The organism is Alcanivorax sp. DP30 (genome assembly GCF_009882945.1).
Classification (GTDB): Bacteria; Pseudomonadota; Gammaproteobacteria; order Pseudomonadales; family Alcanivoracaceae; genus Alcanivorax.
Window position 1 is genome coordinate 112,487 of record NZ_WTUY01000024.1, and the last position, 49,516, is coordinate 162,002.

Annotated in this window: 49 protein-coding genes and 1 riboswitch (1 of these 50 only partly in view); of the genes, 23 read left to right on the forward strand and 26 right to left on the reverse strand. The window is 59.0% G+C overall.

The window, feature by feature from the left end; translation table 11 throughout:
- Window positions 1-1,101, reverse strand: the 5' portion of a protein-coding gene (locus tag GQF00_RS16355; RefSeq protein WP_161320421.1) for a cytochrome P450. It extends 264 nt beyond the left edge of the window; the window shows 1,101 of its 1,365 coding nt (coding positions 1-1,101); it begins with the start codon at window positions 1,099-1,101; its stop codon lies off the left edge, out of view.
- Window positions 1,102-1,255: 154 nt separating this feature from the next.
- Here GQF00_RS16355 and moaB point away from each other — a divergent pair, with 154 nt between their 5' ends.
- Genes moaB through cobU form a run of 5 tightly spaced genes read left to right on the forward strand, consistent with a single transcriptional unit; the run spans window position 1,256 to window position 4,682 of the window.
- Window positions 1,256-1,768: a molybdenum cofactor biosynthesis protein B gene (moaB, locus tag GQF00_RS16360; RefSeq protein WP_161320423.1), complete on the forward strand. Its 513-nt coding sequence runs from the start codon at window positions 1,256-1,258 to the stop codon at window positions 1,766-1,768.
- Window positions 1,765-2,997, forward strand: coding sequence for a gephyrin-like molybdotransferase Glp (gene glp, locus GQF00_RS16365; RefSeq protein ID WP_161320425.1), 1,233 nt, complete (start codon window positions 1,765-1,767; stop codon window positions 2,995-2,997). Before moaB ends, glp begins: the two co-directional genes overlap by 4 nt.
- Window positions 2,998-3,024: 27 nt before the next feature.
- Window positions 3,025-3,534, forward strand: a complete 510-nt coding sequence (locus GQF00_RS16370) for a hypothetical protein (RefSeq protein WP_161320427.1) — start codon at window positions 3,025-3,027, stop codon at window positions 3,532-3,534.
- Between the two features lie 45 nt (window positions 3,535-3,579).
- Complete coding sequence (locus GQF00_RS16375; protein WP_161320429.1) at window positions 3,580-4,161, forward strand: alkylphosphonate utilization protein; 582 nt, start codon at window positions 3,580-3,582, stop codon at window positions 4,159-4,161.
- Window positions 4,158-4,682, forward strand: coding sequence for a bifunctional adenosylcobinamide kinase/adenosylcobinamide-phosphate guanylyltransferase (gene cobU, locus GQF00_RS16380; RefSeq protein ID WP_161320431.1), 525 nt, complete (start codon window positions 4,158-4,160; stop codon window positions 4,680-4,682). Before GQF00_RS16375 ends, cobU begins: the two co-directional genes overlap by 4 nt.
- Window positions 4,683-4,860: 178 nt before the next feature.
- Here cobU and GQF00_RS16385 read toward each other — a convergent pair whose 3' ends face one another.
- The 4 genes from GQF00_RS16385 to GQF00_RS16400 form a co-directional block, all read right to left on the reverse strand.
- A complete protein-coding gene (locus GQF00_RS16385; protein WP_161320433.1) occupies window positions 4,861-5,457 on the reverse strand; it encodes a histidine phosphatase family protein in 597 nt (198 codons plus the stop codon).
- Window positions 5,458-5,461: 4 nt separating this feature from the next.
- Window positions 5,462-6,517 (reverse strand): nicotinate-nucleotide--dimethylbenzimidazole phosphoribosyltransferase, encoded by a 1,056-nt coding sequence (cobT, locus tag GQF00_RS16390; RefSeq protein WP_161320434.1) that lies wholly within the window; start codon window positions 6,515-6,517, stop codon window positions 5,462-5,464.
- 134 nt (window positions 6,518-6,651) lie between these two features.
- The gene (locus GQF00_RS16395) at window positions 6,652-7,824 is read right to left on the reverse strand and encodes a hypothetical protein (protein ID WP_161320436.1); all 1,173 of its coding nucleotides are present in this window, start codon (window positions 7,822-7,824) and stop codon (window positions 6,652-6,654) included.
- A 21-nt stretch (window positions 7,825-7,845) separates the two neighbouring features.
- Window positions 7,846-9,840, reverse strand: a complete 1,995-nt coding sequence (locus GQF00_RS16400; RefSeq protein WP_161320439.1) for a TonB-dependent receptor — start codon at window positions 9,838-9,840, stop codon at window positions 7,846-7,848.
- 116 nt (window positions 9,841-9,956) lie between these two features.
- A riboswitch (cobalamin riboswitch) is annotated at window positions 9,957-10,177 on the reverse strand.
- A gap of 187 nt (window positions 10,178-10,364) precedes the next feature.
- Between GQF00_RS16400 and GQF00_RS16405 the strand changes: the two genes are divergently transcribed.
- From GQF00_RS16405 to GQF00_RS16425, 5 genes are all read left to right on the forward strand, one after another.
- The gene (locus GQF00_RS16405) at window positions 10,365-11,174 is read left to right on the forward strand and encodes a cobalamin-binding protein (RefSeq protein ID WP_370519521.1); all 810 of its coding nucleotides are present in this window, start codon (window positions 10,365-10,367) and stop codon (window positions 11,172-11,174) included.
- Window positions 11,175-11,193: 19 nt separating this feature from the next.
- Window positions 11,194-12,135: an iron ABC transporter permease gene (locus GQF00_RS16410; protein ID WP_161320532.1), complete on the forward strand. Its 942-nt coding sequence runs from the start codon at window positions 11,194-11,196 to the stop codon at window positions 12,133-12,135.
- On the forward strand, window positions 12,135-12,899 hold the full coding sequence (locus tag GQF00_RS16415) for an ABC transporter ATP-binding protein (RefSeq protein ID WP_161320442.1): 765 nt from the start codon (window positions 12,135-12,137) through the stop codon (window positions 12,897-12,899). The genes GQF00_RS16410 and GQF00_RS16415 overlap by 1 nt, the downstream gene beginning before the upstream one ends.
- 30 nt (window positions 12,900-12,929) lie before the next feature.
- Window positions 12,930-13,541 (forward strand): cob(I)yrinic acid a,c-diamide adenosyltransferase, encoded by a 612-nt coding sequence (gene cobO / locus GQF00_RS16420; protein ID WP_161320445.1) that lies wholly within the window; start codon window positions 12,930-12,932, stop codon window positions 13,539-13,541.
- A gap of 240 nt (window positions 13,542-13,781) precedes the next feature.
- On the forward strand, window positions 13,782-15,227 hold the full coding sequence (locus tag GQF00_RS16425) for a cobyric acid synthase (RefSeq protein WP_161320447.1): 1,446 nt from the start codon (window positions 13,782-13,784) through the stop codon (window positions 15,225-15,227).
- 190 nt (window positions 15,228-15,417) lie between these two features.
- On the opposite strand, the gene GQF00_RS16430 is transcribed toward GQF00_RS16425, so the two are convergent.
- Window positions 15,418-15,906 (reverse strand): peptidylprolyl isomerase, encoded by a 489-nt coding sequence (locus GQF00_RS16430; protein ID WP_161320449.1) that lies wholly within the window; start codon window positions 15,904-15,906, stop codon window positions 15,418-15,420.
- A gap of 179 nt (window positions 15,907-16,085) precedes the next feature.
- Between GQF00_RS16430 and moaA the strand changes: the two genes are divergently transcribed.
- Both moaA and can read left to right on the forward strand, forming a co-directional pair.
- A complete protein-coding gene (gene moaA, locus GQF00_RS16435) occupies window positions 16,086-17,099 on the forward strand; it encodes a GTP 3',8-cyclase MoaA (protein ID WP_161320451.1) in 1,014 nt (337 codons plus the stop codon).
- A 42-nt stretch (window positions 17,100-17,141) separates the two neighbouring features.
- Window positions 17,142-17,789 carry a carbonate dehydratase gene (gene can / locus GQF00_RS16440; RefSeq protein WP_161320453.1) on the forward strand — a complete coding sequence of 216 codons (648 nt, stop codon included), beginning with the start codon at window positions 17,142-17,144 and terminating at the stop codon, window positions 17,787-17,789.
- 479 nt (window positions 17,790-18,268) lie between these two features.
- Here can and GQF00_RS16445 read toward each other — a convergent pair whose 3' ends face one another.
- The 10 genes from GQF00_RS16445 to GQF00_RS16490 all read right to left on the reverse strand — a co-directional run bounded on the left by GQF00_RS16445 (window position 18,269) and on the right by GQF00_RS16490 (window position 29,549).
- A complete protein-coding gene (locus tag GQF00_RS16445; RefSeq protein WP_161320455.1) occupies window positions 18,269-18,823 on the reverse strand; it encodes a cytochrome c in 555 nt (184 codons plus the stop codon).
- 177 nt (window positions 18,824-19,000) lie between these two features.
- Entirely contained in the window at window positions 19,001-19,738 is a 738-nt protein-coding gene (locus tag GQF00_RS16450) for a copper resistance protein B (RefSeq protein WP_161320457.1), read from the reverse strand.
- On the reverse strand, window positions 19,738-21,612 hold the full coding sequence (locus tag GQF00_RS16455; protein WP_161320459.1) for a copper resistance system multicopper oxidase: 1,875 nt from the start codon (window positions 21,610-21,612) through the stop codon (window positions 19,738-19,740). Before GQF00_RS16455 ends, GQF00_RS16450 begins: the two co-directional genes overlap by 1 nt.
- Window positions 21,613-21,645: 33 nt before the next feature.
- Entirely contained in the window at window positions 21,646-22,050 is a 405-nt protein-coding gene (locus GQF00_RS16460) for a hypothetical protein (RefSeq protein ID WP_161320461.1), read from the reverse strand.
- Window positions 22,051-22,073: 23 nt separating this feature from the next.
- Complete coding sequence (locus tag GQF00_RS16465; RefSeq protein ID WP_161320463.1) at window positions 22,074-22,733, reverse strand: LysE family translocator; 660 nt, start codon at window positions 22,731-22,733, stop codon at window positions 22,074-22,076.
- Window positions 22,734-22,763: 30 nt separating this feature from the next.
- Window positions 22,764-23,444 carry a Fe2+-dependent dioxygenase gene (locus GQF00_RS16470; RefSeq protein WP_161320465.1) on the reverse strand — a complete coding sequence of 227 codons (681 nt, stop codon included), beginning with the start codon at window positions 23,442-23,444 and terminating at the stop codon, window positions 22,764-22,766.
- A 58-nt stretch (window positions 23,445-23,502) separates the two neighbouring features.
- Window positions 23,503-25,818 (reverse strand): catecholate siderophore receptor Fiu, encoded by a 2,316-nt coding sequence (locus GQF00_RS16475; RefSeq protein WP_161320476.1) that lies wholly within the window; start codon window positions 25,816-25,818, stop codon window positions 23,503-23,505.
- A 353-nt stretch (window positions 25,819-26,171) separates the two neighbouring features.
- Window positions 26,172-26,666 (reverse strand): DUF411 domain-containing protein, encoded by a 495-nt coding sequence (locus tag GQF00_RS16480; RefSeq protein ID WP_370519522.1) that lies wholly within the window; start codon window positions 26,664-26,666, stop codon window positions 26,172-26,174.
- 46 nt (window positions 26,667-26,712) lie between these two features.
- On the reverse strand, window positions 26,713-27,075 hold the full coding sequence (locus GQF00_RS16485; RefSeq protein ID WP_161320478.1) for a cupredoxin domain-containing protein: 363 nt from the start codon (window positions 27,073-27,075) through the stop codon (window positions 26,713-26,715).
- Complete coding sequence (locus tag GQF00_RS16490) at window positions 27,072-29,549, reverse strand: heavy metal translocating P-type ATPase (RefSeq protein ID WP_161320479.1); 2,478 nt, start codon at window positions 29,547-29,549, stop codon at window positions 27,072-27,074. The genes GQF00_RS16485 and GQF00_RS16490 overlap by 4 nt, the downstream gene beginning before the upstream one ends.
- A gap of 226 nt (window positions 29,550-29,775) precedes the next feature.
- On the opposite strand from GQF00_RS16490, the gene GQF00_RS16495 reads away from it, so the two are divergent.
- A complete protein-coding gene (locus tag GQF00_RS16495; RefSeq protein ID WP_161320481.1) occupies window positions 29,776-30,360 on the forward strand; it encodes an outer membrane beta-barrel protein in 585 nt (194 codons plus the stop codon).
- A gap of 200 nt (window positions 30,361-30,560) precedes the next feature.
- Here GQF00_RS16495 and GQF00_RS16500 read toward each other — a convergent pair whose 3' ends face one another.
- The gene (locus tag GQF00_RS16500) at window positions 30,561-31,484 is read right to left on the reverse strand and encodes a hypothetical protein (RefSeq protein ID WP_161320483.1); all 924 of its coding nucleotides are present in this window, start codon (window positions 31,482-31,484) and stop codon (window positions 30,561-30,563) included.
- A gap of 23 nt (window positions 31,485-31,507) precedes the next feature.
- The gene (locus tag GQF00_RS16505; RefSeq protein WP_161320485.1) at window positions 31,508-32,161 is read right to left on the reverse strand and encodes an HAD family phosphatase; all 654 of its coding nucleotides are present in this window, start codon (window positions 32,159-32,161) and stop codon (window positions 31,508-31,510) included.
- Window positions 32,162-32,504: 343 nt separating this feature from the next.
- Between GQF00_RS16505 and GQF00_RS16510 the strand changes: the two genes are divergently transcribed.
- The 3 genes from GQF00_RS16510 to GQF00_RS16520 are packed head-to-tail and all read left to right on the forward strand — an operon-like array spanning window position 32,505 to window position 36,761.
- Window positions 32,505-33,047 (forward strand): RNA pyrophosphohydrolase, encoded by a 543-nt coding sequence (locus GQF00_RS16510; protein WP_370519525.1) that lies wholly within the window; start codon window positions 32,505-32,507, stop codon window positions 33,045-33,047.
- Window positions 33,040-35,316, forward strand: coding sequence for a phosphoenolpyruvate--protein phosphotransferase (ptsP, locus tag GQF00_RS16515; protein ID WP_161320489.1), 2,277 nt, complete (start codon window positions 33,040-33,042; stop codon window positions 35,314-35,316). Before GQF00_RS16510 ends, ptsP begins: the two co-directional genes overlap by 8 nt.
- A 2-nt stretch (window positions 35,317-35,318) precedes the next feature.
- On the forward strand, window positions 35,319-36,761 hold the full coding sequence (locus GQF00_RS16520; protein ID WP_161320491.1) for a M20/M25/M40 family metallo-hydrolase: 1,443 nt from the start codon (window positions 35,319-35,321) through the stop codon (window positions 36,759-36,761).
- Here GQF00_RS16520 and GQF00_RS16525 read toward each other — a convergent pair.
- Entirely contained in the window at window positions 36,758-37,507 is a 750-nt protein-coding gene (locus tag GQF00_RS16525; RefSeq protein ID WP_161320493.1) for an NRDE family protein, read from the reverse strand. The two genes, GQF00_RS16520 and GQF00_RS16525, sit on opposite strands and share 4 nt — an antisense overlap.
- A 110-nt stretch (window positions 37,508-37,617) precedes the next feature.
- Between GQF00_RS16525 and GQF00_RS16530 the strand changes: the two genes are divergently transcribed.
- The 4 genes from GQF00_RS16530 to GQF00_RS16545 all read left to right on the forward strand — a co-directional run bounded on the left by GQF00_RS16530 (window position 37,618) and on the right by GQF00_RS16545 (window position 40,651).
- The gene (locus tag GQF00_RS16530; protein ID WP_370519523.1) at window positions 37,618-38,421 is read left to right on the forward strand and encodes a sulfite exporter TauE/SafE family protein; all 804 of its coding nucleotides are present in this window, start codon (window positions 37,618-37,620) and stop codon (window positions 38,419-38,421) included.
- Window positions 38,422-38,427: 6 nt separating this feature from the next.
- Complete coding sequence (gene lgt / locus GQF00_RS16535) at window positions 38,428-39,225, forward strand: prolipoprotein diacylglyceryl transferase (protein ID WP_161320495.1); 798 nt, start codon at window positions 38,428-38,430, stop codon at window positions 39,223-39,225.
- Window positions 39,222-40,055: a thymidylate synthase gene (locus tag GQF00_RS16540; RefSeq protein ID WP_161320497.1), complete on the forward strand. Its 834-nt coding sequence runs from the start codon at window positions 39,222-39,224 to the stop codon at window positions 40,053-40,055. The genes lgt and GQF00_RS16540 overlap by 4 nt, the downstream gene beginning before the upstream one ends.
- An 86-nt stretch (window positions 40,056-40,141) precedes the next feature.
- Window positions 40,142-40,651: a dihydrofolate reductase gene (locus GQF00_RS16545; protein ID WP_161320499.1), complete on the forward strand. Its 510-nt coding sequence runs from the start codon at window positions 40,142-40,144 to the stop codon at window positions 40,649-40,651.
- Window positions 40,652-41,057: 406 nt separating this feature from the next.
- On the opposite strand, the gene GQF00_RS16550 is transcribed toward GQF00_RS16545, so the two are convergent.
- The 3 genes from GQF00_RS16550 to GQF00_RS16560 all read right to left on the reverse strand — a co-directional run bounded on the left by GQF00_RS16550 (window position 41,058) and on the right by GQF00_RS16560 (window position 42,855).
- A complete protein-coding gene (locus GQF00_RS16550; RefSeq protein WP_370519524.1) occupies window positions 41,058-41,480 on the reverse strand; it encodes an OsmC family protein in 423 nt (140 codons plus the stop codon).
- An 87-nt stretch (window positions 41,481-41,567) separates the two neighbouring features.
- Window positions 41,568-42,251, reverse strand: coding sequence for a hypothetical protein (locus GQF00_RS16555; RefSeq protein WP_161320501.1), 684 nt, complete (start codon window positions 42,249-42,251; stop codon window positions 41,568-41,570).
- Between the two features lie 85 nt (window positions 42,252-42,336).
- On the reverse strand, window positions 42,337-42,855 hold the full coding sequence (locus tag GQF00_RS16560) for a DUF6231 family protein (protein ID WP_161320503.1): 519 nt from the start codon (window positions 42,853-42,855) through the stop codon (window positions 42,337-42,339).
- 461 nt (window positions 42,856-43,316) lie between these two features.
- Between GQF00_RS16560 and GQF00_RS16565 the strand changes: the two genes are divergently transcribed.
- Both GQF00_RS16565 and GQF00_RS16570 read left to right on the forward strand, forming a co-directional pair.
- Window positions 43,317-43,493: a hemin uptake protein HemP gene (locus tag GQF00_RS16565; protein WP_161320505.1), complete on the forward strand. Its 177-nt coding sequence runs from the start codon at window positions 43,317-43,319 to the stop codon at window positions 43,491-43,493.
- Window positions 43,494-43,648: 155 nt separating this feature from the next.
- A complete protein-coding gene (locus GQF00_RS16570) occupies window positions 43,649-44,611 on the forward strand; it encodes a hypothetical protein (protein WP_161320507.1) in 963 nt (320 codons plus the stop codon).
- Window positions 44,612-44,685: 74 nt separating this feature from the next.
- Here the strand turns inward: GQF00_RS16570 and GQF00_RS16575 are convergent, their stop codons facing one another.
- The 4 genes from GQF00_RS16575 to trxA all read right to left on the reverse strand — a co-directional run bounded on the left by GQF00_RS16575 (window position 44,686) and on the right by trxA (window position 47,705).
- Entirely contained in the window at window positions 44,686-45,000 is a 315-nt protein-coding gene (locus GQF00_RS16575) for a YqcC family protein (RefSeq protein ID WP_161320509.1), read from the reverse strand.
- A gap of 8 nt (window positions 45,001-45,008) precedes the next feature.
- Window positions 45,009-45,734: an HAD family hydrolase gene (locus GQF00_RS16580; RefSeq protein WP_237440586.1), complete on the reverse strand. Its 726-nt coding sequence runs from the start codon at window positions 45,732-45,734 to the stop codon at window positions 45,009-45,011.
- 98 nt (window positions 45,735-45,832) lie between these two features.
- Window positions 45,833-47,092: a transcription termination factor Rho gene (gene rho, locus GQF00_RS16585; protein ID WP_161320511.1), complete on the reverse strand. Its 1,260-nt coding sequence runs from the start codon at window positions 47,090-47,092 to the stop codon at window positions 45,833-45,835.
- Window positions 47,093-47,378: 286 nt separating this feature from the next.
- Complete coding sequence (trxA, locus tag GQF00_RS16590) at window positions 47,379-47,705, reverse strand: thioredoxin TrxA (RefSeq protein ID WP_035232078.1); 327 nt, start codon at window positions 47,703-47,705, stop codon at window positions 47,379-47,381.
- 225 nt (window positions 47,706-47,930) lie between these two features.
- On the opposite strand from trxA, the gene ppx reads away from it, so the two are divergent.
- Window positions 47,931-49,421: an exopolyphosphatase gene (ppx, locus tag GQF00_RS16595; RefSeq protein WP_161320513.1), complete on the forward strand. Its 1,491-nt coding sequence runs from the start codon at window positions 47,931-47,933 to the stop codon at window positions 49,419-49,421.
- Window positions 49,422-49,516: the final 95 nt, after the last annotated feature.

Genomic DNA, 49,516 nt, shown 5'->3' on the forward strand with positions numbered 1-49,516 from the left:
CCAGTACTCGTCCATATAGTGGGTGTACAGGGTGGAGACATTGACCAGGGTGTTGCGCGGCAAGGTATAGCCCTTGAAGGTGACATCCTTGACGGTACGGCGCGGAAAGGTGGTGAGCGGCGGGCGCATGCGCAGGGTTTCCTTGAAGACCCAGCCGGTTTTCTCCAGCTTGGCAAGATCATCGTACGCCAGCTCGTCCTTGTTCATACCCTGCATTTCTTCATACAGGATATCCTGCCATTCCGGATGCTTGGCCAGCATGTAAAGCACCGAACACAAGGTGCTGGTGGTGGTGTCATGGGCGGCGAACAACAGGAAGATCATGTGATTCATCACGTCGCGGTCGCTGAGACCACCTTCCTCGTCCGCAGCCTTGCACAACTCGCTGAAGAAGTCGCTGTGCTCGCTGTTGCGTTTCTCCGGTATCAGGCGGGTGACAAAGTCTTCGAGATAACGGCGGCCCTTCATGCCGCGATGCCAGAGGGTGCCTGGGATTTCAACCCGTAGCACCGCCAGTGAAGCCTCAGTGGCATCAATGAAGGACTTGTTGACCTTGTCAGACTCCGGCCCCATTTCCAGCCCGAAGAAAATCTGTGCGCCGACATCCAGCAACAGTGTCTTGATGTGGTCCAGAAACTTGATCTCGGTACCTGTCGGCCAATGCTGAATCTCTCTTCCGATATGGGCATTCATACGATCCAGGTAACTGGCCAGTGCCGGTTTCTTGAATGCCTGCTGCATGATACGACGGTGGAACTTGTGATCGGCAAAATCGCGGAGCATCAGCCCATCAGTAAACAATTTCTCCAGAATCGGATTCCAGGCGGCTCGGCTGGAAAAAACATGGTCCGGGTCCTTGAGTACAAACTCGTTGGCTTCGGGTCCCAGCAGCGTGACACCCCGCTGGAACAGCACTGAGCCCTTGAATACGAGACCGTATTTTTCCGCCCGTTCCGTCACCAGCTTGTGATAGTCCTTGAGGAAGGGAACCGTTTCGCCAAGCAGGGGCCAGCCATAATCGCCGGGGATATCCTCAAGCTTGCGCTGGGGCATGCGAGGTAGCAGGTTGGCCTCTTGCTGGGCACTTTCCATTCGATTCATGACTGGCTCCCGATAAACACAATGTATAGATTGAATTTACTCCCGCTTCACCCCTCAGAACAGTGCCCTGTCGGCAACGGTCAATCGGTGCTGTTCTGCCCAGCCCTGCCGGGCGTCGGCGTGTTAGTATCGGGTTATAAAAAGGAGACGATTTATGACCAAGCCTGCGGCAGCCTTTGAGCCCCTGGCCCTGGCGGTGCTGACTGTCAGTGATACCCGTACCCCGGAAACGGATACCTCCGGTGATCTGCTGGTGAGCCGCCTGCAAGAGGCTGGCCATGAACTGGTGGCACGTCAGATCGTGAAGGACGATATCTATCAGCTGCGCAAGGTGGTGTCGGACTGGATTGCCGATGAGGGGATCCAGGTCATCCTGACCACAGGCGGCACCGGCTTCTCCGGCCGGGATTCCACCCCGGAGGCACTGTCCGTGTTGTTCGACAAGCATATAGAAGGCTTCGGCGAGCTGTTCCGGCAGGTCAGTGTGGACGATATCGGCACTTCCACGGTGCAGTCTCGCTGTCTGGCCGGGCTGGCCAACCGGACGGTGATTTTCTGTTTGCCCGGCTCCAACAATGCCTGCGCCACCGGCTGGGATCGGATCATCCGTGAGCAGCTGGATGCCCGGCATCGTCCCTGCAATTTTGTCGGCCAGGTGAGACGATGACTGCGCCGCGTTCGCTGATGCCTGTGTCAGAAGCCCTTGAGCGACTGCTGGCAGCCGCGAAGCCGTTTCAGGCGGTACAGGAAATTGCCTTGAACGAAGCGCGCGGGCAGTACCTGGCCAGCCCGGTGCGGGCGCGGGTGGATGTGCCGGCCTTTGATAATGCCGCCGTGGATGGCGTGGCCTTGCGCTACGACGATCTGGACGAGCCTGGTCTCACCCTGCCCATGCATCTGCGTGTCGCGGCGGGTGATCCTCCGGCGACGCTGATGCCGGGTCAGGTGGCGCGCATTTTTACCGGTGCGCCGGTGCCGGCGGGGGCTGACACGGTGCTGATGCAGGAAGACTGCGAAATCGCCGATGGCCGGGTACGCCTGCCGGGCAAAGAGAGTGTCACAGCGGGTGACAATATCCGCCCCGCTGGCCAGGATGCCCGTCGCGATGACACGGTCATTGTGCGTGGCGCGCGATTGACGCCTCAGGCGGTGGGCCTGATCGCGTCAGTGGGTGAGTCCCGTGTGACCATCAACGCGCCACGTATTCTGGTGCTGACCACGGGTGATGAGCTGCAGAAACCGGAAGAGGCACCGCTTCCCGGCAAGATCTATGACAGCAATGGTCCCCAACTGGAACAGCTGCTGATCCAGAGTGGTTTTCCCAATGTGCTACGGGAACATTTGCCGGATGATCCTGAATTGATCCGCAATGCGCTGACCCGTTACCTGACCGATCCGCAGCAACGCCCTGACGTGATTATTTCCACCGGGGGCGTGTCTGTTGGGGAGGAGGACCACTTGCGGGCAGTGCTTGAGCGTCATGGCAGGCTGGATTTCTGGCGTCTTGCGATCAAGCCTGGAAAGCCCTTTACCTTCGGTGAGGTGGATGGCCTGCCGTTCTTTGGCTTGCCAGGCAATCCCTCTGCGGTACTGGTGTGTTATCTGATGCTGGTGCTGCCAACCCTGCGACGCGCTTGCGGTCAGGAAAAGGTGCTGCCGGATCCTGTGCCTTTGCCGGCGAAATTTTCCATCGGCAAGCCTGGTAAACGACAGGAATACCTGCGAGTGCGCTGTATTCCCGGCCAGCAATCGCTGGTGCTGGAAAAACATCCCAACCAGAGTTCGGGCATGCTCAGTTCTGCGGTCTGGGCGGATGGGCTGGCGGTTGTGCCTGTGAACGAAGCGGTTTTTCCTGGCGACATGCTGGATTATTTTTCCTTTGCGGATTTGCTTTAGGGGTTCAATGGAGTGATTGTTTCGTCCATGACGTTCTTGTTGATCGCTATTGCAGCATCAATGGCGTTTTTCTGGGGTGCTATTATTTTCTTCCTGCGCAAGAAAAAATGGATCGCCATGGCAGCGTCTGTTTTTGTTATGCCCGCTCTGTGTCTGGGCGCTGGGCGTTTCTTTCCCATGGTCTACCAAGTGAATGATTGTGACAGCTATCAAACTGGCGTGTTGCTTTTCCCCAAGGAACAGCAGCATGGATGGTTGTTTTATGGTGCGGGGAGCTATGTTCAAAATCGAGGGGGCGACAGCCTCGTCGTGTTTCCCATCGAGTATCGACGACTCGTTCCTGGAATGAATGGCGCAGGAGCGCGCCGGGATCAAGAGCGGGTGTTTTCGATTGCCGCCAACGAACAGAGTCATCTGCCCATTCAGTCGATTACGTACACCTTCGCCGAGCCACCGGCTTCCCGCGGGGGCGACTATCGAGACAGGGAGACCATTTACGTGATGGAGTGCGCTTCGCGTCTTTCTTCCGCGACCTGATAACTTCTGGCCTATCCGCCTCTTAAAGATTAAAGGATTTTTATTATGACTATCGAATCTGCGCTGTTGGCTCGCGCTGACTCCAAGTGTGAACTATGTGGCGCGGCCAGTGGCCTCAGCGTGTATCCGGTGCCGCCAACTTCGGATGGTTCTGCTGAGCAGTCTGCCTTGTTGTGTGAAACCTGTCAGTACCAGATTGATAACCCGGGCAACGAAGACGCTAACCACTGGCGTTGCCTGAACGACAGCATGTGGAGCCAGCAACCCGCGGTGCAGGTGCTGGCCTGGCGAATGCTCACGCGGCTGCGCGCAGAGGGTTGGACCCAGGATCTACTCGACATGCTCTATCTCGAAGACGATGTACTGGAATGGGCTCAGGCCACCGGGGAAGGAGCTCAGGAAGAACAGGGTGTGCAGCATCGCGATAGCAATGGCGCGGTGCTGGAAGCGGGAGACTCGGTGACGCTGATAAAGGATCTCAATGTTAAGGGCGCAAACTTTACCGCCAAGCGCGGTACTCCCGTGCGCAATATCTCTCTGGTACAGGATAATCCGGAGCAGATAGAGGGCCGGGTGGAAGGGCAGCGGATTGTTATCCTTACCCAGTTTGTGAAGAAGAACGGATGAAAAAGAGCCTGTTACTTGGTGGTGTACGATCCGGCAAAAGTTCTCTTGCGGAAACGTTGGTGGCGGGTCAGGCCGACCCGGTGGTGTATGTGGCCACTGCCACTGCGGGTGATGAAGAGATGAGTGATCGTATTCGTCGTCATCAACGGCGACGCCCGTCTCGCTGGGGGCTGGTGGAAGAGCCGGTGGGGCTGGGCAGACTGTTGACTCGACAGGCCACCCTGTCGCCACCGCCCTGTGTGCTGATCGACTGCATGAGTCTGTGGGTAAGCAATCTGCTGCACGCTGGTGATACGGTGTTTGTCCGTGAGCGCGACCATTTTCTCGCCGCGCTGGAGCGTTATCCGGGTAATGTGGTGATCGTAAGCAACGAAGTGGGGCTGGGGATTATCGGTATGGACCCGCTTACCCGCCGTTTCGCGGATGAGCTGGGGTGGCTGAATCAGTCGCTGGCCCGGCGCTGCGACAATGTGTTGATGACGATTGCGGGAATCACCCAGACGCTGAAGGGCGGGGAATAGCGCTTGCCGTAGGAGCGTCGCTGGCGGCGCGATAGCCCAAACCCCGAAAAGAGGGATTGGCTACAGAGGCCGCTGAGATCGCAAAAAGCGTTTTCTCTGTGCCTCAATTCGCTGTGATGAAAATGCGTTTTATCCTCGCCTGGAATCGCGCCGCCAGCGACGCTCCTACAAAAATTGGCTAGCCGTGCTTCACCAGACAACTCAGGGTGCCGAATTCGGTTTGATCCAGGCGAATCTGTGAACGACAGGCAAACGGAATCTGAAAACCAGCCATGGCGTTACTCGGTGTCAGGCCCAGCACATGGCCGAGTACCATGCGAATGACGCCACCGTGGCATACCAGAAGCACTTTCTTTCCCGCCAGCTCGTCACTCCATTGCTGCCATGATTGCCCGATGCGCTGGTGAAAATCCTGAATGGTTTCCGCATTGGGTGGCGCATGGTTTTCTGCATCGCGCCAGAAATTGGCCTGATGGTCGCCATACTCCTGTTCCACCTGCTCCCGGGTTTTTCCTTCCCAGTCGCCGAAACAGATTTCCTTGAAGCCTTCTGCCACGCTGAGTGGTGCGTCGATTTTTTCTGACAGTTCAGTGGCAAATTCCCGGCATCGCAGCAGCGGTGAAGAGAGGATGTGGTCCCAGGTTTCGCCCGCGGCGATGGCGTTGCGCATTTGCTGCCAGCCCAGTTCGCTGAGTGGATCATCCTTGTGGCCGCGGTACATGTGGCCGCCGGCGGGTTCCCCATGGCGGATCAGATCGAAAGTGGTAGTGGTCATGGGCTTACTCGTCTGCGTTGCTGACGCCGGCATCGGCGAAGGTGGCCATATGATTATGCAGGGCGCAGGCGCTGCGGATCAGGGGGACGGCAACGGCGGCGCCGCTGCCTTCGCCAAGACGCATGCCCAGATCCAGCAATGGGTCGGCGTTCATGGCCTGCAATACGCGCTGATGGCCGGGTTCTTTTGAGCGGTGGGCGAACAATAGCCAGTCTGCCAGTTGCGGGCGCAGGCGCAGGGCACTCAGGGCGGCAACAGAAACAATAAAGCCATCCACCAGAACGGGAATGCCTCGCACCGCGCAGCCGATAAAGGCCCCGGCGATGGCAGCAATTTCAAAGCCGCCCAGCGATGCCAGGCAGCCCAGCGGTTCCTGCGAAACACCGTGGCGGGACAGCGCCCGTTCAATGACCGTTATCTTGTGACGTACGCCGTCCTGGTCCAGCCCCGTGCCGGGGCCTGCCAGCTCATGGGCTGAAGCTCCTAGCAAAGCACAGGCCAGCGCGCTGGCACTGGTGGTGTTGCCAATGCCCATGTCTCCCGCAATAAAAAGTTGGCAGCCGTTATCGGCGGCGCGTTGGGCAGCCCTGTCGCCGGCGAGCAGTGCCCGTTGTAGTTGGGCGTCGCTCATGGCTGCTTGTGCAGCGAGGTTGGCGGTACCGGGTGCGATTATCTCATCAATAACACCGTCGGTGAGCGGTGGCGGACTGACGGTGCCCAGGTTGATCACCTCCAGCTGCGCATTGAGCGCGCGGGCCATCACGCTGATGGCGGCGCCACCGGAGACAAAGTTGGCAATCATCTGCCCGGTGACCGCTTGGGGAAACAGGGAAATTCCTTCGGCACATACGCCGTGATCGGCGGCGAACACCGCAATATTGATTCGCTCGGCAGAGGGTTGGTGGTTGCGTTGTAAACTGGCCATGGTGATGGCGATCTGCTCAAGCTGGCCCAGCGAGCCGGCAGGTTTCGTCAGTTGCCCCTGACGGACTTGCGCAGATTTTTTGTGCGCGTCGCTGGGTGTGGCGATGGGCTGTTGCCAGGGAAGAGGGCTAGTCACAATGAAATCCCTTGTGGGCGGAGAAGGAAAGCCGCAAATCCTCGGCGGGCACGCCAGAGGTGTCAAGTTGGCCAAGATGGCGAACCGGCATGCGGGGTAAAGGGAGGCGTGGATCGCCTCCCGGATTGTTTGGGTTAACGCTCGGCAAACGCCAGTCCGATGGGGAGCAGGCTGGTGCTGACAAAACCGGATTGGCTATCTGTATTGGTGTTGATGACGCGCAGGCCGGGCTTGCTGCTGGTAGCATCGGCCACCCAAAGATTGCCCTGTGGCCCCAGACCCGCAGCGCGAAGGTCCATGCTTGCCAGTCCGGAGATGGCGCCATCGGCCACGACGCCGGTGGTGGGATTGAAGGCACGCAGGGTGATGTTCTGCCAGCCGGCGTAGCCCAGGTAATAGCCTTTGCTCTCATCAACAATGACGATGCTGCTGATCAGGCCGGTGCTGGCGGTGTCATCCACGCGTTGCTCCACGGCGTAGGTGTCCACATCAACCACATCGATGCCGCCGCTATATTCCGGGGTATAGACGCCCTGGTGCTGTACCAGCAGACCCAGTTGATCATGCCAGGTCAGGCCCATAGGGTTCTTGCCGATCAGGGGAATCCCTTTCAGGCTGCCGCTATCCATGCCGGTATCGATTTCCATATCGGTGGTGGTGTCGAAAACGGCCAGGTAGGCGGTGTTGCTGGGTTGCCATGCGCTGTCCAGGCGCTGCAGTGTGATGAACAGCTTGCCGTTGACGATGGTGGCGTCAGACATGTTCGGCGCGCCCTGGGTATCTGCCGGCAGGTAGGCGGAAAGATCCAGCTCGCCGATCTTGAAGTCCGCCTCATTGCTGGCGGAGGGGTTAACGATCCAGGCCTTGTCACTGTCGTAGCGAATCAGATACGCCTTGTCCGGCTGGGCGAACACCAGGGTATAGGGGTTGCTGGAATTGGCATCCCCGGCGTCGACAGTGGAGTAGGTCCACTCGAAAACAGCGGGGTTGTTCAAATTCACTTTGTTGACCCGGTCGGTTTGGAAGCGCTCATACAGGTAGTAATCGGTGCCGTCGGTGGAAACTCCGATATCCGAAATGGTGGGGTGATAGCTGCCGGAGCTGGTCTTGTCCGCCACACTCACCAGTTCAACGGCGCCGGAGCTGTAATCCGAGGCGGCCGTCGCCACTACCACAATGCCTTCGCGGGCGGACACTTGTGCCGGTGCTGGATCGTCGGAGTCTCCACCGCAGGCAGCGAGAGCCAGAGACAGGCTGGCAAGAACAAGGGGGCGCAGGGGGTTGCGGCGAAGCGCGTCAAAGGTCATGGGGGTTCCTCGCATTAACGATCACAGTGTGTGTTGGAGATTGATGAAAAAGCCGCGCCCCGTGCTGGGGAAGCGATTGAAATCCTGATACAGCTCGTCCGTGAGGTTCTGCACTTCCAGCCGTAATTCCGTTTTGCTGCGATGGTTCCAGGCGTGTTGCCAGCCAAGAGCGGCATCCACGGTGTTGCGTGGGTCGGCCTTGAGCAGATTGGGTGAGTCGTAATAAAGCTCGTCGGCGTAGTGCCAGGTCAGGTCGAGGGTAAACGGTGCCAGGCGCCATTGGCTGTTGAGGGTGCCGATGCGGTGATAGATTCCCGGTAAGCGTTTGGTTTGCTGATCGGCTATCTGCTCGGAGAGGTTTTCCGAATCCTGGAAAGTGGCATTGGCGGTGAGGGTCCAGTTGTCCATCAGGTCGTACTGCGCTTCCAGCTCAATTCCTTCTATTTCTGCTTCCACATTGATGTAGCGACCCACGCCGCGGGCGTCATAGATTGCGGTGATGGCCGGGTCCAGGCGTCGCAGGAAGCCGGTGACTTCAAGATGACCTCGGCTCACCAGTAATCGCGCGCTGATGTCGCCGTTCAGGGACTCTTCCGCTTGCAGTTCCGGGTTACCGATAAACAGACCCTGCTGGCCATACTGTTCCAGCAGGGTGGGGATGCGCACCTGACGGGCCAGGTTGGCGTAGAGCCACAGGAAGTCGGTGGCTGCCCAGCGGCTGCCCAGTTGCCAGGCGCGATAACGTTCATTGCGGTCGGTGGCGATGCGCTGGTTATTACCATCAATGCTTTCGCTTTCATCGCTGACGTTGAACTGTCGAACGGCAACCTGGGTACGCAGGCGGTCGGCTTCGCTGTGCCATTCGTGGCTCAGGGAAGAGGCAATAAAACGGCGCTGGCGTTGGGTGTCCGGTTCCTGTTGCAGCTGATCGCGCTGGTCCATGTCGTACCAGGCGATGTCCAGGGCTGCACTGAGTTGATGGTTGCCCTGGTGCCAGGTGGCGCTGTTGTTGAAAGCAATCTGATCGACCTGGGTGAGCAGGTCGTAGGTACCGGTGCCGACCCGGCCATTGAGGTCCTGATAGGTTTCTTCGCTGTCGCCCACCAGCAGACGGTGACTGCTGTGCAGGTTGCCGTTCAGCCAGCTGCTGTCCTGGTAATGGAGCTGGGCGCGTCGTTGTTCGGTGTTCAGTCGGGCGCGGTTGTTGGCCCAGTTCTGAATGCTGGGGATGCCCTTGTCCTTGTCTGACCATTGCAGCAGGGCGTTCAGATTACGGGATGGGGTGAACTGATAGCCCAGCTTCATGCTGCCGTCATTCTGGGTGACATCCGCATTGCGACGGGTGCTTTCTTCGCCGTCCTGCGGATTAAACCACTGCGGCTCGTTGGGGTAGCTGAAGTCGTTGTCGGCCTGTTGCCGATTCAGGGAAACCCAGTAATGGAACCGATCCTGGCTGCCGCTGTTGAACAGACCGTAACGCTGTGTGCCGAACGATCCTGTGCCCAGACTGATGCGTGTCTCGTCCACGCTGTCCTGGCCGAGTGATTCCATTGCAACGATGCCGCCCACCCCTGCCTGGGCGTAACGGGCGGGGGCGTTGCCAGGATAGACCTGAATCTCGGCAATATCGTGGAGGGTGTAAAAACTCAGATCGACACCACCGTAGATCGGGTCGTTGAGCAGCATGCCGTCCAGATAAACTTGTACCTGTTTGCTCGTAGAGCCGCGAATGGAGACCGTGGAATAGCTGCCGAGTCCGCCACTTTCCCGAACCTGAACGCCGGTCTGGGTGCTCAGGGTATCGGCCAGGGTGGTGGTGGTATTCTCGAACTGTTCCCGTTCAATCACCCGAACCACGCTGGTTTCCTCGTAGGGGGTCAATTCTGCGGCACGATTGAGGGGTTTGTCTGTCACAACCACAGGCGCCAGCACGTTGTCGCCGGACACATCGGCGAGGCACGATAGCGGGCTACCGAGCAGGCACAGGGAAACCAGTGTGTACGTTGGCCGTGTCATGACGCCTCTGATACGCATGCATGCAAAAAGGCCCGGCCTCCAGAGAGGTCGAGCGATGTGCTAGCTACCAAAGGGGAAAAGATTGGAGTACCCCACGCTTCCGCCCACCGCAGTCGCGTTGATAGCCGGTGGCAGGCCGGTCTCCGGGCTCTCGGCTGGACGAAAAAAAGCATCGTCCGGAGTGAACGCCTTCCCGCTTGCGCAGTGGCTGGCCGCTGGCCTGTTCACTCCTTCACCGATTACCGTTGCGGGGGCAGCGCTGGCTTTTCACCAGTCTTCCCGTTTAATCTCCGCTCCTGAAACCGGGAGCGGCGACACCTGCCACGGATAAAATTCGATGGCGGCAATCCTAGAGCCCGCGGGCGAAAAGTCAATCTCTGGCGGCCACACAAAGGCCAGGCCGTGAATGTTGGGGAAGTCTTCAAATGCGCCGAAAATCCAAAAAATTACCGGCTTTATGTCGCCTTTTTCTGTTTTTTGCTTCCTTCTTTTTCGCAGTTTCCTGGGCGCATGCGGACCGCTGCGTGGCTGACGATCTAGAGCGCCAGGTATGTCTTGGGCAGCCCGCGGAGCGAATCATTGCCCTGTCTCCGGGTGCCACTGAGCTGGTGTTTGCGGCGGGTGCGGGTGAAAAAATGGTGGCTGCTGTCAGTTTCAGTGACTACCCCCCGGCCGCCAGGCAGCTCCCACACGTGGGAAGTTACAACCGACTCGATATGGAGGCGATTCTTGCTCTCGAGCCAGATCTGATCATCGCCTGGCAAAGCGGCAATCCGCAGACGCAGACGGAGCAGCTGGCGGCCATGAAGGTGCCGGTGTATTTCAGCGAACCGCGGCGATTTGCCGATATCAGTTCTACTCTGGAGCGTCTGGCGACACTGGCGGGCACGGAAAAAGTCGGCCAAGGTGCGGCGGATGCTTTGCGAAGTGGCATTGCGGCCCTGCGCGAGCGTCATGCCAGTGCTGCACCGGTGACGGTGTTTTATCAGATTTGGGATGATCCGCTGATGACCGTGAATGGAAAGCATCTGATCAGCGAAGCCATACAAGCCTGCGGTGGAGTGAATATCTTTGCTGACCTGCCTGCACTTGCACCACGTATCAGTGCTGAATCAGTGCTGGGGAAAAACCCCGAAGTGATTGTTGCCGGAGGGATGGGGGAAGCGGATAGCAGCTGGCTGACACGCTGGAAAACCTTCTCGTCTTTGCAGGCAGTTAAAAGAGACAACCTCTTTTTTATTGCGCCTTCTACCTTGCAGCGGCCAACTCCCAGGTTGTTGCTCGGTACCCGATCCCTGTGCCGTCATTTGGAGAGCGCCCGTGCCCGCCGTTAGAGCGACCTTGCCGTTGGCGATGCTGGCACTGTTTGGTGCCCTTGCCATGGCGGTGTCACTGGCCATTGGCAGTGTCGCCATTTCCCCGCCTGAGCTGTGGCTTGTGTTGACCGGTGGCGGGAGCGAGCTGCATCAGGAATTGGTGTTATCACTGCGTGCCCCGCGTGCCTTGTCAGCGTTTGCCACCGGCGCTCTTCTTGCCATGGCAGGTGCACTGATGCAGGTGCTGTTGCGTAATCCATTAGCCGACCCCTATGTGCTGGGCATTTCCGGTGGTGCCGCCGTGGGCGCATTGCTGGCCATGCTGTTGGGGGCCGGTATGGCGTTGGTGTCGGGGTCGGCTTTTGTTGGCGCCATGGTCTCCACCGTGTTGGTGTTCGGGTTATCCCATGGCCGTGGTAGCTGGACCACCACCCGTCTGCTGCTGACCGGGGTGGTGATTGCTGCAGGTTGGGGCGCGGTGATTACTTTTATTCTTGCCATGAGCCCTGCTGAGCGTTTGCCCGGCATGCTCTATTGGTTAATGGGCGACCTGAGTTATGCACGCTCTCCCGAGATCGCCTGGCTGGTACTGGTGCCCGCGTTGCTCTTGATGCTGCCGATAGCGCGTAGCCTGAATGTGCTTGCACGTGGGCCGATGCAGGCTGCGGCGCTGGGGGTGTCGGTCCGCCCGCTTTCCTGGGGTGTGTACGGGCTGGCGAGTCTGTTGACCGGTGTGGCGGTGACCACGGCAGGCAGTGTTGGTTTTGTCGGGCTGATTGTGCCGCACATGCTGCGCTTGGCTCTTGGCAACGATCAGCGTTTGATACTGCCGGCCAGCGCCCTGGCGGGTGGTGCCTTTCTAACGCTTGCCGACACCCTGGCTCGCTCCATGATGGCGCCCGTACAGTTGCCCGTAGGCGTCATCACTGCGTTGCTTGGTGTACCTACCTTCCTGTACCTGCTTTACCGGAGTCGTTGATGTCGATACTGGAAGCGCAGGAACTGATTGTCGATATTCCCGGTCGTGCCGATGGCGCGCCGTTCTCGGCGAAGATTCTTCCGGGGCAGCGTTGGGGGGTGCTTGGCCCCAACGGGGCCGGGAAAACGTCCCTGCTACTGACCCTGGCTGGTCTGAAGACACCACGAAGCGGTCGCGTGTTGCTGGATGACGTGCCACTCCATCGCCTTCGCCCCAGAGAGATTGCCCGCAAGTTGGGCATCGTGTTCCAGGAGCGCCCTGAAAGCTTTCCTGCCACCGTGTTTGAGTCCGTGCTGATCGGGCGTCATCCCTACCTGTCGTTTTGGCAGCGGGAGGGCAGTGACGATGTGCGTCTTGCCGAGGAGGCCATGCACGCATTGTCTTTGACGTTGTTGAAAGACCGGTTATTGCAAACCTTGTCCGGCGGGGAGAGACAGCGCGTTGCGATTGCGACGGCTCTGGTTCAGCAACCGGCTATCTGGTTGGCGGATGAGCCCACCAACCATCTTGATCTGCATCACCAGGTGGCCGTGTTGAAGTTGCTGCAGCAACAGGCCGCGCAGGGCGCAGGGGTTTTTATGTGCCTGCATGATCTGAATCTGGCGGCGCGCTGGTGTGATCATATTTTAATGGTGTATCCGGAGGGTGAGCTGTGTTTCGGACCGTCGAGCGTCATGCTTCAACCGGAAGCCCTTGAGCGTCTTTACAACCAGAAACTCACCGTTGCCTATGTGGATGATGTGCCGGTTTTTGTCCCTGAATGAAGTCTTTTCGAGTTTGAGATGGAGTGATCAATGAAGCCCGATCCGAAGAGCCAGGAACGTCATGCCTGGCGAATGGAAAAGAAACAGCAAATCATGCGCGAGCGCATTGCCAACGCCGACAAGGATCAGGGCATCCTGCTGGTGTTGACCGGACCGGGAAAAGGCAAGAGCAGTTCAGGTTTTGGCATGGTAGCCCGAGCTTTGGGCCACGGCATGAAGGTGGGCGTGGTGCAGTTCATCAAGGGCGCTTTCAGCACCGGCGAGGAAGCCTTCTTTCGGGACCTGCCCAACGTGGATTATCACGTCATGGGCGAAGGCTATACCTGGGATACCCAGGATCGCCAACGGGATGTGGCCGCAGCTAACGCGGCCTGGGATATCGCTGCAAAAATGCTGCAGGACGACAGCTACGATCTGATTTTGCTGGACGAACTGAACATCGCCCTGCGCTACGAGTACATTGATCTGGATCGGGTGCTGGATGATCTGCAGAACCGCCCTGCCATGCAGCATGCGGTGGTGACGGGCCGTTATGCACCGAAAGAACTGATCGAACTGGCCGATACCGTGACGGAAATGAAAGTGGTAAAGCATGCGTTTCAGGATCAGGGGGTGAAGGCGCAGAAGGGCGTCGAGCTTTAGTTAATAGTTAACAGTGAATAGTTAATAGCGAAACCCCGAAATGGATGGGCGTGAAGTTGTGACGAGAAGTTCAAAGTTACAAGTTGAAAGTTTAAAAATAAAAAATGCGCAAAGTGCTTCCTTTATTCGGGGCAGCGATCGCGGTTTGCTGTCTGGGCGCGGCCTCGTCGCAGCAATTACGGGAGGCGTCGGATCGCGTTTCAACTTTGAACTTTTAACTTTCAACTCGGGGTGCCTCTAATGCCTGTGTTGATGGTTCAGGGCTGCACCTCCGATGCGGGGAAGAGCACGGTGGTGGCGGGGCTGTGTCGGTGGTTTGCACAGCGCGGGTATTCGGTGGCGCCGTTCAAGCCACAGAACATGGCATTGAACAGTGCGGTGACGGTAGATGGCGGTGAGATTGGGCGATCCACGGCATTGCAGGCATTGGCCTGCGGGATTGAGCCACACAGTGACATGAACCCGGTGCTGCTCAAGCCGCAAACGGACATGGGCGCGCAGGTCATTATTCGTGGCAAGGTGCTGGGCAATATGCAGGCGCTGGATTACCACGCCTACAAAGAGACAGCGCGGCAAGCGGTGTTGTCTGCCTGGCAGGATTTGTCGTCCCGTTACGATGTGATCGTGGTCGAAGGTGCCGGTAGTCCGGCAGAAATCAATTTGCGCGAGAACGATATCGCCAACATGGGTTTTGCCGAGATGGTGGATTGCCCGGTCATTCTGGTTGCCGATATTGATCGTGGCGGTGTCTTTGCCCACCTCACCGGCACACTGGACTTGCTGTCTGTATCAGAACAGCAACGCACCCTGGGTTTTGTCATCAACCGTTTTCGTGGTGATCTTTCCCTGCTGCAAGGTGGCCTGGACTGGCTGGAGGATCGAACCCACAAACCGGTGTTTGGCGTGCTGCCTTATTTGCATGGTCTGACCCTGGATGCAGAAGATGCGGTGGATGAACAAGGTGAGCATGACGGTGCGGCGTTGAAGGTGGTGGTGCCACTGTTGCCGCGCATGAGTAACCACAATGATTTTGATCCGCTACGTTTGCATCCGCAGGTGGATCTGCACTTCGTCAGAATGGGAGAGCGTTGGCCGCAGGCGGATCTGGTGATTCTCCCCGGCAGCAAGGCCACCCGCGCCGATCTGTCATTCCTGCGTGAGCAGGAATGGGACAAGCAGATCGAAAGGCATCTGCGCTACGGCGGTAAGTTGCTGGGAATCTGCGGTGGTTTCCAGATGCTCGGGGAGCGCATTGATGACCCGGAGGGGCTGGAAAGCGATGCGGGCAGCAGCGATGGACTGGGCTGGTTGGCCATGACCACCCGGCTGGTAGCGGGCAAGCAGTTGCGCAACGTGCAGGGTCGCTATCTGCCAACGGGTACCGCGATTCACGGTTATGAAATTCATAATGGTGTGACGCAAGGTCCTGCGGTGCAGCAACCCATGCTGGAACTGGAAGGCAACAGGGATGGCGCCATCAGTAACGATGGCCAGGTGATGGGTTGTTACCTCCACGGTCTGTTCGATCACGCCTGCGCTGCAGCGGACATTTTGGCTTGGGCAGGCCTGAGATCGGTTGATGCGGTGGATTACCACCAGCATCGCAATCAGGAGCTGGACCGTTTGGCGGATATGCTCACCGCCAGCATGAACATGGAGTTGCTGTTGGCCCGGCTTCAAGTCTAGTTGCCGCAGCCGTTGTGCAAGAATCCCGATCGGTGATCCCGCGCCAGCAAGACATGCTTCGCATCAATCACAGGAGAGGAAAGCGGAGCGGGGGTTAGGCGTCGTGCTTCCGGCGTCTTGTATCCTGAACCCTGCTCCATAAAAAGGCTCCCGATTGGGAGCCTTTTTTATGGAGCAGGATTATCAGCGATCAGTGATCGTGACCGCCCGGACCGTGTACGTGGCCGTGCTCTTTTTCTTCGTCGGAGGCTTCACGCACTTCGGTGATTTCCACAGCGAAGTTCAGGGTCTCACCGGCCAGCGGATGGTTGCCGTCTACGGTCACTTCGTCACCCTCTACTGCGGTGATGGTGAAGACGCGCGGACCCGCTTCGGTCTGGGCCTGAAACTGCATGCCCGGCTGCAGGTTGTCTTCGTTGCCTTCAAAGGCGGTCTTCGGCACCTGCTGAATCAGCTGCTCGTGACGTTCGCCATAGCCTTCTTCCGGAGTGACGGTCACATCCAGCTTGTCGCCAGCCTGCTTGCCGATCAACGCGTTTTCCAGGCCCGGAATAATGTTGCCGGCACCGTGAAGGTAAGCCAGGGGTTCGCCACGCTCAATGGAAGAGTCGATAGTCTGGCCGGCATTGTTGGTCAGGGTGTAGTGGATGGACACTACGGCATTTTCAGAGATTTGCATGGAAACCCTTTTGGGGTGGATGAATTTGGGATGTGCTGGTCATTCAGGGGACGGCACACCCGAAAGACGCACATTCTAACAATAGCGTGGCCAGCCTGACCAACCGGGGACAGGGGGAACCGACAAACGTGGTCAGTTCTGTCCTGCAGGTGTGGCCCGGGGTTTGCTACAGTGGGGCCATGAATAGTGCTGAACAGGCTCCCCCGAAGGTGCTTCAGGATCGCTTCGGGCGCACCATCGATTACGTACGGTTGTCGGTCACCGATCGCTGTGATTTCCGCTGTGTGTACTGCATGGCGGAGGAGATGACCTTTGTGCCGCGGTCTCAGGTGCTGAGCCTGGAAGAGATGGGGCGCCTGGCCCGGGTGCTGGTGGAGCTGGGGGTTCAGCGCATTCGCCTGACCGGTGGCGAGCCGCTGGTGCGCAGGGATGTGGCGCAACTGGTGCGCGATATCGGTGCAATCCCGGGGCTGCGTGAACTGAATATGACCACCAACGGGGCCCGGCTGGACCGGTTTGCTGGTGAGTTGCAGGCTGGCGGGCTGGACCGGATCAATATCAGCCTGGATTCCCTGGACCCGGATCGCTTTCGCCAGCTCACCCGTACCGGGGACCTGAATCAGGTGCTGGCGGGGATCGAGGCCGCCCGAGAGGCCGGTTTCAAGCGCATCAAATTGAATAGTGTGATCCTGCGTGGCCGTAACCAGGACGAGGTGCCGGCACTGGTGGATTTCGCGCTGGAGAGGGGCCTGGATATCTCCTTCATTGAGGAGATGCCCCTGGGAGAAATCAGCGAGCACGACCGGGGGCTGGAGTTCGTGTCCTCCCAGGCCCTGCGCGAACAGCTCTCCGATCGGCTGACGCTTGTGCCGCTGGCGGAGAAGACCGGCGGTCCGTCACGTTACTGGCAGGTGCCGGGGAGCGATTCCCGCATCGGCTTTATTTCCCCCCATTCGCAAAACTTTTGCGAATTGTGTAATCGGGTGCGGGTCACCGCGGAGGGGCGTATGCTTCTGTGCCTGGGCCATGAGCACAGTGTGGATCTGCGCGCCGTGCTTCGCGCTCACCCGGATGATGATGCTCCTCTGCGCGACGCCATTATCGGCGCCATGGCGATCAAACCGGAACGTCATGACTTCAGTCTGGCCCCGGGTGAGCAACTGGTACGATTCATGAATATGACGGGTGGCTAGGCCTGTTGCCGGTAGCATGATTGGGTAAAAAAGCGAGAAACCATGAAAACCCTGCCTGAACTGTTTTCCAACAACCAAAAGTGGCGTGTCGAAATTGAGAAGCAGCATCCAGGCTTCTTCGAGGCGCTGGGCAAGCAGCAAAGCCCGGAATTTCTTTGGATCGGTTGTGCGGATTCCCGCGTGCCGGCGAATGAGGTGGTGGGCCTTATGCCCGGCGAGCTGTTCGTTCACCGTAATGTGGCCAACCTGGTGAACCATACCGATCTGAACCTGCTCTCCGTGCTCCAGTTCGCGGTGGATGTGCTCAAGGTAAAGCATATCATGGTGGTGGGACACTACGGCTGTGGTGGTGTGAAGGCCTCCATGGAAGATGTGCCTCTTGGCCTGATCGATAACTGGCTGCGCCAGGTGCGCGAGCTGTACCTGCGCAATCGCAAGAATCTGGCCGGGCTGCCGGATGACCAGGCGCGTCTGGACAAGATGTGTGAGCTGAACGTGGCCCGTCAGGTGATCAACGTCTCCAACACCACCGTGGTTCAGGAAGCCTGGCGTCGTGACCAGGAGCTGACCGTTCACGGCTGGATCTACGGTATCGGTGATGGCGTGCTGCAGGATCTGGACATCCAGATTCAGGGCAACCAGGAACTGCGTACCCTGGAAAACAACGAATACGACAGCTGTTCCGGCTAAACCTTTCCGCCACCGCGCCACCGCGCTACGAGCTACGAGCTACGAGCTACGAGCTACGAGCTACGAGCTACGAGCTACGAGCTACGCTCGATTGGATAGGAAAAACCCAAAAGGTTCCCGGGTTTTTCCGAAGAACGGAAAAGCCTCCCAGATCGTTGAGTTCGGCGCAACCAGAAAGCCTGAGCCTGTTGTAGGAGCGGTCGTTCGACCGCGATCCGAGCCTGAGCGAGGTAAGGATTCCAGAGCCTCGATTAGAGGGCGATCAGGTGCTCTCAGATCGAAAGTCGGGGTATCGAAGAAACCGGCCAGCCATACGCCATGCAAGCCAGGTTATTCGCTACGCTCACCCTTTGGGCTGCACTGTGTGCGTTACTCCGCTGCGCTCCGTTCCCACTTGAATGGCTTCACTACTCCGAAATGGCGATCGCGCCTCTCTGTGGGTGCGTGCCCGCCGAACAGCCTTTCAGTGAGATCAGGGCCTAGTGGCTATGACCGTGATGATCATGACCGCCGGGTTCGGCCTTTTCTCCTTTGCTGCCCGTCAGCGTTTTCCATTCTTCCTCCGTCATTTTCGGCATGGCTTTTAGCAATGCCACCATATCCCACAGTGATTCATCGTCATGACTGCCGCCCCAGGCGGGCATGGCGCTCATCTTGATGCCGTGCTTGATTGTCCAGAACGCGCCGGCTGGATCATGGATGCCATGCTCCGCCAGTGCGGGCGGTTGCGGATAAAGCCCGGCGCGTAGTTCTGTATTTTTCATGCCGGGAGCCAGATGGCAGCCAGCGCACATGGGCTGATAGTGCTCGGCGCCACGTTGAATGCGCTGTGGGTCATCCAGGTCATCAGGGATGGTGATTTCGTTGGCGCGACGATCGATAGAGCGGTGACGTGCAGTGGTAATCACTTGCTCGGTGAGCGTCCAGTGCGGATCGTCCGCGGCAAAGTTGTAGCTGCCGCTAAAGATCACGATGGCAGCGGTTGCAGTTGCCAGGATCGCCATGGCAATCAGGGTAGCGAGTACGGTTTTCATTCTTGTGTCCTTGTTCAGATGCTGTGATTCAGCCTGCTTTGAAACGCGAGAAGAGGTTGGTGGGAGCGGTGGTTCCACCGCGAATTGCCAGTGGACAATCGCGGTCGCACCCGGAGGGCATAGCAAACGACCGCTCCCACAATGTGCCGCCTGCTTCAGGAGGGCACCTGCCGATGCTCAGAACCAGAGCCGAACGCCGGCGACGAACATGCCCTCTTCGGTCTTGCCGCCACTGGCGCGGGTCAGGTCGGCGGTGTCGCCGTACTGTTTTTCCCAGTTGATGCCAATGTAGGGGGCAAGCTCGCGGCGGATTTCATAGCGCAGGCGCAGGCCCGCCTCGATATCTGTGAGGCCATCGCCGATGCCAAGCTCGTCATCGTCCTTGCCGTAAATGTTGGCTTCCACACTGGGCACCAGCGCCAGCTTCTGGGTGAGCATCAGCTCGTACTCGGCTTCCAGTCGCAGGTTGGTGAGACCGTCTTCACCGACAAACAGGTTGGCGTTGACCTCGAACCAGTAGGGCGCGACACCCTGAACACCGAGGCTGGCCCAGTCCCGGTTGGGATCGTCCGGTTGCCAGTCACGGCGTACGCCCAGTTGCCAGTCCCAGTAGGGGGCGAAGGCATGGCTCCAGGCAAGACGGGTCTCCGCCCCTTCGGTGGCCGGGTCTTCGTCGTCCTCTTCCGGGGCCATCAGGCGCTCGCCTTCGCTGGCGAAGTAAAGTTTGTTGATGTCGCCGCCGTACCAGGCGTCCATTTCCCAGCCGAGCACTCGCCCTTCATCGGTATCGCGTACTTCCAGTTGGTCGAACAGCACCTTGCTGAAGCGGGGTTGGTCCTCGCCCATGGCCATGAGCTGGGTGCTGGCCATGATCTGGGTCAGCGTCAGGCCAAGGCATAACGTCAGCTTTTTCATTACGCGCCCTCCCCATGCTGGTGATGGTTCATCATCGGCATGGCATCCATGTCGCCCTTGTTTTTCACCACGCGCACTTCGCGGAACATGCCGGCGGCCATGTGGTACAGCAGGTGGCAGTGATACGCCCAGCGGCCCAGTGCATCGGCGCGGACCAGGTAGCTGAGTTTTTCCCCAGGTTTCACGGTGATGGTGTGCTTGCGCAGCAGCTTGCCGTTGCCCAGTTCCAGATCGCTCCACAGGCCATGCAGATGGATGGGGTGGGTCATCATGGTGTCGTTGACCAGGGTGATGCGCACCCGCTCGTGGTGATACAGCTCCAGCGGTGTGGCGTCCGCAAAGGGAGTGCCATTGAAGCTCCACATGTAGCGGCTCATGTTGCCGGTGAGGTGCAACACGATTTCCCGGTCCGGATGCAGGCTGTCCGGCGGGCCGCCCAGTGTCTCCATGTCCGCATAGGTCAGCACTTTCCATTTGCGATCGCGCAAGCCGATGCCGGGGTCGGCGAGCATCTCGCCGGGCGCCATGGCGCGCATGTCGACCTCGGGACTGTGTTCGCTGGCCAGATGTTCGGTGGCGCTATCGCGTGGAGACAGGTCCGGGTTGGCCGGGTCCACCGCGAAGGGCACGGCATTGTTGCCGTGTTCCATGTTCGGCATGTCATGGTTCATGGTTGAATGATCCATGCCACTCATATCCATGCCGCCGTGGTTCATCATGCTGTGATCCATGCCGGCCATTGCGCCCATGCCCATTTCGGTGTGGCCGAGCAGCGGCGGCTCATCCATCTCCGGCACCGCCGCCGTCATGGCGGGGTCAGGGGTCAGGGTGCCGCGGGCAAAGCCGGAGCGGTCGATGCTCTGGGCGAACAGGGTGTAGGCACGATCGTTCTTCGGTGCCACGATCACATCCAGGGTTTCTGCCACCCCCAATCGCACCTCATGGAAGTCCACCGGTTTTACCGGCTGGCCATCCATGGCCACCACCTTCATGTCGAGGCCGGGGATGCGGATATCGAAGAAGGTCATGGCGCTGGCGTTAATCAAGCGCAGCTTGATGCGTTCGCCGGGATTGAACTGGCAAGTCCAGTTGCCGTTGGGGCTCTGGCCATTCATCAGGTAGGTGTAGGTGTAGCCGGTCACGTCCGCCAGGTCACGATCGCTCATGCGCATGCGGTTCCACATGTGGCGATCCTTGAGCGTTTTCATTACCCCCTTTTCGCGGAAATCGCGCAGGGTGTCGAACACGGTACGCTCGTTGAAATTGTAGTAGTGACTGAGTTTCTTGAGCGTGGCATAGATATGTTGCGGGTCTTCATCGCTCCAGTCAGACAGCATCACCACCTGTTCGCGATCGAACGGTTCGGGGTCCGGGGTTTTGGGATCGATGATGATGGCGCCGTAGATCCCGGTCTGTTCCTGAAAGCCGGAATGGCTGTGATACCAGTAGGTGCCACTTTGTACGAGCGGGAACTGGTAGGTGAAAGTTTCGCCGGGCTGGATGCCATCGAAGGACAGGCCGGGTACCCCATCCATCTGGAAGGGCAGCAGCAGGCCGTGCCAGTGGATGGAACTGGTTTCCGGCAACAGGTTGGTCACCTTGAGGGTGGCGGTGTCGCCCTCGCGCCAGCGCAGTGTCGGGCCGGGGATGCCGCCATTGATGGTGGTGGCCGGGCGGCTCTTGCCGGTGATGTTCACGTCGGCGCCGCCCAGGGTCAGGTGAAAGGTGTCACCCTCAAGAATCGGGGCACCGGTATGGCCCTGGGTGGCCAGCAGCTGGCGCGGGCTCAGTCCCATGCCAAGGCCGGCCGCACCAAGGGCCAGGCCCTGCACGAAGCGTCGCCGCGGCAGGGAAAACGGATGTCGGGTGTTCATGGTTATCTCCTGATTGTTTGAAAGGGAACGGTTTCAAACAGTCAGGGACGGTGGGCGCAGGGGAAGTCGGTGGATGCCGGGAGAGACGTCCACCACCTGGCCGGCAATGTAGTGCTGCCGGGGTGGTTCCTGATCAGAAAGCACGGTGGGCAGAATGCTGCTGCCAAGCTGGCAGAGCGTCAGACACTGGCAGGGTTGCTGATCAGGGCAATGCACCTGCTGCTGTGACGCGGCGCTGTCCATTTCCATTGTCATGTCCATCATGCCCGCCTTCTCAGGCGAGTGATGGTGACAATGGGTCATGGGGCCGGAGGTAGGGGCGCTATTGGCCGCCATGGCGCTGCTTTGTGCGGCCGCAACGGTGCCTGTCACCAGCAGGATACTGGTGAGCAGCAGGGCCGTCATGGCCGAAGCGGATTTGCGCCAACGTTGTTTCATGATCCTGATTATCAACCCGGGGGCTACCCCCAGGTCAAGGCCGGGGCGGTCGTTTCCGGAATCAGTGCCTGAATCACCACGCTGACGGCAATGACCACCAGCAGCACGGCAGTCCCTCTCTCTACCCAGTGGTGGCGGGCGCGCAGCCAGGGCAGAAAGCGGCTGCGACCGAGTAGCAATGCCACCAGTACATACCAGCCACCGTCGATAAACATGGAGGTGAGCACCATCTGGACGCGGGCGGTCTGGCCCATGCCGGCATCGAGAAACTGGCTGAACAGGGCAAGAAAGAACAGCGCCACCTTGGGGTTGAGGAAGGCCACCATGAAACCATCCAGAGCGGCACCGTGCAGTACATTGGCGTTGTCGCCGGGTTCTGGGGTGGATAAGGGCTGTTTGCCCGCCTGCCAGCTTTTCCATGCCATCCAGAGCAGAAACATAGCGCCGCCCAATGACAGCACCTGTTCCATTACGGGATAGCGATGAAACAGCACGGCCAGTCCGGTGACGGTAGCTGCCGCCCACAGGCCGATGCCAATGGCATGGGTGATCCCTGCCAGCGCGCCGGCGTTATGGCCGCCGTGCAGGGTGTGTCGTGTAATGACTGCCAGGCTGATGCCCGGTGTCATGGCGCCCAGGGCGCAAACGCTGGCCAGCAACAGCCAGTCGTGAAAACTCATCATGTTGAATCCCGCGTTGTGGTGTCAGCGGGATCAGGTCTCTGCCCACTGGCGCAGCAGATTATGGTAGACGCCGGTGAGTTTGAGAACCGCCTCGCGGTCGGCACCGCTCTGGGTCAGTGAGGTGATGGCGGTATCCATTTCGAACAGGGTGCGGCGGTTGGCATCGTTGCGCACCATGCTTTGCACCCAGAAGAACGATGCCAGCCGTGCACCGCGTGTCACCGGGCGGACTTCATGCAGACTGGAGGAGGGGTACAGAATCAGATCTCCTGCAGGCAGTTTTACTTCGTGCTCGCCGTAGGTATCGGCCACCACCAGTTCGCCGCCTTCGTAGCGGTCCGGGTCGTTGAAGAACAGGGTACAGGACAGGTCCGAGCGAAGATGCTGGTTGCTGTCCATGCGCATGACGGCGCCATCGATATGCATGCCGTAGGTTTCGCCGCCCTGGTAGCGATTGAAGCGTGGTGGAAGGATGCGCAGCGGCAGGGCCGCAGCAAAAAACAGTGGGTTGGCCAGCAGGGCCTGTTGAATGCGCTGACCGAGTTGTTCTCTCAAGGCAGACGATTCGGCGAGCTGCTGGTTCTGTTTTACCTGAGCGCCCTGGGCGCCCACGGTTTCTCTTCCGTCGACCCAGTCGGTGGATTGCTCCAGTGTCTGGCGGAAGTGGGCGGTCTCTTGCTGGGAGAGGACGCCGGGAATGTGCAATAGCATGGCTGGCCCTTTGTAAGGACAACGCCCGGTGTTTGCCGGGCGTTGTCGTGGGTTGGCTTCAGAATTTCACGTTGAGGGTCATCAAGGCAGACAGGGGTACGCCCGGGTTGTAGCGGTAGCCACTCTTGTTGATGGACGCCACATAGTCCTCGTCAAACAGGTTGTACACGTTCAGCTGTAGATCGGCATTCTTGCCCAGCGGGTAGCTGGCCATGGCATCGAACACCCAGTAGCTGTCGGTGTGATCCGGGGTGCCCACGGCGCCGTCGGAACCGCGCTTGAGGCCGCCGGTATAGCGGGCGCCACCGCCGATGGTCAGGTTGAACGGCAGACGGTAGGTGGTCCAGGAGGTGAAGGCACGGTCCGGGGTGTAGGTCAGGTCGTTGCTTTCATCGGCAGCATCGGCGTCGCCATCGGTGATGGTGGCTTTCATGGTGGTGAAGCCTGCGCTCACGTTCCAGTTGCTGGTGATGTTACCGACAGCTGACAGCTCGACACCCTGAACCACTTTCTCGCCGGTCTGGTAGTAGTTGCCGTCGGTGGGATCTTCTTCCACCAGGTTGGTCACGGTGGTGCGGTACAGCGCGGCGCTCAACAGCAGTTTGTTGTTGGCCAGATTCCACTTGCTGCCCACCTCTTCGGTGACTGCTTCCTGCGGATCAAAGTTGGGATTGTCGGCACTGTTCTCCCTGTTGCTCAGCGTCAGGTTGTTGCCGCCCGGAGGCTGTGCGGACACGGCATAGTCGGCATAGACATTGAAGTTGGGGGTGAACTTGTACATGGCACCCAGCTTCCAGTTGACCAGGTTGTCACTGGCAGAGGCATCCACGTTAGGGACTACTGTGCCCAGGGCCTGTCCGGTACAGGCATCCGGGTCGCGACGGCCACCGGTACAGGCTGCGGTGCTGCTGTAGTCGGTGTAGTAACGATCCAGGCGCACGCCGGTGTTGATCTGCCAGTGTTCACCGAACTCCATCACATCAAACAGGTAGGCGGACACGGTGTCGGTGTTGCCCTCGCTGGAGGCGCCGGTGCGCACGATATCGAAATCGGAACCGTTGGATACCGGGTTATACAGGTTCACGGTGCCGGGGTAGTTGCCTTCGGTGGTCAAACCGCGGGTCTCCAGTTTTTCGCGGGTGAACTCCACCCCGTAGGAGAAGGTGTGCGACATGCTGCCGCGATCCCAGAAGGTCACCAGGCCGGTCTGGTTGGCCATGATGGAGTTGGTCTGGTCCTTCAGGTTGATCAAGCGGCGGATGGACCAGCTGCTCGGGTCGTTGATGTCCGGCGTATTGAAATAGCTGCTGGAGGCCATGATGGCGCTGAGCATGTAGTCCTGACGGGTCTGACCCCAGCGGGTGATGTTGTGCAGACTGGTATTGTCGGTGAGATCCACTTCCACGATGACGGTGGCCATATCCAGCTCCACATCATCATGGTCGTCATCGAGACCGTAGAAGTTGGTGCTTTTCACCATTGGTGCCTGGCCAATCTCGGGGCGCGCCGGATCCGGGCTGGTGTAGCCGGGCAGGCCGATGGTGGAGACGCCGCCATCGGGCACATTGTCCTGAGTCACGTGCAGGTAGTTAAAGTAGATGCGTGACTTGTCATTCAGGTTAACGGTCAGAGAAGGCGCAATTCCCCAGCGGGAGTTGTTCACCTCATCACGACCGGCCACATCGCTGTCCTGCCCCGTCAGGTTCAGGCGACCTGCCACGTTGTCGGTGAGCTTGCGGTTCAGGTCCAGGGTGACGCGCTTCTGACCGTCGGTGCCGCCGCTGATGGAGGCGGCATTCTGGTTGCCCATGAAGGCTTTCTTGCTGGACAGATTGATGGAGCCGCTGGGAGCGGTGCGGCCATAATCGGTACCGGCCGGGCCCTTGATGACTTCGATCTGCTCAATGTTGAAGGTGTCGCGGGAGATGGAGCCCAGGTCGCGTACACCGTCCACATAGATGGAGCTGGCGGTGTCGAAGCCGCGCATGTACACGGCATCACCGGTGGTGCTGTTGCCGTTTTCACCGGCATAGAAAGTGCCGACACCGGGGCTGTTCTGCAGCGCTTCGGTGAGGGTGGTGGCGCCCTGATCCTTGATGATTTCCTTGTTGATCACCTGAATGGTCTGCGGTGTTTCGGAGACCGGTTTGGCGAACTTGGTGGATGACATGTCCTCGTTCTTGTACTCGCCTGTGGCGGCACCCGCACTGACCGAGATTGGGGCCAGAGTGTTGTTCGCGGCGGTATCGGTAGTATCGTCCGCGGCGCTGGCATTGGTGGTGATGAGGCCGGCGAGCAGTGCGGTGCCCAGGCCTACACCCTGGCAAAGTGCTGTCTGTGCTACAGGCCGTTTGCGGCGAGTGATGTAAGTCATGTCAGTTCCCATTGAAAAATACGGTGTTTTTCGTCACGGCAAATGTGACGATCCCCCGCTCATACCGTCTCAATGGCTGGCATCTGGCTTGCTGGAAGAGAAAAATATTGGGTTGAGCGACGACCCTGCGGATCTTATTGCAAATGAGAATGGGTTGCAATTGCGTTATCGGTTAATGCTTCCTTGCAGCAGGTTATGCAGGGCGACCAAATGGCTGAGTTACACGTTTCGAGTTGCGAGTGACGAGTTTCGAAAGGCGATACCGGTAAAGGCTTTCGCAATTCGAAACTCGTGACTTGCTGACGGGATGTTATATCGCGCCAATAGCGGTGCTGAGGGCGATAAGGCCGGGTTCAGTTCCCTGCGTGATGACTGAATACGGCAGTGCCGTTTTCGTCGAACAGCAGCACGTCATAGGCATCCATGCGATCGCCCATTTCCATGCCGGGGGAGCCCACCGGCATACCCGGGACAGTCAGGCCCTTGCCTTGCGGGCGTTCGGCCAGCAGGCGGTCCACGTCACTGGCGGGAACGTGGCCTTCAATCACATAGCCATCGATGAACGCGGTGTGGCAGGAGCCAGCGCCGGGAAGGATGCCGGCCTTTTCCTTGATCGGTTGCAGGTTATCCGTTTCGTGGACTTCCACGGTGTAGCCGTTCTCTTTCATGTGATCCACCCAGGCACCGCAACAGCCACAGGTGGGAGACTTGTAGACTTCCAGCACCTTGTCGGTGGCGGCGACCTGGGCAGCGGGTTTGTCGGCAGCGGTGGTTTCCGGCTGGGCGGGTTTGTCTTCCCCGCAGGCAGCAATCAGCAGGGCAGATAAAACGACCAGTAGTTTTTTCACGGCAAATCCTCATCATTGTTTGCGTATTGCGTATTGCGTATTGCGTTCAGTCTACTATCAATCTGCCCTGATACATCTGCATCTGGCAGGTAAAGCGGTATTCGCCCCTGGGCGGATTGGACAAGGTCACCGTTGTGACCTTGCCGTTGTCGAGAAATTCGCTTGCTTCCAGGCCATGAAAGATCACTTGTTCGGCACAGGGGGAGGGGTCGCGCCGGTCAAAGTGCAGAGTGAGCGGCTGTCCGGCTCGGGCGTGGATCACGCCTGGCTGATAGACGCCGTTTTCGACGATCACGGTGGTTTCACCTGTCACGTCAGGGCGTTTACGTTTGTCAGGTTTGGATAGCCAGAACCACCACACGATCAGACCGGCGAGGATAATGCCGGAAAGGTTGATCAGAATGCTCATGCCTTTCTCCTTGCCGGTTTGAAAAGACGCAGCCGGTTGGCATTGGTGACGACCGTGACAGAGCTCAGCGACATGGCGGCGCCGGCAATCACCGGGCTGAGAAGACTGCCGGTAAGGGGATACAGTACGCCTGCCGCGACCGGCACCCCCAGGCTGTTATAGATAAAGGCGCCAAACAGGTTCTGCTTGATGTTACGCACCGTGGCGCTGGATATGGCCATGGCATCCGCTACCCCATGCAGCGAGCCGCCCATGAGGGTGATGGAGGCGGATTCAATGGCCACGTCGGTGCCGGTGCCGATGGCAAAACCCACATCGGCCTGGGCCAGGGCGGGGGCATCATTGATACCGTCACCGACCATGGCCACGGTGCGGCCTTCCTGTTGTAGCGCGTTCACTTTTTCGGCCTTGTCTTCGGGCAGGACTTCCGCCATGACCTGGTCCACCCCGGCCTCTGCGGCAATGGCATTGGCGCTGGCCTGGATATCGCCGGTGATCATGATGACGGTCAGGCCGGCGTCACGCAGCCGGGCAATGGCCTCACGGGAATCATGCTTGATGCGGTCGGCCACGCCGATGATGCCAAGCAGTTTGTTCTCGTCGGCAAGGAACAGGGGGGTGGCCCCTTTTTGCGTGAGTGAGTCACTGCTCAGGGAAACAGTCACTCCTTCACTTTCCAGCCAGCGACGGTTACCCAGCCGGTAGCGCTGGCCATTGATGAATGCGGTGACGCCCTTGCCATTGAGTGCCTGGAACTGGCTGGCATCGCTGAGCGGCAGTGCGCGCTGTTCTGCTTCGCGCAATATTGCCATGGCGAGGGGGTGTTCCGATCCGCTCTCGAGGCTGGCTGCAAGCTGCAGAAGTCCGTTCTCTTCCTCGCCTTCAGCACACAGAATGGCGGTGACCGCGGGCTTGCCTTCGGTGATGGTGCCGGTCTTGTCCAGCACGATGGTGTCCAGCTTGCTGCTGGTCTGCAGCGCATCACCCTGGCGAATCAGGATGCCGTGCTCTGCGGCCTTGCCCACGCCCACCATGACCGACATGGGGGTGGCGAGGCCCAGCGCACAGGGGCAGGCGATGATCAAGACGGTGGTGGCGCTGATCAGCATATGGGTCAGGCGTGGTTCCGGGCCGAAATTGAACCAGGCCAGGGCGGCGGCGACCGCAATGATCATGATGGTAGGCACGAATACGGCGGAGACCTGATCCGCCAGCCGGCCAATGGGGGGCTTGCTGCCCTGGGCCTTCTTTACCATGGCGACGATTTGCGCCAGGGCGGTATCGCGGCCCACGGCCGTGGCGGTATAGATCAGGGTGCCGCCTTCATTGAGCGTGCCGGCACTGACTCTGTCGCCGACGCTTTTCTCCACCGGCATGGGCTCACCGGTAAGCATGGATTCGTCGATGCGGCTCTGGCCTTCTTGCACCTCGCCATCCACCGCAATTTTTTCACCGGGTCTCACGCGCAGGCGTTCGCCAGTCCGGACCTGTTCCACCGGCACATCCATTTCCTTGTCGTCACGGATTACCCGCGCGGTCCTGGCGCCCAGATCCAGCAGCCGTTTCACGGCGGCACTGGTCTTGCCGCGGGCACGGACTTCCAGTGCCTGACCAAGATTGATCAGACCAATGATCATGGCGCTGGCTTCGAAGTACACATGCCGCGCCGCTTCCGGCAACACCGAGGGCATCAGCACAACGACCATGGAATACAGCCAGGCGGCACCGGTGCCGAGCGCGATCAAGGTGTCCATGTTGGCGTTGTGATTGTTGAAGGCCTTCCAGGCACCGATGAAGAAATGACGGCCAGCGGTGGCCAGAACGGCGAGGGTGGCCAGGCCAATGCCCAGCCAGACCCATTGGCTGGTCTCACCAGGGCGAACCATCATGTCGCCCCCCAGCAGTCCCCAGGCCATGAGTGGCACACCGAGTCCCAGCCCCAGCCACATATGTGTGAGCAGTTGTTTGTAATGGGCCTGTTCGCGGGCTTCCCGCTCGCTGCCATCATCCTCCGGTCTGGCTTCGCTGGCGCCGTAGCCGGCGTCTTGCACCGCCTGGATCAGATCCGAAGCGGCGGAACTGGTACGGACACGGGCGGTGCGATCGGCAAAGTTCATCTCGGCCTGTTCGGTGCCGGGGGTGTTGCGCAGGGCTTCCTCAATGGTGCGCACGCAGCCTGCGCAGGTGGCGCCGGTGATGTTCAGGGTGATGTCAGTGACCGGGTGGGCGGCGGCAGAGGATGCGGCCTGGGCAAGCATTTCACTGTGGGGATCTTTCGGCCCATAGCCGGCTTCCACGATGGTATCCCTGAGCTGATCGATAGGGGTGTCCGGTTCAGCAGACACCAAAACGAGCTGGTTATCCAGGTCCACCTGCACGCCGTTGACCCCGGATAGCGCGTTTAATGCGTCGGTGATTTTTCGGGCGCAGCTTTGGCAGGTGGCCCCTGAGATTGACAGAGTGTGTTGTGTCATCCACGTCTCCTGTTTACGCAGATAGATACCTTGAGGTCTATCACAGATTGTTGAACGTGTGGGTAACCCCAAGGTCAAGGCCCTGTTGTAAGCTTGTTGCCCTGATTGAAAAAAATGAATAAAACTCTCAATTTTGGCGCCGGTATCGCAGACGGTCCTTCCATAAAAGCAATATAGTGGTCGCGATTTCTGGAGCCGTTTCAATTGTTGATGAGGACGATCCTTTATGTTGAAGAAAACATTGCTTGTGTCGGGTGTTGCCCTGGCCATTTCCGCGCCTGCCATGGCGGAGCAGCGTACCTCTGCTGTTCGTGACAACGGTTTTTCCTATAACTACGGTCAGTTGGCTTATGACCGCTGGGATGTTGATGGTGATTGGGATGCAGATGCATTGAGTGCTGAAGGCAGCTTTAGTCTCGATGAGCATTTGTTTGTTCGAGGCGCCTTGCGTTTCTATGATGGAGACTACGACATCGACGGGAAGCAGCTTTCCGGTGGTGTTGGCTTCCATACGCCGTTGCAGCAAGGACTGGATTTCGTCACTAGTGCAGACATCATCTACGATGACCGTGACTACCGTGTCGGTGATGACGATGACGTGGGCTTCGAGATTCGTGGCGGCGTACGTCACGCGACCACTGACAAGATTGAACTGTCTGGTGGTTTGACCTACCTGGATCTGTATGACGATGATTTGGGTGTTTACGGTGAGGGTTTGTTCAAAGTCACTCCGGCCGTTGATCTGGGGGCTCGCTTGGTCGTGGCCGGTGACCGTGACACCTTCGGTGTGTTCGGTCGTTATAACTTCTAAGCAATCTTTACCCGACAAAAAAGCCCGCCGGGGAATCCCGGCGGGCTTTTTTGTTTTAGCCTCGAATTCAAGAGGGAAGCCGGGCTGCGTTGGAAGTTGAGCGCAGGCTGCTCCCGGTTTCTTGCGTCAGTCCCCCGCCATAAAACGTTCTGCCCGGCAGTTCTGTGGCGCGGGTTATTCACAAATCCGCGGCCATAAGCCTATTCGGACTGGCTTTCCCGCCACGCCGTAATCGGCAGCCAGCCTTCTTTTGTACTTGCCGCAATGGCGTCGATGATGCCTGGCTGCAATTCTTCCCAGTGGTTCGCCACGTCGTCCGGTAAACCCTGCAGCGAGGTCTGTAGTTTGTCGTTGACGGTGTTGCGTACCGTTGGGGGGATAACCAGCTCGTCGTCGTTGTCCGCACTGTCGGCCAGCAGCTGGTGGCGTTGCTGGAGCTGCCTCACGGCACAGTCCAGATCGTTACCGGTCAGGGGTATGTCACTGCTTAGTAGTGCCTGGTAGTCGGCCAGTATCTGTTCGCCCGCCAGCTTCAGATAGCTGCGCCGGCGTGGCGCGTTGCTTTCGTCACCCTGGAAATGATCCAGCGCCTTGGGGGTATCCCCTGTGCCGTTGAGCACCACAAACATGGCTGCAAAACCCAGGCTGGCTTCCGCCGGGTCGGTGGCGCCGTGCTGGATACGCAGGGTCTTGCGATTCAATTCCAGGTACGGGTCACTGATCAGGCCGGATTCTGGCCATTGCGGCATGGCGTCAATGTAACCGGGGTAAAGCGGCCAGGTGTCTATTCTCGACAGCAGCGCCTGCTGGTCCAGCTGGCAGGCGCGGGCGTTCAGCAGCAGGGATTGTGCAGTGAAGGTCTGGTACCAGCTGGACAGAGCGTCTCGCAGTGTGGCCAGTGATGTATCGGTTGGCGCTTGCTCAAGGCTTACCAGGGCCTGCTGCCAGTTGGCTGCTGCCTGTTCAAATTGCTGCCGGCTTTGTTGTTGCCACTGGGCCGCAGCGATTCCGTTTTGCGTCAGGGTTTCCGGTGCCGTATCCGGTACCGGGGCGTCTGTGGAATCACAGGCGCCCAGCAGCAGAATCAGCAGCGCAGCAACGAGAGTGTGCAGGGTCGCTTTCATTGGCTTCCTCGAGTCCATGGCAATCAACGCAGGCTCATCACCGTCCAGCCCCGCTCTCTGGCTTCCCGCTCAAGAGTGGCGTCCGGGTCCACCGCCACGGGGTTGTCCACCTGCTCGAGCAGTGGCAGGTCATTGTGGGAATCACTATAGAACCAGCTACCTTCCAGGGTTTCGTCGTTGGCCTGCAGCCAGTCATGCAGGCGGGTCACCTTGCCTTCGCGGTAGCTGGGTACGCCGTCGACTTCGCCGGTGTAGCGTTCCTTTTTGCACTCGGCCACGGTGGCAATCAAATGATCCACGCCCAGCCGGTCGGCAAGGGGAGCGGTAACAAAATCATTGGTGGCGGTGATGATCATCAGGGTATGGCCCTGGTCGCGGTGCTGCTGAAGTAGTGCTTCTGCCTTGGGCAGCCACATGGCATCCAGCTTCTCGGCCAGGAATTGCTCGCGCCAGAAGTGCAACTGCGGCATGTCATTGTCGGCCAGCACTTTCAGTGAAAAACGCAGGTACGCCATGATGTCCAGCCGGCCATTCTGGTAATCCACATAAAACTGGTCGTTGGTTGCCTTGTAATGTGCGGCATCAACGATGCCCTTTTCTACCAGCCAGTCACCCCACAGGTGGTCGGAGTCGCAGCCGATCAGGGTGTTGTCCAGGTCAAAAATTGCGAGTGTCATGGCCTCTCCTCTGCTGAGCCGGCCATTTTAGGGGATGCGGATGACAAGTCATAGGGAGATGGGAGATTGCCCTTGAGATTGCCGAAGGCTTGGCAGAATGAGCTGATATGCCTCGCTGGGGGCGTTTATGTCCGGGAGTTCGCAGAAAAAGGTATGGAAGTTGCAGCATCTGAATTGATTGAAGGTTGCAGGACAAGGTTTAATGGGGGCAACGTCGCTTGAAAGACAAGGCAGGGGAATTCGTTCCTTAGCCCTGTGAAGTTTAGGGTTTTTCGGGCATTGGGCTGCATGGACGCAACCGCGCCGGGAACGCAGCCCCAACTCCAGAGATATCATGACAGGCATTATTGATGAAAAGGGATTCCGGCTGAATGTCGGGATCATAATTGCCGGCGAGGATGGCCGGGTGTTCTGGGGGCGCCGGGTGGGTAATCGTGATGCCTGGCAATTTCCCCAGGGCGGCATGATGCCCGGTGAAACCCCGGAAGAAACCCTGTTCCGTGAACTGGAAGAGGAAGTGGGACTGCGTGCCGAGCACGTGGAGATCATCGCGTCCACGGAAGGGTGGCTGACCTATCGTTTGCCACGGCGCTTTCTGCGTCGTCCGCGCAATCGCCCCCATTGCATTGGCCAACGCCAGAAATGGTTTCTGCTGCGCCTGGTGGCCAGTGAGGATGCCATCGATCTGTTCGCCAGCGACAGTCCGGAATTCAAGGCCTGGCGCTGGGTGCATTACTGGTACCCGATCCGCAAGGTGGTTCACTTCAAGCGGGGCGTTTATGCCCGGGCGCTGCGCGAGCTGGCGCCGGCCCTGAAGAAGGAAGTGGGCACGTTGTCTGGCAAGCCTGCTGCCAGCGTCCGTTCCGGAGGCGCCGGCGATGCTTGAGACCCTGCGCCGCATTGTTCAGGAAGTGAATAACGCTGCAGATATTCGCAGCGCCCTGGACTTGATGGCGAAACGGGTGCGCGATGCCATGGGTACCGAAGTGTGCTCCATCTATCTGCGCAATGAAGAGGATCAGTGCTATGTACTGATGGCCTCCGAAGGTCTCAAGCAGGAAGCGGTGGGTCATGTCAGTCTGGGCTTGGCGGAAGGCCTGATTGGTCAGGTTGGTCTGCGCGAGGAGCCAGTTAACCTGGAAGACGCCTTCTCCCATCCCAAGTTCCATTACCTGGCAGAAACCGGGGAAGATCCTTTCCACGCCTTTCTCGGTGTGCCGGTCATGCACCACGGCAAGGTGTTGGGTGTGATGGTTGTTCAGCAGCGCGATGTGCGCCGTTTCGATCAGAGTGAAGAAGCCTTTCTGGTCACCATCTCTGCCCAGCTGTCTGCGGTGATTGCCCATGCCCACGCCTCCGGCGTGTTGTTTGACCAGCTGGATACCGGTGACGGCTTGTTGCCCAGCTTCTATGACGGTTTGCCGGGCTGCCCCGGTGCAGCCATTGGCTATGGTGTGCTGCTGTTCCCGGAAGCTGATCTGGCCTCCGTGCCGGATCGTCATGTGGAGGACATCAGCGACGAAATTGGTCGGCTGGATGATGCGCTGGTACGCACCCGTCATGAAGTGAGGGACCTGGCCGAGCGGGCGTCGAAATCCCTGGGCACGGAAGAGCAGGCATTGTTCGATGTGTACCTGCGGATGCTGGATCGCCATGCCCTGCCTGCCGAAGTGATTGCCTTGATTCGCGAAGGGCAGTGGGCGCAGGGGGCGCTACGTGACGTGGTCGACACGCACGTGCGTAATTTCGAGATGATGGACGACCCCTATCTGCGTGAACGGGCCGCCGATGTGCGCGATCTCGGGCGCCGGGTGCTGGCCCAACTGCAGAGCCAGAGCCGCCGTCATATTGTGTTTCCGGAAGAATGCATCTTGCTGGGCGAGGATATTTCCGCGCCCATGCTGATGGAGGTGCCCCGCGAGCGCATCCGCGGCATTGTCACCACCCGGGGGTCGAGGAACTCGCACATGGCGATCGTGGCCCGCGCCATGGGCATTCCCACGGTGGTGGGTGCCCAGAATCTTCCGCTCAAGCAGATGGACGACAAGGAAATCATCGTCGATGGTTTCCGTGGCCGGGTGGTGGCCAATGCCTCCCCGGAGCTGAAGAAACAGTTTGAAGAAATCATTCGCGAAGAAGCCTCCCTGCAGGCCGGCCTGGAAAAGCTGCGGGATCTGCCCGCGCAAACCGAGGATGGCAATCGCATCCAGCTACAGGTGAACACCGGGCTAATGACGGATATCAGTCGTTCGCTTGAGCGTGGCGCCGAAGGGGTGGGACTGTATCGCACCGAAATTCCCTTCATGGTTCGCGACCGCTTTCCCTCCGAGGAAGAGCAGCGGGTGATTTACCGGGAGCAACTGGCGGCCTTTGCGCCTCACATGGTCACCATGCGGACCTTGGATGTGGGGGGCGACAAGTCGCTGAGTTACTTCCCCATTGAGGAGGAGAATCCCTTCCTTGGCTGGCGGGGTATCCGGGTAACCCTGGATCACCCGGAAATCTTCATGGTGCAACTACGCGCCATGCTCAAGGCCAGCGAAGGCTTGAATAATTTGCGGATCATGCTGCCCATGATCACCAGCGTGATCGAAGCGGAAGATGCGCAGCACTTTATTCATCGGGCCTGGCTGGAGGTGCGCGAAGAAGGCTTTGATATTCCCATGCCGGAAGTGGGCGTGATGATTGAGGTGCCCGCGTCCGTGTATCAGGCCCGGGCGCTGGCCCAGCGGGTGGATTTCCTTTCCATCGGAACCAATGACCTGACCCAATATCTGCTGGCGGTGGATCGCAATAACCGTCAGGTGGCTTCGCTCTACAACTCCTACCACCCGGCGGTTCTGCACGCGATTGTGCATGTGGTGGAGCAGGCCCGGGAAGAAGGCAAGAAGGTGTCGGTGTGTGGCGAGATGGCAGGTGAACCGGCGGCGGCGTTGTTACTGATGGCCATGGGCGTGGACGCCTTGTCCATGAATGCCTCCAACCTGCTCAAGGTGAAAGCCGCCATTCGCCAGGTGAAAATGTGCTTTATCCGCAAGCTGCTCAGTGAAGTACTGGCCATGGATAATGGTGAAGTGATCTCTGCTTATGTGGATCTGCAGCTCGACAAGGCCGGACTGGGCGATCTGCTGCGTAACCGCAAGGTGTTGGCATAATCATGAGGGTGCTAACCCGAGCACTGGCATTCGCTTTGCTGCTGTTGTTGATACTGCTGATGGTCTTGGTTGGGCGCACCCTGATGTTGCCCTCGGCACAGTCGGTCAGTACGACGCCGTTAGCGGTGACATTCACTCAGCAACAGGTGGCCGCCATGAGTGCGCGGCTGTCCACTGCGATTCAGCATCCTACCCTGACGGGTGAGCCTGCAGCGTTTGAACGGTTTCATGCTTTTCTTCAGCAGGCGTTTCCCCTGAGCCACGCTACTCTGCGCCGACAAACTTTTGGCCATAGCCTCCTTTACCACTGGGACAGTGGCAAGAACTGTGCCCCGACCCTGTTGTTGGCTCACCAGGATGTGGTGCCAGTGTCATCCCCCCAATCCTGGCAGCATGCCCCGTTCGCCGGTGAAATAGAGGCTGGGTATTTGTGGGGGCGCGGCACCATGGATGACAAGGGAAGCCTGATGGCGATCCTGGAAGCGGTGGAATCGCTGCTGGCGCAGGGGCTGTCTCCCGATTGTGATGTCTGGCTGGCATTTGGCCATGATGAAGAAACCGGCGGCACCCAGGGGGCCGCAAGGATGGCAGCCTGGTTGCTGTCCCAGGGCCTGCACTTTGACATGGTGCTGGATGAGGGCGGTATGGTGCTGCCCGGAGAAACGCTGGGAATGGAAAGCCCCGTGGCGCTGATTGGCATCGCCGAAAAAGGGTATATCAGTGTCACGCTCCGAGCCGAAGGTGGGGCGGGGCATTCTTCGCGTCCGCCGGAGCAGACCGCCATCGGCGAACTGGCCCGGGGGATCAGCTTGCTGCAGGATTCGCCAAGAGCGGCCACTCTGAGCCCGCCCACCCGTTTGATGCTGGAGCAGGTCGCGCCGTGGCAACCGTGGGCGAAACGTCTGGTGTTTGCCAACCTTTGGCTGTTTGAACCCCTGGTGATTGGCGAGCTGGCCAGCAAGCCGGACACCAATGCGCTGATTCGTACCACCATGGCCCCCACCATGCTGTCAGCGGGAGTAAAAGATAATGTGCTGCCGTCTTCCGCTGAGGCGGTGATCAATTTCCGGCTGGCACCGGGAGACACGCAGGAGTCACTGTTGCGCTGGCTGAAGGCCACCCTGCCTGCGTCGGTCAGTGCCAGTATCCGGGACGGTTTTTTTGCCGAGCCCTCGGCCATTTCTTCCACTGAGTCGGCGGCATACCGGCGCCTGTCGGCGTTGGCCGGAACCTTGCCAGCGAAGCCGGTTGTTGCCCCCTTCCTGCTGATTGCCGGCAGCGACGCCCGTCATTATCAGGCGCTATCTGACAACGTTTACCGTTTCATGCCGGTGGCGCTGGAGCGTGAAGACCTGGCCCGTTTTCACGGCGCCAACGAGCGGCTGGAGCTGGCACAGTATCCAGTGATGGTCAGCTTCTATGCGGCACTGATGCGCGCTCGCTAGGCCTGGTGTGAGCTGGAGCGCTGCCCGCTGCTGCCATCCGGTTGCCAGCACTGCTCCAGCATCTGCGGCTCGCCATGTTTGTCCAGCACCACTGCGCTGCTGGCGCGGGTGCCATAGGTGGGGGAGTGGATAAACACCGGTGCCACCAGTCGTTCGAGATCCAGCCCGACGCCGGTGTCGGGAAGTTCTTCATCTGTCGGCTGGTGGCGATCGTTGACCACGTCCAGCAGCTGCTCCAGCGAGCCGCCCCGCTTGAGGGTTTCTTCAAGATGTCGTTTTGCCCGTTGCACCTTGGGCCAGGGATCATCCATCAAGCCATTGCTGAGGCCGTGAATGCCCGGCTGGACAGGTTGGGGGCTGGCGCCCCGGTTGCCCAGATACCAGAGACTTTCCGGTGTGCCGACCAACAGGTTGAAGGCGCCGTAATGCTGCTGCTCGTTGGCCAGTTCATGGGCGAATTGTTCCGGGCTGGCGGTGGATTCCAGAAAGGCGCTGGGTAACAGGCCGCGGGAGCGCTCGCCGGGCTGACGATCGGTAATCGGCTCCCGGTAGTTGGTCACCACCGCAAAGCGGCCATTTCGGTGAATACCCAGCCAGGTGCCGCCGGCGGTGAGATCCAGACCGCAGAAGATATCGCCGCGCCAGCGCGCGGGTTCGGCAGGACGAGCATGGAACTCATCCCGATTCGCCGCTACCCGCAGCGGTGTGTCGGACTCAGGCCGCCAGTCCAGCAAAACAATACACATTCACATGGTCCCGATTGTCATGTTTACAGCGTCAGGCACCGGGCGTCCGGCGTCCGGCGTTTCACCGTGCTAGCATACCTGCCTTGCGGCGATCTGTGTTGGGAGAGGCTGTGCTGGAATTGTTTCTGATCTGTCTGGCCGTGGGGGTAGGCGCCGGATTGCTGGCTGGGGCGCTGGGTCTGGGCGGCGGTGTGGTGATTGTTCCTGCGCTGATTTTCCTGTTCCACGGCTTGGGCTTTCCGCCGGAGCTGGTGGCCAAGATGGCCGTGGCGACTTCCCTGAGTACCATCATCATTACCTCCATCAGTGCTGTCCGTACCCATCACAAGGCGGGCTTTGTCCGCTGGCCGGTGGCGTTTCGGCTCGGTGCAGGGATTGTACTTGGCGCCTTCGCCGGGGCCTTTATTGCCGACGCCATGAAAGGGGAGCTATTGGCCCGTCTGTTCGGCCTGTTTGCCATGGTGATTGCCGTGCAGATGCTGGTGATGGGGCCCAGAGAGGCAGATGCCTCCCTGCCGGAACGTTTGCCCGGTGCGCTGGGACTCGGCCTGGCCGGTGTGCTGATCGGTACCGGTTCCGCGATTTTTGGCATTGGAGGCGGTTCTCTCACCGTGCCGTTTCTGAGCTGGTGCCGGTTGAAGATGCAGCAGGCCGTGGCGGTATCTTCGGCCTGCGGTCTGCCCATCGCCATCGCGGGTACCGTGGGTTTCGCGGTGGCGGGATGGGATGAGCCGCATCTGCCGGGCGGCGCCGCAGGGTATGTGTTTTTACCGGCCACAGCCGGTATAGTGCTCACCAGTTTTCCGTTTGCCCGCCTGGCTGCCAGGGTCAGCCACCGTTTGCCTTCTGCGACCCTGAGACGGGTCTTTGCTGCGGTGCTTTTCGTGCTTGGGCTGAAACTGTTTTTTGGATAAGAGATTATGGAATTTCCCGTGATTGATCCGGTCGCCATTGCCATTGGTCCTCTCAAGGTCCACTGGTACGGGCTGATGTACATGATCGGCTTTGCCGCCGCCTGGTGGCTGGGCACGGTGCGGGCGAAAAAGCCCGGTTCCGGGTGGACCCGGGATGAGGTCGGCGACCTGGTGTTTTTTGGCGCCATGGGGGTGATCCTCGGTGGCCGCCTGGGCTATGTATTCTTCTATAACTTCAGCAAGTTTCTGGGTGACCCGCTCTGGCTTTTCAAGGTCTGGGATGGGGGCATGAGTTTCCATGGCGGCGCCATCGGCGTACTGGTGGCCTTTGCCCTGTTTGCCCGAAAAACGAATAAACGCTACTTCGCGGTGTCCGACTTCATGGTTCCCATGGTGCCAATCGGGCTGGCCACCGGACGCTTCGGTAACTTCATCAATGCTGAACTGTGGGGGCGCACCAGCGATGTGCCTTGGGCGATGGTGTTTCCGACGGACCCGGATCGGCTGCCGCGGCATCCCTCCCAGCTTTATGAATGTCTGCTTGAAGGTGTGGTGCTGTTCATTGTGCTGTGGGTCTACTCGGCCAAGCCGCGACCTGCCGGGGCGGTGACCGGTTTGTTTGGTGTCGGCTACGGGGCGGCACGAACCTTTGTGGAATTCTTTCGCGAGCCGGATGCCCATATCGGCTATCTGGCGGGCGGCTGGTTGACCATGGGTATGTTGCTGAGCATTCCCATGATTATTCTTGGTATCGCCATGATGGTATGGGCGTACCGCAATGATGAGCGAGGAGTGACGGCATGAAGCAATACCTGGATCTGCTTCGCCATGTGCGGGAGAACGGCACCTTCAAGGAAGACCGGACGGGCACAGGCACCTATGCGGTATTCGGCTACCAGATGCGCTATGACCTGAGCGAGGGCTTCCCCATGCTCACCACCAAGAAGCTGCATCTGCGCTCTATCATTCATGAGTTACTGTGGTTCCTTTCCGGCGAGACCAATATCCGTTACCTGAAGGAAAATGGCGTTTCCATCTGGGACGAGTGGGCCACCGAGGATGGTGAACTGGGGCCGGTCTACGGTGAGCAATGGCGTAGCTGGAAAACTCCGGATGGCCAGGTCATCGACCAGATCACCCAGATCCTGGACGAGATCAAGCGCAACCCTGATTCCCGCCGGCTGGTGGTCAGTGCCTGGAACCCCGCGGTGCTGCCGGACCCTGCCATTTCCCCGGATGCCAATGCGGCCGCGGGCAAGCAGGCACTGCCGCCGTGTCACTGTCTGTTCCAGTTCTATGTGGCCGACGGCAGGCTCAGCTGCCAGTTATACCAGCGCAGCGGGGATATTTTCCTGGGCGTGCCGTTCAATATCGCCTCTTATGCATTGCTGACGCTGATGATGGCGCAGGTATGCAGCCTGGAGCCGGGGGATTTTGTGCACACCCTCGGCGATGCGCATCTGTACTCCAATCACCTGGAGCAGGCGGACACCCAGCTGGCCCGTACGCCGGGCAAACTGCCCACCATGACTCTCAATCCGGACGTGAAGGATCTGTTTGCCTTCACCTTTGACGATTTCACCCTGAGTGATTATGAGCCCCACGCGCACATCAAGGCGCCGGTGGCGATCTAAGGCGGGTCTGACGTCGGAGGTCTGACGTCAGACGACTAAAATCTCCACGTCCGACATCAGACGTCAGACGTCAGACGGATTTCACTATGTCCATTCGACTTTCCATGATGGTCGCCAAGGCCAGCAATAACGTCATCGGCCGGGACAACAAATTACCCTGGTACCTGCCCAACGACCTCAAGTATTTCAAGCAGGTCACCTTCGGCAAGCCGGTGATCATGGGGCGCAAGACCTGGGAATCTCTCAAGGGCCCGCTGCCGGGGCGGACCAATATCGTGATCACTCGCCAGGCGGATTATGTGGCCGAAGGCGCCAAGGTCGTCGCCACCCTGGATGAGGCGGTGGAAATGGCGGAGAACGTGGCGTTCATTGAAGGCCAGGAAGAAACCGTGATCATGGGTGGGGCGGAAATCTACCGGCTGGCACTGCCCAAAGCGGAGCGTCTGTATCTCACCGAAGTCCATGCGGACGTAGAAGGCGATACCTTCTTTCCCGACTATGACGTCTCGCAATGGCAAGAAATCGGACGTGAAGACTTCGCCGCGGAAGGCCCGAACCCCTACGACTACTCGTTTGTGGTGTATGAGAGAGCATAGCTACAAGCTACAAGCTACAAGCTACAAGCTACAAGCTACAAGCTACAAGCTACAAGCTAGCGCTTGGATTGGGTGCCCCGAAAAGTTCCCGAAATCCTCTGCTTTTCTGCGGAGCTGCTGTAGGAGTTCCTCTTGAGGGACGAACCGTGCGGAGTACGGAATCGACCGCAGGGCGATCAGGCATCTCCGGGCACGATAGTTCTTTAAAGAGTGATCGCCCTTCGGTCGCCTCACTGCGCGAGCTTCGCCCCTGGAAGGGATTATTCGCTGCGCTCACCCCTTCGGGGCCGCACTGCGTGCGTTACTCCGCTACGCTACGTTCCTGCAGCTGAAGCAGGCGTGGGGAAAGCGCTGTTCGTTTGGCTACAAGTCAAATTTGCGTTGCCGCCTGTGGCTGGCAGCTGGTTTACCCACGCGGTTCGATAATGACTTCGCTTTTCACTGACTGGGCAATGAAGCACTTCTCGTGGGCGCGTTGGTGCAGGGCGTGGACGCGGGCGGTGTCGGGTTGCTCGCCATTGAAGGTAACCAGAGGCTGCAAGATGATCTGTTTGACGAAAATTTTCGCCTGCGCATTCTGACCCAGAACCGCTGCCGGATCGTCATCGTAGCTGGCCACGGAGAGACCTTCGCGAGCGGCTTCAGTGAGAAAAGACAGCAGATGGCAGCTCGCCAGGGCCGCGATGAAGGCCTCTTCCGGTTCCATGAATTCCTGCTGGCCGTGTTGGCCATCGACCACCCGCACTTCGTTGCCGTCCGGCAAATGCCATAGGTAGTGATCCTGGTTGCCATGGGCAGTCCAGCTCAGGTGCATGGTATGTTGCGGCACAGCGTGTCCCCCGATATTCGTGGTGTTCTTGGTTTCAGTATGCCATTTATCCACGTCTTTGCCATGACCGGACTTGGCGAGCGTATCTCACGACTCAGCCGGGCTGCCTGCCAGCTCCCAGAAACGGAAGATGGCCACGTTGTTGACGGCTGCCATGACGCTGATGGGCAGCGCGATGAGCAGGCTGGCCGCGGCGGTATGGGGCACGGCGGAACTAATCACGCTAGCAATCATGCTGCTGCTCAGGAGATAGGCCAGAAAGACCAGCACGATCACCAATAGCAGGGGCCACTGTTGGGCTTCTGTCATAGTGAACGATTGACGAATGGCGCGTAGCGGGTTGTGTCGGTGCAGCACCACCAGATATGGCGCGAAGCTGAGACGGGCATAGACCCACAGGGCCGGGAAGAAGAACGCCAGCCAGCCAAGCGCCACGCCCATGGCGATGATTGCATAGGTGGCCAGCAGTGCGGGGTACATCAACAAAGCCGGTGCCATGCAGGCAAGCAATCCACCAGGTTTTCCGCCGCGACTGGATGCCAGCTGGGCGATCACGGCGCCTTCTGCCAGTGGGCGCAGCAGCATGATCAGCACCAGGCTGGCAGCACTGAACCCAATGCTGCCTTCAGGCGTTTCGGGAAGGGCGATGGCGGTACCGAAGACCCACTGAAGCATTTCGGTGGCCAGAGCAAAGGGGGCGCAGACCAGAAACAGGGGGCCAAGGTGGCGCCACCAGAAGTAGAGGATTTCGCGAAAACGTTGACCAATCATGGTGTCGCCGACAGAGGTAAAAGTGACGCAACCTTACGTCAGCCCCAAGGGTTTTTCCAGCTGTGAGGCGCCTGAAGGGCAGTGGCTACCACCAGTATCTGCCCCAGTTTTCCGGGTTGGCCCAGAACTTCGAATTGTTCCAGCTGCGCTCGAAGTTGTAGTTGTCCAGATCGTAGCTGTAAATATCCAGCTTTCGCCCTTCCTGGCTGAAGTGGCCCTGTTCCCGGCAGCCCAGAGCCAGGAATCCGTTGCTGGGCCAGCGAAGGGTCTGCGGAGCCAGGGTTGGCTGGTACACCGCCACCACTGAATCGGTATGCAGATTCCTCAGCAGTCCCATCAGGGATTGTCCGTCGCGGTGGGTCATGTATTCCAGCTGATCAGCCACAATCGCCATGTCCACCCGCTGGATATCCTCCAGGGCTTCGAAAGGGGTGGGGGACTGAATTTCAATCAGCTCGCAATCGTGATCCTTGCACCACTGGCTGACCACAGGGATGGGGTTAAGGCTTACCGCCAGAATGGATTTGGGCTGGTGGCTGTCGAGGATAGCGGCCAGCCGTTCCTGGGGGGACTCGGTCATTGGGTGTGCCATCGCAGTATTCATGATTTCAGTCTAACGCCATTACAGGGCGTATTTCGATAGGGGAAAGTAAAAACCTCAGATGCAAGGTGCTCCGCAACAGATGGATGAGGATCAAGCTGCGTTGAGAAATAAAATATTTTTCATTGGCGGTGGGGCTGGAGGAAGATCTGAAGGCGCGGAGATTAACCTGTTTTTGAGCCGGGAAGGCCAGGAACGCTGGTGAGTGATCAATGTTGCGGCTGCGTATTTTGGGAGGCGAATAGAATTGTAGCAAGTCGAAGGAAGAGAGTTGACGTAACGAATGATCGAGCAGAGACGAACTTCGATGGGGCTGTGGCACCATTTTCGAGCTTCGATGGGGCGCCCCTCAACAAGAACGTCTGTAGCGACGCCGATGCGCTGAATCAAAATCCGGAACTGGGAGTTGACGGATCCCCAATCAATAATGATAATGATTCTCATATAAGGATTTGGAGGTCGGCATGACGCAACCAAAGAAAATCGTGACTTCATCCCCGCGCAGGGTGTCCATCAATGCGGAAAGCAGTGTGGCAAGTGCCTTGTTACTGAATCATCAGGGCAAGTTGTGGATCGAGCACGCGGGAGAGCGCTATCTGTTGCGGCGTACTTCCAATAACCGGTTAATTCTTACCAAGTGATGTTCTGCGCGCCACGTTTTCGTTTAATGCCTTGCAATCAATGTGGTGCAAACAACATCGCTCTTTCTCCCTGACGTGGATCGCCAGCCGCCGCCAGCTTTCCACACCTAACAAGCCTGCACCGCAATGACCGGTGCAGTGGAAATGGAGGCAGCATGTCGGTAATGGCATGGCCCTCGGCACCGGCGGCATCTCCCCTGTTACGGCAGTGCGGTGCGGCGCTGGGTGACCGGGTACTGCGGTTGCAGGATGAACCGCTGGCAATTCTCAAGGCGTTATACCGTCTTGGTTCTCTGGTGGTCACCACCTTTTCGTCGGGCTCCAAAGTGTCCCAAAGCATGCACTACCCCGCATTCAGTGACGGGGAGTGGTGGCTGGAGTCGGTGGGGGAGCGTTGTCGCCTGCGTCAGAATTTGCAGGTAGACCAGTGGCATTCTGTGCTGGCGGTGCTGGAGCCCACTGGTTCACTGCCAGCCCGCAGTCTGCTTTTTCTGGATCGGCGCGGGCAGCCCCTGCAGCAAATGGCGGTGGCCCCGGAAAGCGGTGGGCTGGCATTTGAAGAGCTGGTGTGTGCCATGCTGCATCCTGACCAACAGAGCCTGGGGCTGGTGCAAGGCATTTCCCGATTCGGAGGCAGGGTGCTGGGGCCGCTCAGTGAGTTGGAGAAAGACTGGGCGGGCAGTCAGGACGAAGACGATTTTGGCCACCTGTTGACCCGTTGTCATGATCAGCGCGCAGTGCTTTACGATGCCGTCCGTGACAGCTTTGCCTGTCAGGTTCGCCCGGAAACCCTGCCTGCGGTTTTGGGTGAGGCGGCCAACCGGGATTCGGCGACGACATTGTGCGTGGGCAATCAGGGTGTGCGGCTGTGCATGACCGCCCCCTGGTCCTCGCCGCGTTGGCAGGGCAATCATTGTCATCTGGCGCATAACGGTGCCCTGGTGTCGCTGGATATGTCACTAATGCACAGCCTGTGGCGCCTGCGTAAACCGGGCGAAGGGCAGGTGGTCACGGCACTGGAGGCCCTGGATGAGAAGGGCGGCTGGCTTTGGACTTTGTCGGCGGGTGAAGGGGAAAAACCCTGGCGGGATCTGCTTCGTGACAGCGTGATTCGTTAGGGAACCGCTGAATAACACCCGGCTTCCCAGTCGGCGCGCTCCCAAAGTCCAACCCGGACTTTGCCGTTGTCTGCTTAAAAATGTTCGTCGAACGCTTTCAGCAGGCTGATGATCTCACTCTCATCCTGTGCCATTTCCTTGAGCGCTTCTTCGGCCATTGGCGCCACGTCGCAGCTGGCGGGCAGGGGGGCGCCGGCGTCTATCATGGCACGAAAGCGAGCCACAAATACCCACTGCAACCATTCACTGAAATCCATGGTGTCGGCAAAGAAGGGGGTCTGGCTTTGAAAGGCGGACGGCGACGGTGGCTGCGTTGTCCACAGTTGCTGGTTTTCCAGCTCGGTCTGCAGATCATTCAGGATGGCAGTCAGGGCGGCGTGTTTATTCATCAAGAAATTCACTCGTCAAAGAGGGGAATCAGGTCGGGGATTTCCTGAAGGTTGTGAATATGGTGACTGGGCTGCGCCAGTTCAACCGGCCAGTCCATATCCACCAGATTTGCCCAGATCGCATGCATGCCGTGTTCGCGGGCAGCATGGACATCCTCCAGTGGGTGGTCGCCGATGTGCAGGGCCTGGCCGGGGCCAACACGGGCATCCTGCAAGGCTGCGGCAAACATGTCTGGTGCAGGTTTGCGCTTGCCGATGGTTTCGGCGGAGTGGTGAAAGGCAAACAGATCATCGATACCGATCATTTTCAAATCGGCATTGCCATTGGTGAGCGCGCCAAGCATGTAGCTGTCGGCCAGTTGCTCCAGCACTGCACGGGCGCCGGGGAAGAAACGCACCTGGTTACGGGCAGCGTGGAACACCTTGAAGGCATCCAGGGCAATGCGGCGGGCTTCTGCCTCGCCGAAACCATGCTCCATAAAGGCGCGGTTCATGGCGTCCTGACGCAGGGCGGTGAGGTTATCCAGGTACTGGGGTTTTTCCTTGAGCAGGGCGGTGCGCACCGCTCGCACCCGCTCGGCGCTGAGGGCGGCAGAGGCATCCGGGTGGTGCTCGGCGATCCAGTCACTGCAGGTTTTCTCCGCGTGACGAATGACTTCGTCCACCGGCCACAGGGTATTGTCCAGATCGAAGGTAATCAGTTTCAGGTTGCTCATGGGAGTATTGTAACGCATGGGCCGGCTGGCTGCGTTGGCCACTGTTGCCGTGATGGTGAGGCGCAGAAACGCAAAACCCCGCCGAAGCAGGGTCTTGTTGGAGCCTGAGGCGCGAGTTACTTGCGCTTCATGGAATCGAAGAATTCCAGGTTCGTCTTGGTTTGCTTCATGCGGTCGATGAGGAATTCCATGGCACCAATTTCGTCCATGGGATGCAGCACCTTGCGCAGGATCCACATCTTCTGCAGCTCGTCTTCGCTCACCAGACGTTCTTCGCGGCGGGTGCCGGATTTGCGGATATTCATGGCCGGGAACACGCGCTTCTCTGCCACCTTGCGGTCCAGATGCAGCTCCATGTTGCCGGTGCCCTTGAATTCCTCGTAGATCACCTCGTCCATCTTGGAGCCAGTATCGACCAGGGCGGTGGCGAGGATGGTCAGGCTGCCGCCTTCCTCGATGTTCCGCGCAGCACCGAAGAAACGCTTGGGCTTTTCCAGGGCGTGTGCGTCAACACCACCGGTGAGCACCTTGCCGGAGCTGGGCTGTACCGTGTTGTAGGCACGGGCGAGACGGGTGATGGAGTCGAGCAGAATCACCACGTCCTGCTTGTGCTCCACCAGTCGCTTGGCCTTCTCAATCACCATCTCGGCCACCTGAACGTGACGGGCCGGCGGCTCGTCAAAGGTGGACGCTACCACTTCGCCGCGCACGGTCCGTGACATTTCGGTCACTTCTTCCGGACGCTCGTCGATGAGCAGTACGATCATGTGGGTTTCGGGATTGTTGCGGGCGATGGACTGGGCGATGTTCTGCAGGAGCATGGTCTTACCGGCTTTTGGCGGGGCCACGATCAGGCCGCGCTGCCCTTTGCCGATGGGGGCCACCAGATCAATCACCCGGGTGGTGATGTCTTCGGTGGAGCCGTTGCCGATCTCCATGACCAGACGCTCGGTGGGGAACAGGGGCGTCAGGTTTTCAAACAGGATCTTGTTCTTGGCGTTTTCCGGGCGGTCAAAATTGATCTCGTTGACCTTGAGCATGGCGAAGTAGCGTTCGCCATCTTTGGGCGGGCGGATCTTGCCGGAAATGGTATCGCCGGTACGCAGGTTGAAACGGCGGATCTGGCTTGGAGACACATAGATGTCGTCCGGGCCTGCCAGGTAGGAACCTTCGGCGGAACGAAGAAATCCGAAGCCGTCCTGCAGGATCTCCAGCACGCCATCGCCGTAAATGTCGGAGCCATTTTTGGCGGCGCGTTTGAGAATGGAAAAGATGACGTCCTGCTTGCGGGTTCTTGCCAGGTTCTCGAGACCGAGTTCCTTGGCAATGTCCAGAAGTTCTCCAATCGGCTTCTGCTTCAGTTCAGAAAGATTCATTGGCGTATGTTTTTGCTTTGGATGAATTGAGAGGATGCACCGCCAGCGGTGCCACAGTTGTTTTGATAATCCGGTTTTTCGGAATCTGGCCCGGCAAGCCTAAAAAGGGGGCCACAGGAATATAAGGTAACCAGAGGTTCCGAAGGACTAACTAAAAGGGGGTGCTTGTAAGGAGGTTCCTTAAAGCTGTTCTGGAATCTACCACTATGGGCTGGGGCTGTCTATAGGGGTGGAGGCAGTAATGCCCCGGCCGGCAGACCGGGGCGTTACAGGGTGTTTCCGTGGATCAGAGGGTGCTGTCCAGGAATGCGCTCAGCTGGCTCTTGGACAGGGCGCCTACCTTGGTGGCTTCCACGTTACCGTTTTTGAAAACGCTCAGGGTCGGAATGCCGCGTACACCGTACTTTTTCGGGGTTTCCGGGTTGTCGTCGATGTTGATCTTGGCGATGGTCAGGCGGCCTTCATACTCTCCGGCCAGCTGTTCCAGGATCGGCGCGACCATTTTGCAGGGACCACACCAGGGTGCCCAGTAGTCCACCAGCACCGGGCCGTCTGCATTGATGACCTGGGCTTCAAAGTCCGCGTCGGTCACATTGATAATCTCGCCGCTCATCGATTTCTCCTGATATAAAGGGATTGGCTGACCACTGGGGTCGTCGCACTGGGCAATAATATCAGGTTGCGGGCACTCATTTTCAAGCGAGGGAATGAATTATCGTCACAGGATTTGCCTATCGCGGTCAGTAAGCGGCAAAGTAAAACAACATTTTTTGCTACCGCTGACATCCTAACGCCATGATTTAAAGGTACTATCGGCCAATTCGCAAAAGGAGTATGCATGGAGCACGGCGAACATCTGGCCGCCATAGATCTGGGGTCGAACAGCTTTCATATGGTCGTGGCACGGCAGGTGCACGGCGAAATCCAGCTCCTGGACGGTTTGTCCGAGAAGGTGCAACTGGGCGCCGGCCTCGACAGGGACAACTGTCTGGACGACGAAACCCAGAGCAGGGCACTGGAATGTCTGGGGCGCTTTGCGCAGCGTATTGCCGGCATTCCCCGCGGCAGCGTGCGGGTGGTGGGCACCAATACCCTGCGTCAGGCGCGTAATGCTCGCCAGTTCATTGACCGGGCCGAAGAAGTGCTCGGGCATGATATCGAGATCGTGGCGGGTCGCGAAGAGGCTCGCCTGATTTACCTGGGGGTGGCACATACCCTGGCGGACGATGCCGGGCAGCGGCTGGTGGTGGATATCGGTGGCGGGTCAACGGAGCTGATTATCGGCGAGCGCTTTGAGTCCTCGGAAACCGAGTCCCTGCACATGGGCTGCGTCAGTTTTGCCAAGCGCTTCTTCGCGCAGGGCAATATCACCGAGAAGGCCTTTGACAAGGCGGTGACCGCAGCCCGGCAGGAGGTACTCTCCATCCACGCCAACTACCGGCGCATTGGCTGGCAGCAAAGCGTCGGCGCGTCCGGCACCATTAAGGCTATCAGTCAGGTGTGCGTCGAGAACGGCTGGTCCGATACCGGTATTACCCTTGAGGGCCTCAAGAAAGCGCGAAAGCGTGTCATCAAGGCGGGAAATGCGGACAAGCTCGACCTAAAAGGGCTGCGCGAAGATCGCCGGCTCATCTTCCCTTCCGGGCTGGCCATCCTTTACGGCATCTTTGAGCAGCTGGGTATCGAGCAGATGGAGGTGTCCAGCGGTGCACTTCGCGAAGGCCTCCTCTACGACCTGCTGGGTCGATTTGGCCATGAGGACGTGCGCGATCGCAGTATCCAGTCACTGATGAACCGCCATCATGTGGAGCGTAGCCAGGCAGAGCGGGTCTGTGAAACTGCCATGTCGCTGTTTGGCCAGGCGGCCAGTGACTGGGGGCTGGAAGACGAGGAAATGTCCGATACCCTGCGCTGGGGAGCGCTCCTGCATGAGCTGGGATTGGCCGTATCACACAGTCAGTTCCACAAGCATGGCGCCTACCTGATCACCAATTCTGACTTGCCCGGCTTCTCGCGGCAGGAACAGCAGGCGGTGGCGGTGCTGGTGCGCGGGCATCGGCGCAAGATTCCAGTGAGCGCACTGGAAGAATTACCTGCGGATGAACGTGAGCCGTTGCTGCGCTTGTGTCTGGTGCTGCGCATCGCCGCACGCCTGCATCATGCCCGCTGTGACGAAGCGACTCCGGCCATGAAGTTGAAGGCAGAGGGGAATGCTCTGGCGCTGGCTTTCCCGGAAGGATGGTTGGACGAACACCCGCTGACCCTGGCAGATCTGGAGCAGGAGCAGGAGTATTTTCAGGCGGTCGGGTGTGAGCTTAGGTTGAGTTGAGTTGAGCTACGAGCTACGAGCTACGAGCTACGAGCTACGAGCTACGAGCTACGAGCTACGAGCTACGAGCTACGAGCTACGAGCTACGAGCTACG

Excerpts from the sequence above, each read along its gene's own strand:
- moaB (WP_161320423.1), top strand. The coding sequence starts at position 1,256 with ATGACCAAGCCTGCGGCAGCCTTTGAGCCCCTGGCCCTGGCGGTGCTG.
- glp (WP_161320425.1), top strand. The coding sequence starts at position 1,765 with ATGACTGCGCCGCGTTCGCTGATGCCTGTGTCAGAAGCCCTTGAGCGA.
- GQF00_RS16370 (WP_161320427.1), top strand. The coding sequence starts at position 3,025 with ATGACGTTCTTGTTGATCGCTATTGCAGCATCAATGGCGTTTTTCTGG.
- GQF00_RS16375 (WP_161320429.1), top strand. The coding sequence starts at position 3,580 with ATGACTATCGAATCTGCGCTGTTGGCTCGCGCTGACTCCAAGTGTGAA.
- cobU (WP_161320431.1), top strand. The coding sequence starts at position 4,158 with ATGAAAAAGAGCCTGTTACTTGGTGGTGTACGATCCGGCAAAAGTTCT.
- GQF00_RS16385 (WP_161320433.1), bottom strand. The coding sequence starts at position 5,457 with ATGACCACTACCACTTTCGATCTGATCCGCCATGGGGAACCCGCCGGC.
- GQF00_RS16395 (WP_161320436.1), bottom strand. The coding sequence starts at position 7,824 with ATGACCTTTGACGCGCTTCGCCGCAACCCCCTGCGCCCCCTTGTTCTT.
- GQF00_RS16400 (WP_161320439.1), bottom strand. The coding sequence starts at position 9,840 with ATGACACGGCCAACGTACACACTGGTTTCCCTGTGCCTGCTCGGTAGC.
- GQF00_RS16410 (WP_161320532.1), top strand. The coding sequence starts at position 11,194 with ATGCTGGCACTGTTTGGTGCCCTTGCCATGGCGGTGTCACTGGCCATT.
- GQF00_RS16415 (WP_161320442.1), top strand. The coding sequence starts at position 12,135 with ATGTCGATACTGGAAGCGCAGGAACTGATTGTCGATATTCCCGGTCGT.
- cobO (WP_161320445.1), top strand. The coding sequence starts at position 12,930 with ATGAAGCCCGATCCGAAGAGCCAGGAACGTCATGCCTGGCGAATGGAA.
- GQF00_RS16425 (WP_161320447.1), top strand. The coding sequence starts at position 13,782 with ATGCCTGTGTTGATGGTTCAGGGCTGCACCTCCGATGCGGGGAAGAGC.
- GQF00_RS16430 (WP_161320449.1), bottom strand. The coding sequence starts at position 15,906 with ATGCAAATCTCTGAAAATGCCGTAGTGTCCATCCACTACACCCTGACC.
- moaA (WP_161320451.1), top strand. The coding sequence starts at position 16,086 with ATGAATAGTGCTGAACAGGCTCCCCCGAAGGTGCTTCAGGATCGCTTC.
- can (WP_161320453.1), top strand. The coding sequence starts at position 17,142 with ATGAAAACCCTGCCTGAACTGTTTTCCAACAACCAAAAGTGGCGTGTC.
- GQF00_RS16445 (WP_161320455.1), bottom strand. The coding sequence starts at position 18,823 with ATGAAAACCGTACTCGCTACCCTGATTGCCATGGCGATCCTGGCAACT.
- GQF00_RS16450 (WP_161320457.1), bottom strand. The coding sequence starts at position 19,738 with ATGAAAAAGCTGACGTTATGCCTTGGCCTGACGCTGACCCAGATCATG.
- GQF00_RS16455 (WP_161320459.1), bottom strand. The coding sequence starts at position 21,612 with ATGAACACCCGACATCCGTTTTCCCTGCCGCGGCGACGCTTCGTGCAG.
- GQF00_RS16460 (WP_161320461.1), bottom strand. The coding sequence starts at position 22,050 with ATGAAACAACGTTGGCGCAAATCCGCTTCGGCCATGACGGCCCTGCTG.
- GQF00_RS16465 (WP_161320463.1), bottom strand. The coding sequence starts at position 22,733 with ATGATGAGTTTTCACGACTGGCTGTTGCTGGCCAGCGTTTGCGCCCTG.
- GQF00_RS16470 (WP_161320465.1), bottom strand. The coding sequence starts at position 23,444 with ATGCTATTGCACATTCCCGGCGTCCTCTCCCAGCAAGAGACCGCCCAC.
- GQF00_RS16475 (WP_161320476.1), bottom strand. The coding sequence starts at position 25,818 with ATGACTTACATCACTCGCCGCAAACGGCCTGTAGCACAGACAGCACTT.
- GQF00_RS16485 (WP_161320478.1), bottom strand. The coding sequence starts at position 27,075 with ATGAGCATTCTGATCAACCTTTCCGGCATTATCCTCGCCGGTCTGATC.
- GQF00_RS16490 (WP_161320479.1), bottom strand. The coding sequence starts at position 29,549 with ATGACACAACACACTCTGTCAATCTCAGGGGCCACCTGCCAAAGCTGC.
- GQF00_RS16495 (WP_161320481.1), top strand. The coding sequence starts at position 29,776 with ATGTTGAAGAAAACATTGCTTGTGTCGGGTGTTGCCCTGGCCATTTCC.
- GQF00_RS16500 (WP_161320483.1), bottom strand. The coding sequence starts at position 31,484 with ATGAAAGCGACCCTGCACACTCTCGTTGCTGCGCTGCTGATTCTGCTG.
- GQF00_RS16505 (WP_161320485.1), bottom strand. The coding sequence starts at position 32,161 with ATGACACTCGCAATTTTTGACCTGGACAACACCCTGATCGGCTGCGAC.
- ptsP (WP_161320489.1), top strand. The coding sequence starts at position 33,040 with ATGCTTGAGACCCTGCGCCGCATTGTTCAGGAAGTGAATAACGCTGCA.
- GQF00_RS16520 (WP_161320491.1), top strand. The coding sequence starts at position 35,319 with ATGAGGGTGCTAACCCGAGCACTGGCATTCGCTTTGCTGCTGTTGTTG.
- GQF00_RS16525 (WP_161320493.1), bottom strand. The coding sequence starts at position 37,507 with ATGTGTATTGTTTTGCTGGACTGGCGGCCTGAGTCCGACACACCGCTG.
- lgt (WP_161320495.1), top strand. The coding sequence starts at position 38,428 with ATGGAATTTCCCGTGATTGATCCGGTCGCCATTGCCATTGGTCCTCTC.
- GQF00_RS16540 (WP_161320497.1), top strand. The coding sequence starts at position 39,222 with ATGAAGCAATACCTGGATCTGCTTCGCCATGTGCGGGAGAACGGCACC.
- GQF00_RS16545 (WP_161320499.1), top strand. The coding sequence starts at position 40,142 with ATGTCCATTCGACTTTCCATGATGGTCGCCAAGGCCAGCAATAACGTC.
- GQF00_RS16555 (WP_161320501.1), bottom strand. The coding sequence starts at position 42,251 with ATGATTGGTCAACGTTTTCGCGAAATCCTCTACTTCTGGTGGCGCCAC.
- GQF00_RS16560 (WP_161320503.1), bottom strand. The coding sequence starts at position 42,855 with ATGAATACTGCGATGGCACACCCAATGACCGAGTCCCCCCAGGAACGG.
- GQF00_RS16565 (WP_161320505.1), top strand. The coding sequence starts at position 43,317 with ATGACGCAACCAAAGAAAATCGTGACTTCATCCCCGCGCAGGGTGTCC.
- GQF00_RS16570 (WP_161320507.1), top strand. The coding sequence starts at position 43,649 with ATGTCGGTAATGGCATGGCCCTCGGCACCGGCGGCATCTCCCCTGTTA.
- GQF00_RS16575 (WP_161320509.1), bottom strand. The coding sequence starts at position 45,000 with ATGAATAAACACGCCGCCCTGACTGCCATCCTGAATGATCTGCAGACC.
- GQF00_RS16580 (WP_237440586.1), bottom strand. The coding sequence starts at position 45,734 with ATGCGTTACAATACTCCCATGAGCAACCTGAAACTGATTACCTTCGAT.
- rho (WP_161320511.1), bottom strand. The coding sequence starts at position 47,092 with ATGAATCTTTCTGAACTGAAGCAGAAGCCGATTGGAGAACTTCTGGAC.
- trxA (WP_035232078.1), bottom strand. The coding sequence starts at position 47,705 with ATGAGCGGCGAGATTATCAATGTGACCGACGCGGACTTTGAAGCCCAG.
- ppx (WP_161320513.1), top strand. The coding sequence starts at position 47,931 with ATGGAGCACGGCGAACATCTGGCCGCCATAGATCTGGGGTCGAACAGC.